Raw genomic sequence first — 57,060 nt, 5'->3', positions numbered from 1 at the left:
TCTTTTGATGATTGGAGGTAAATGTTCTAAAATAGAATCGGTTAGATCGTATTGGATATCAGATTCTATAAGTACCTCTTCAAGCTTCTCTTTTTGAATCGTAGGGGTTTTTGTTCCAATCAAAGAGGAAATATTTTGAGCTGTTTTTTTAAATAAATCTAACATAAGTTTCCTGCCTTTTTAGTGCATTTTTAGCAACGCATCAATATCATAGGCAAACATTTCTTCCATTACGATACCACTATAGGTTTGGTATCTTTTTCCGTGTTTGTTATAAAGCACAAAATAAGGAATCTCTAGGGAGGTATTTTGCTCTTCTTGAGGGGGATTTATTTTGTGTGAAAAATCTTCAAAGATGTTTTTGGAATCAGTCGGATTAAGTAGAGGGAAATCCACATTGTTTTCTTTGGCATAGAGGCTGATTTGTTCTTGTGAATAAGGTTTGATCAAGATACCTAAAATAGAAGCTCTAGGAAAAGTAAGTTTTAAGTGGTCGATATTGAGAATATAATCTTTGCAATTTTGAGACTCAAGATCTAAAAACATAATTAGCGTCACTTTGTCGTTTTTTTCGGATTTTTGCGTGCGAATATTGAAAGTGTCAAAATCGCTTTGGATTTTAAAGGTTTGCCCGTTTTGGTCGCTAAATGTATATTTGACTTGATTTTTATGATCTCCATTGCTCATACAGCCGCTTAGAAGTGTTAAAACAAGAATCAATCCGTAAAAATATTTCATCAATACCCTTTTTTAAGTTTTAAAGATTTAAAATGTGCCATTATACATAAAGACATATAAGGGAGTAAGGATAAAGCCACAATTTAGAAAATTTTGTAAAACTTATCTGACATCATTGACAAAAAAAATTAATTTTGAAGATAAAAAAACGATCCGAATTTTAAAAAATGAATTGATTGCTTTGGGGGCTAAAAGAGTTTTGCTTTATTGCCCTATGAAGAGCGAAGTAAATATTTATCCCTTGATTATTTGGCTTAAAAAACGTGGAACGAAAGTTTTTATTCCTTATATAGATGGAGTTAGTTTTAAAATGATACCATTTCGTTTGCCTTTACATAAGAATGAATATAATATTTTTGAAGCCAAAAAATCTTTATTTTATTTAACAAAAATTGATACAGCAATCGTTCCTATTTTGGGAATTGATAAAAGATTTAAGCGCATAGGATTTGGAAAAGGAATGTATGATAGGTTTTTTCAAACCCTTTCTTACCGTCCAAATGTGATTTTTATAAGCAGAAGAGCGATTATCTCAAAATCTGTTCTTACTGATAGTTATGATATTTTTGGCGATAAATTTATCAGCAGTTTTTGCATTGTAAAAAGAGGGATTGATGATAGAATACTTGGTGATAGGGTTTATAATATTTGTTTTCATAGTGGGAAGTAGTGTTTTTTTTCTCTCTAAGAAAATCTTCAATTCTAATGCCGATGTGATTATTGAACAGGCTAAAGCCAAAGCCCAAGCAATTGAATATGAGGCACAAACACTCTTAAAAAACGAACAAATCAAAGCTAAAGAAATTGAGCTTGAGTTGAAAAAAAATTATGAAGATAGAACTTCAAAAATTATCAAGGAATATCAAAATAAGCTTGCTTTGCTTCAAAACCAAGAGGATAAAATACAACAAAAGCTTGAGAGAGAAATAGGTTTTATTGAAGAAGAAAAACAAAAGATTTCAGATTTAAAGAACAAGCTTCTCATAGAGTATGAATCCCAAAATAAGCTTATCAAAGAATATCAAGATGCGAAGCAAAAGGCTTTGGATACCCTTATGGAATATACTGGCTATACAAAAGAAGAAGCAAAAGCTTTGATCTTAGATTATTTGCAAGATGAGTTGATCCGACAGAAATCTGCCTTAATCAGACGATACGAACACGAAGCTAGGGAAGAGGCAATGAAAAGGGCTAATTATATCATTGCTCAAGCCACTACGAGGTTTGCAGGGGAATTTGCGACTGAGCGTCTGATTAATGTGGTGCATTTACCTAATGATGAGCTTAAAGGCAGAATTATCGGGAAAGAGGGTAGAAATATTAAAACGCTTGAAATGATTAGTGGTGTAGATGTGATTATTGATGATACACCTGGAACGATTATTTTAAGCAGTTTTAATCTTTATAGGCGAGCTATTGCTACTAGAACTGTCGAACTTTTAGTTGAAGATGGCAGGATTCAACCTGCAAGAATTGAAGAAGTTTATGCCAAAGTAAGTGCAGAAATGGAAGAGCAAGTTCTTCAAGATGGAGAAAACATTGTTTTGGATATGGGGTTGGGTTATATGCATCCTGAGCTTAAGAAACTTATCGGGAAGATGAAATATCGTGCAAGTTTTGGGCAAAATGCTTTAGGGCATTCGATTGAGACGGCCAATCTTGCTGGAGTAATTGCTGGAGAACTTGGAGGCGATGAGAAGCTTACTAGAAGAGCAGGGCTTTTGCACGACATAGGAAAATCCCTTACGCAGGAATCAGGAGGGAATCACGTAATTTTAGGTGCTGAAATTTGCAGGCGCTATAAAGAACATCCTGTTGTTATCAATGCGATTATGGCTCATCACGGAGATGAGGAAATTCAAAGTATTGAAGCTGCCGCAGTGTGTGCTGCTGATGCTCTTTCTGCAGCACGTCCTGGAGCTAGGCGGGAAGTACTTGAGAGTTTTTTGAATCGAATGCAAGATCTTGAACGCATTGCTATGGACAAAACAGGGGTTAAGCAGGCTTATGCTATCAATGCGGGCAGGGAAGTCAGAGTGATTGTACGTGCAGATTTGATTGATGATGCTCAAAGTGTTGTGCTTGCTAGAGATATTGCTAAAGAGGTGGAATCAACTCTCCAATATCCTGGTGAAATAAAAGTCAGCGTTATCCGCGAGAGTCGGGCAGTTGAGTTTGCGAGATAGATTTTAAGGCATTTTGAAGATCTTTTGGTGTATCTATACCGATACTTTTACTTTGAACGATGCATACAAAAATGGATTTTTGATGGTAAATAGCACGGAGTTGTTCGAGTTTTTCTATATCTTCAAGAGGGCTTTTAGGTAGGTTACAAAATTCTTCTAAAGATTGAGTGCGGAATCCATAGATGCCCAAATGTCCGTAATATGGATTTGACTCTAGCAAAGAATCATTTAATCCGTCTCTGCTATAAGGAATGGGAAGCCTTGAAAAATAGATGGCTTCGCCCGAATGTGCGCGGACTACTTTTACGAGATTGGTATCATTGATTTTACTTTTTTCGATAATTTTTGCACAAGTTGCCATAAAAGGAGCATCTTTCATTTTTTCTTTCAATAGGGAAATGACTTGGGTTTCCAAAAAAGGCTCATCGCCTTGAACATTAATGATAATTTCATCTTTTTTTAATCCTAAACTTCTTGCTGCCTCTGCACATCGATCTGTTCCACTGCTGTGATGGGGGCTTGTAAGAACAGCTTTTATTTTATGATTTTTACAAATTGCAAGCACTTCTTCATTGTCGCAGGCAACCACAACTTCATCGACCTTTTGTGCATTGTAAGCAGTGGCGATAATCATTGGAACTCCATTGATGGGAACAAGTATTTTTTGAGGAAATCGTGTTGAATGGAGTCTTGCGGGGATAATGATCATTTTTTGTCCTTATTTTTTGATAGAAGCTTAACACAAAGCAAACTGAAAAATGCCAAGAAAATCAAATAAGAAGAAAGGCTTGGAATCTTTTGTCCGATCAGATAGTGAATGCTTCCTAAAAGTCCTGCAGGGTAGATAAAAACAGATAATCGTGAGAAAAAACGTGAGAAAAAGGCTGAAGAAATGCTTAGAATTCCAAGACATAAAAATCCTATTGCTCCCAAAAATAGATAAACCCTGCGACTGATTTCATCAAGAGAAGCCCACACATCTCCTCCTTGTTCGAAAAAAATATAAGAAAAAATATGCGCTAAGGCATATAAAAATGAGTAGAAGCCAAATATTTTAGAAATGATGGAAAGGTATTTGAAGGAGATCTTCATCAGTCTGAAAATCCACAAAAATGTAAGTGTTCCAAGTAGAAAATAAATACTCCAATCCCCTAAAAAATGCAATATTGCTTTTGTTGGCTCTGCTCCATAAAAACTTTCAGTAAGGTTATAGAAGAGATAAAGTGCAGGTAACAACCCTGTAAAAATACTCAAAAAAACGATAAGATATTTCACTATAGAACACCTTTGATAATATTTGATTGACAAATTTTATAGTAAAATGTGATTTTATCTGATTAAGGAGAAAATATGAAAAAAATCTTACCTGCCGTGTTGATATTTTTTGCTTTTGGTATTGCCCAGGCAAATATAGAGCAAAATATTACAAAAATAATAGAGAGTCAAACGGGTAAAAAAATTTCCATACTCAAAGTCGAGACACTCAAATCTAATCCTGAATTTAAAATTGTTGTCATTGAAGACCCTGATACTAAGTATCAAATTCCTGTTTTTACGAGCAAAGATGGGAAGATTGTTATTGGTTTGAGCAATGTATTTTTCAGTGATGAAAAAAAAGATGCCAATCTTGTGAATCAAGTCTATCAAGAGGCTCAAGCCTATAATACCCAACAACAAAATAGTGCTAAATTTAATGCTTTATTTGAATCCATTCCTGATGATTATGTGATTTCTTTGCCATCAAGCACGAAAGGCAACCAAAAAATCACCTATATCGTTTCTGATCCGATGTGTCCTCATTGTCAAAATGAACTTAGGGACATCGATTCTAGATTAAAAAATACAAATGTAAGAATGGTGCTTGTAGGATTTCTTGGTAAAAAGTCTGTAATCAAGTCCGGTTTGATCTTGAAAAAAATAAAATCAGCAAAAACCCCAGAGGAAAAAATCCGGATTTTAAAACAGATTTATGCTGTGACTTATGAGCCTAAAGAAGAGCCTGAAAATGAAATGAAAAAAGTCGAAAATGTCACAAAGAAGATATCCGAATCAGATTTGATCAAATTCGTTCCTTATATTTATGAATATAAAAAATAATGCCAGAAGCAATATTGAAATTTTTAGCAGGGAGATATAATGAAACACTTTAGGAAAATATCTGATTATGCTGTCATAGGAGGATTGAGTGCTCTTGTGATTGTAAGTTTAGCAGCCTGTGGGAATGATTCTCAAGGTTCTAATGAAAGTGCGACCAATATATCCAATGCAATTCAAAAGGGTGCATTTGTTATTTTAGAAGAGCAACCTAGTGGGGCTTATAAAATCGCTGAAGAATATCCCAGCGCAAAAACCCACGTAGTTGTTCGGGATTTGCAAGGAAATGAAAGGGTGCTTTCTGAAGAGGAGATACAGAAGCTCATTAAGCAAGAAGAAACTAAAATTGATAATGGCACAAGCCAACTCACAAATCCAAATGCAAGCGGGGGGCTTGGACTTGGCGGGGCGATTCTTGCAAGTGCAGCAGGTGCAATTTTAGGCAGCTATATCGGAAATAAGCTTTTTAATAATCCGACTTACCAGCAAAATAGTCAAAGGAATTATAAATCACCTCAAGCTTATGAAAGAAGCCAAAATAGTTTTAAAAATACTTCTTCAACTTCCAAAGTCCGTTCAAATCCAAGTGGTGGGAAAAGTGGGTTTTTTGGAGGGGGTTCAAACGCTTCAAAATCTACAGGAATGGGTTCATTTGGATCATAAAGGGATATGATGAAAACACTATCTTTAAAACCTCTTGATAAAAACACTCTTGAAGAGATCGGTTTGCAGTGGCATACCGATCCTGATAATACGTCTTATATCGAAAATGAAGCCGTTGTTATCACTCAAGCAGAGGCAGATGCTTATTATGAAGCTTGCAATGAGCTTTATGATATGTATGTGGAAACAGCAGAGTATGCAATCAAAAATGATTTATTTTTTGAGCTTGACATTCCTAATGTTTTGATACCTATGATTAAACAAAGTTGGGAAGAGGAAATTCATTGGCATTTATACGGGCGTTTTGATTTGGCAGGCGGACTTGATGGAAAACCCATCAAACTTTTAGAGTTTAATGCAGATACTCCTACAATGCTTTATGAAACCTCAGTTGTACAATGGGCAATGCTGAAATATAATGGCTATGATTCCAATTTGCAGTTTAATAATCTTTATGAGGCAATTGGAGAAAATTTTAAGCGAATGATCACTTTGGGTGAGGATACAAGCGGTTTTGAGCAAATGTATGAAGGGTGGAAAATATTGTTTTCAAGTATTAAAGGCAATATTGAAGAGGAAAGAACGGTGAGGTTTTTGCAGGATATTGCAAAAAGTGCAGGTTTTGAAACTTCTTTTTGTTTTATTGATGAGATTGTATTTAGTCAAGATGAAGGCGTGTTTTCTCAAGGGGTGAATTATGAATTTTTATTCAAGCTTCTTCCTTGGGAAAATATTGCTATTGATGAACCTGAACTTGCACTCATTATGCAATCAATAATGGAAAATAAAAATGCGATTTTTCTAAATCCTGCTTATGCAGTGATGTTTCAGAGCAAACGCTTTTTAAAGCTTTTATGGGATCTTTTTCCCCATCACCCTTTGCTTTTGGAAACAAGCTATGAACCTCTAAAAGATAAACAGCAGGTCAAAAAAACTGCATTTGGACGCGAAGGAGCTAATATCGAAATTTTGGACTCTTCATTGCAATCCATACTTAAAAACGAAGGTATTTATCAAAATCATAAGCCTATTTATCAGGAATTTTATGAGTTGAATAAATCAGGCGATTTTTATTATCAACCCAATGTATTTTATGCCTATGAATCTTGTGGTTTGGGTTTTAGAAAGGGCGGGTTGATTTTAGATAATTATTCAAAGTTTGTCAGTCATCTGATCGATTGAGATTTATAGTTCATATGATTGCATAGGATTATTTTTTAAAGACATTTATCCTTAAATTTGTTTGTCTTTCACAGATATTTTATATAGAAAGATTATAATTTCCAAAAATTTAAAGGATTAAAAGTGAAACTTAAAAAATTTTCTCATCAATTTCATATTTATGTGAGCGTGTTTTTACTGCCGATGGCATTACTTTTTTCGATTACAGGAATTGTTTATATTTTTGGATTGAATCAAGATGTTGGAGCAACGAAGCAAAAATGGGTGCTTGAAGAGGTCGTTCCTAAAGAGAAGCAATTTGATTTTTTAATGGATTTTTTATCAAAAAATAATATTCCTTTTCCGAATGATATCAATCCCAAAGATTTTAGAGGTGCTCTTTCGATAGGCTCTGCCAAATATATGATTACGATTGAGACAAAAGACAATCAAACAATGATTCAAACTATTCAAAGAAGCTTGCTTGGGAATATGATTATGCTTCATAAAGCAAAGGCAAAGTGGTACTTTGATGTCTTAAGCGTGGCTTTTGGTATTTCGCTGGTGCTTTTTTATTTGAGTGGCATTGTGATGACAGCATTTTGTAAAAATAAGCGCAAAGAAATGCTGATTTGTTTTTTAGCCGGATTAATATTAAGTATTGCTTTAGGATATTTGAGCGTTTAAACTAGAAATAATCTTAATAGTATCTTCATCATTTATTATTATAATCATTCTTATTTTAAAGATAAGGTTTTGTGATGAAGAAAAAAGATATGCTTAAGCAAATGCTGATTTTTTTCCCTGTGTGCTTATTTGCAGAAGATGAGCCAAAAAATTATATTTTAAATAAATCTGTTGTTTCGGCTTCGGGCTATGCCCAAGATATTAAAGATGCCCCCGCATCCATTTCTGTGATCACAAAAGAACAGCTTGAAGACAAACCTTACAGGGATTTGGGTGAAGCTGTTTCAAGAGTTCCGGGTGTAAGTATTGAGATGGGTGTAGGCAAGACAGGTGGTTATAATATCTCAATTCGTGGTATGCCTGCAGACTATACTTTGATCTTAACCGATGGTAAAAGGCAAAATATTACTTCGGCAGCCTTTCCAAATGGCTTTACAGAGATTTTTACATCTTTTATACCTCCTTTGAGCTCGATTGAACGGATTGAAGTTATCAAAGGACCGATGAGCACTCTATATGGAAGCGATGCGATTGGAGGGGTTGTAAATGTCATTACAAAAAAGAATTTTGATCGCTGGTCATCAAGTTTTGCTGTGGAAGCTACATTGCAGGAAGAAAAACTTTTTGGAAACTTTTATTCGGGAAGCTTTTATACTTCTGGACCTTTGGATTCTCAAAGAAAATGGGGTCTTGCACTTCGAGGAAGAGAGCATTACCGTGCATTGGTTCCGACCTCAGATTTAAAGGTGATTCCAGGCGGTGGTAGTTTAGGAAGAAATGGCGTGGTAGGTTTGTCCCAAGCTAATGTTTATGATGTAGGTGCGCGTATTTCTTATGCACCTACCAAACAGAATTATTTTTATTTTGATTATGAAAATGGTCTTCAATGGTATAACAACGAACAAAGCTTGCTTGGAACTGTGGGAGATAGAGGGGGATATGCTAAAAATCTTTATTTTATGCGCAATAACGCGACTTTTGCTCATTTGGGAGATTATTTGTTTGGCAAAACAGACACTTCAATTCAGTATCTTTCTACAACCAATCAAGGAAGGCTCATTACTCAAGATGCAGTAGGGGTGGGAAGCCCATTAATAGGTCAAGATAGAGGCTTGAGGGGAGATGATGTTATTATTGATACAAAGCTTATAATGGATATAGGACAAGGTAAATTGACTTTGGGCGGGCGGTATTGGTTTGCAAGTATGAGAGATAGGGCTGTTGTGGGACATAGTTTTATGTATCAACATAATGCGGCTTTATTTGCAGAAAGTGAGTTGGCTATTTTTGATGAATTATTTTTAACCTTAGGATTTAGGGAAAATTATAATTCTGCTTTTGGCTTCAATACCTCTCCTAGAGCTTATCTTGTTTATAATGCAAGTGATTGGCTTACCCTCAAAGGGGGGATTTCCACAGGGTATAAAACCCCTACGGTTTCTCAGCTTGTTCGTGGAGTGAATGGGATTACAGCTCAAGGAACCGTTCCAACTTATGGAAATCCTGATTTAAAACCCGAAACTTCTATTAACTTCGAATTCGGATTTCTTTCTGAAACCGATTGGACAGATATTGGTTTGACCGGATTTTATAATATTTTTCGTGATAAGATACAAAGTGTTTCAATATCCAAAGATCAACAAATACCAGTTTCTGGAGGAGGCATATGCGTTGCTGTGAGCACTTGTAGTTATAATATTAATGCCGATTCTGCGATTGCTTATGGGGCAGAAGTATTTTTTGGGATTAAGCCCATTAATATTGTTTATGGAGATGTCGGTTTGAATCTTAGTTATACTTTTACAAAGACACAACAGACTTCAGGGGCGGCTAAGGGGATTCCTTTGACAGATATTCCTGAGCATAGCTTAAATACTTCGTTAAATTATTCTATTGGGAATTTTGGATTTTATCTTCGAGGGGAATATCGTGCCAAACAACTTAGGGTCTATATTGGAGGTAGGGGTGGTTCAAGTGCGGGTTCGCTATCAGCTTTGGAACAATTCAAAAGAAATAATCCAAATTTGAGTCCTTATTATAATAATTATTTTTTACTGCATTTAGGTGGTCATTATAATATAACAAAGACTTTGCGTCTGCACGCAGGGATTTATAATCTTCTCAATCAGAATTTTATTGATTATGTTCCTGCCGTTGCAAATGGTGCTTCTTCTGCGACTTATGTTAATAACTATAACTATGTCAGGGAAGGCAGAAGATATTTTATCGGTTTGAATATGGATTTTTAATGTTTCAATTCAAACATTTAAATTTTTAGGTTTGAGCATATTTGCTTCATAAAGAAAAATTGAAGGTTCATAATCGATATTTTTAACCGCATCTTTTTTGGCATAGGAGAGATAAAGATTTTCTTTAGCACGTGTGATGGCAACATAGAAAAGTCTGCGTTCTTCTTCTATACTCCCGCCCTTAGAGATGAGTTTGCGGTTAGGGAATCTCCCATCCATTAAATCAATGATATAGACATCGCGAAATTCAAGACCTTTGCTTGCATGGACACTCAAAAGATTTACTCCACTTCCTTCGCTCGCCTCATTTGAGCCTAAAATCATTGCATTTAAAAATCGCCCGATGTCTCGGTAGTTTTTAGCTAAATCACTCAGTAAAGTGATTTTACGATCAATTTTTTCCATTGCTTCTATCCTGCGATTTTCATCGAAAGTGCCATCTTTATTTTTTGACCTCTCTCGCCCTAAAATTTCTATAATATGTCTGAAAAATTCAGATTTTGCGATTGTTGTTATCAGATCAAACGGAGAACTTAAAGAATAGATTCTTTGATACATTATAAAAAACTTTCCTAGAAAAACTGCCCCTTCTTTTGTGAGTTTAGGGTGAGAAAGAATGGGATGGGAACAAAAATCTTTTGGCAAAAATGTATCGAATCTTGCGCTGTTTTGTAGAGCAAAGAAGTCATCAAATAATCCTAATTGTGTATTTTTGCTTCTTGAAGCATAGGGTTTGATATTAAAATCAGGTGCTAATAAACCTGTTTTTGTATCACGATTGCCTAAAATATTAAGAGCTTCATAAATATCTTTGGCAATTGAGTTTCCAATCCCACTCCCATAGCTTAATGTGTGAATATGGGCCATCATATCTTTGGGATTGTAAATCAAGGAGCAGATATCAAGCATCAGTGAAACTTCTTTGGTATCAAAAAAACTGATTCCTCCTTTGCGTCTTGAAGGAATACCCATTTCTCGCAAGGAAGCTTCGCAACCATCAGCACTTGCATTGTTTCTGAAAATTACAGCAATGTCATCAAGGTTATAATTGCTTGTTGCAATTTTTTTAGCGATACCCTGATATTGTAAAAAAAGTTCTTCATATGCAAGTAGCTTAGGAGGGGAATATTCGCCTGTTTTTACGACTTCAAGGCTTTTTTCATAAATGCGTTCATTTTTTTGAATAATCCTGTTTGCCAAATCAAGAATAGGATAGGAAGAGCGATAATTTTTTTTTAGCGTGAAGACGTGAGCATCTTTGTATTTAGTAGTAAAGTTACTGATAATGCTGATGTCTGCTCCATTAAAAGCGTAAATACTTTGATCATAATCCCCCACGCAAAAAAGACTTTCGGGGTTAATGGCATCAATAAGGGAATCTTGGAGCGGATTGGTATCTTGGTATTCATCGCATAAGACTTCTTGATAAGGGCTTTCCTGTTTAGACATTTCATCGCGATACATTATCAACAGATCATTGTAATCAGCATAACCATACTCTTTTTTTAGTGCTTGAAACTCATCAAGTATCCCTTCATAAACAGGTATATATAGAGCTTGTTCGGGAGATTTTTGCTTGAGCCACTCTTCAAAGCTTTGTTCTTTTTGGGAGTTGAGGTATAAGGAATGGATATCATAGAGGTATTGAGCAGAGTAGGGAGAAGCTGTTCCTTTATTGGCATAAATTCTGTGTTCGGCAATACTTTTAAAAAGAACTTTGAGTTCTCTAGGCTGTTTGAGAGAGATTTTGAGATGTTCTTTAAGGTAACGATAAGCCACAGCGTGGAATGTTCCTGATTCAATTTGTTTTGCTTCTTTTTCGCCAAAAATTTTTGAGACGCGCTCAATCATTTCAAGACTTGCCTTATTGGTAAAGGTCAATAATAGGATTTCTTTGGGATCAATGCCAGAGTCTAGTAAGTGTGCAATCCTGCCTACGATTGTGGAAGTTTTTCCTGTGCCTGCTGAAGCAATGACTAAATTATGTCCTTTGGGAGCCATAGCAGCTTGCTTTTGTTCGGCGTTGAGATTAAGCCCCTTTTGGACATTCATTTATTGAGCATTCCTTAAGCGAATCAAGTTGGGAGAATTATAGTTGGATTTTATTGAATATTTGCTTTGATTAGGGTCATATGAACTTGAGAAGTTATGCTGTAAAATCATTTTAAAAGGAATTTTGTTATAACTTGCAACGGCTTAATTGATTGTCAAAGAACCTTATATAAGATTTGATTTTATGCAATCTAGGCAAAGGGATTAGAAATGTTTAAGGAGATAAAATGTTGCGCAAAATAAAAAATTTTCCACAAATTGATGGTGATTTGGGTTGGTTTGAAACAACTTCCAATCGTTTTGAACCTATAGGTGAGCGTCTTAAGAAAGATATCAAAGTCGATATTGTCATAATTGGAGGAGGGTTCTCAGGAATTTCTGCAGCCGCAAGATTGAGCCAAAACCATCCGGATTTAAAAATTGCTTTGGTTGAAGCGCTTAGAATTGGAGAGGGGACAAGCGGGCGTAATGCCGGTTTTTTAATTGATTTACCCCATAATTTGGACACAGCAGTTCCAGATTTGCAAAGGGATAAAAAAATTTATGAGTTGAATTCTTTTGGAATCAATCTTCTCCAAGAGGCTGTGGAAGAATATGGTATCGAGTGTTCTTGGCAAAAAGCTGGCAAATATATGGCTGCACACGAAACCTCCAATATTAAAGGACTTGATACCTTTGAAGCCCGTCTTAAGCCCTGCGGATTTGCTTTTGAGCGTCTTAAGGGTTTGGAGCTTGAAAAAAGACTTGGAAGTTCTTATTATCAGGAAGCTATTTATACCTCAGGGTGTGTATTGGCAAATCCAGCAGCACTTATCCGCGGTTATGCAAAGATTTTGGAAAATAAAGTTTGCATTTTTGAACAAAGCCCGATAATTTCGATTCAATATGGTTCTCCACATATCCTCCATACACAAGGGGGTAGTGTAGAAGCTCCCATAGTATTGCTTGCGCTTGATTCGCATTTGGAAGAGTTTGGAGTTATTGCTCATCGGCAAGTTCCTGTTTTTACTTATGCTTCTTTAACCGAACCCTTGACTCCTCAAGAATTGGAAACCCATTTTAAGGGGATTTCTCCTTATGGTCTCACTTCTGCTCATCCTGCTGGAAGTACTTTGCGGCTAACTCCTGAGGGAAGAATTTTTATTCGCAATGTGCTTGATTTTATACCCGATATGAAAAGCAATCCTCATCAACTCCAAAAAGTCTATCAATGCCATCGGAATTCTTTTGAAGCGAGATTTCCTGCGCTCAAATATAAGCGTTTTGATTTTACTTGGGGTGGAATGATTTGTGTCACTCTTAATCGCCAAGCTATTTTTGAAAAGCTTGAAAATGGAGTTTATGTAATTGGTGGATCAAACGGCGTAGGAGTGGTTAAAGGTACATATTTAGGATATTATATTGCTGAACTTATATCGGGAAAAAGTTCAGAGAATTTGGATTTTATTCTTAAAAATAATCGTGCTGGTATGATGCCACCTGATCCGTTTAGAAGTGTGGGAGCAAAGATTCGTTTGTGGTATGAGCAAAGGAATGCTGCAGGAGATATTTAGAAAATAATCATATTTTTATTTTTTCAAGTTAATCGCTTCTTTGATGAGATCATCTCCAGTGCTGAAAGCTTTGGCATTCATTGAATAACCTCTTTGCATTAAAATGAGGTTTGTGAGTGCATTTCCGACATCTACATTGCTAGTTTCAAGATATTTATACATTACTTTCCCAAATTTTAATATCCCATCTTCTTCATTCCAACCCAAGATAGGGTTTCCGCTTAAGAGTTTATTTTCTCCATTAAGAGTACTTGAGGTCATTTCAAATAAATTACCACCTGTTTTTCTCAAGCCTTGATCATTGATAAAAGCTGCGATACCTACTCTTCCCATAGATTCCATCGCCCCATTGCTGAAAGCAAGATAAATGATACCGTTTTCATCGACGCGTATTTCTTTAAGTGATCCTTCAGGTTTTCCATTTTGAGTTACTTGTGTGAGTTTGGATTCTTGGTAGGGGAGATTAGTGGATTTATAGTCTTTGCTACCTGAAAGTGAGTATTGGATTTTGTTTTCTTTGAAGTCAAGCTCTATGGGAGCGGCTATGATGTTGTCATTTTCGTCAAATTCAATGGTTTGTTGCACGGGGGCTTTACTGATCATATTTTGACCTTTGAAATCATAAACCGCACTTTTTACTTCCCATTTTTGGGTGATTGGAGGGTTGGTTTTATTATCCCCTGAATCAGTCATAAAATAATCACTTTTGAGTAGAAATTTTTTTCCATCTTTGTCATAAATTTCAGTTGATGTGCTGTAAGCAGGAATTTTGATGGGTGTAGATTCTTGAAAATCACCTTTTTTAAAAGGTATATCAACGGCATTTAATCCGAGTTTTTCAGCCAAAGATCCTTCAAGCGAAAGGTTGAGGTCTTCTTCATTGTTTGAAATCTGTAAGGACAGCGGTGATTTGAGCTTTCCATTTTTGTCTTTGGCAATATCTAGATCTAAGCCTGTTTTGTCTTTGAGAAGTTTTTGCAGATCCCCTATAGTTCGAAATTCATTGTTGGTTTCACCCCCATTTCCGTATTGAAATTCAAAGTTCTGGGTTTTGTTATTTTTGGAAATGCTTATCTTAAGATTTTTATATATTGAAGCTTCAAGCGCTTCATCGTCATTATTGGCAAGCGCGTTGATGTCTTGAGCTTTGAATTTTTCTTCCAAGAAATTTCCTTGAGAGTCTAGAAAAAAATCTTGAGCATTTTTAAAATTATCTTTTGGATTTAGATTGATGCTGATATCGACTTTTGAAGTCAATACAGGCTGAAATTTTAACTCTTGTGGGATATTTAAGGGAGTGAGTTCATTACCTGCAAGCTTTTTAGTGTCTCCATCTGTGTCATTGCTTGAAACAAATACGCCGTTTTGGATCTTGCCTAAATTGATTCCATAGACGTAATATCCTTGTGAATTTACCAAATAGCCATCGCCATCGCGAGTGAAACTTCCATTTCTTGTAAAATAATTAGGCTGTTTTTGTTCATAACCATCTTTTTCTATTTTGAAATCCCCCTCTTTATTGGAACCCACGATAAACCAACCTTTGCCCTGATAAGCCATATCAAATTCCCCATCGCTTTGGTGGTAATTGCCACTTTTAGTGGATATGGCATTGCTTGCTCCGCTTGCTCCAAAGTTTCTATCATTGCTGGTGATAGAGGAAGAGTTAAGGGAATCTAAATGGGCACTGAAGAGACTTTTAAATTCGGGAATATTCTCTTTATAGCCTGTAGTATTGACATTGGCAATGTTATTTGAAATGCTATCGAGACCAAATTGATGGGTTTTGATACCGCTATAAGAATTTAAAATAGTGTCATTCATAAAGCTTTTTCCTTGTCATAAAACTCAACGGCACTTTCAAGCGGTAAAATCATTTCTCCCATTCGTAACATCGGGGTACCTTTGTTGAATAATACGCTTTGGACTTCCCCTCTGCCTACGCGGGTTTGGTGGTATTGATTGGTTTTGGGATTGAGATTATATTCTGCGCGTATTTCATAGCTTCCTTGAGGGACTTGAACCCCTTTATCATCAAGTCCATTCCAACTAAAATCAATATAGCCGTCCTGACCATTTTTATCCGAAATGGAAATAGTTTTTATCAGCTGCTTATTGCTGTCAAATATTTGGATAGTTGGGTTGCCTTTGGAAGAATCAATTTTTGAATCAAAATAGAGTGTGAAATGGATTTCTCCAGGTTCTTTTACATTTATGCCACTGATATCAGTCTCTGCAATTTTGCCTATCATTGAAACAGTATTGAGTGCAGAAACTTGAGCCATTTTAGTATCTGATTCTAAGTTGGCCTCCATTCCTTTGTTTAGATTTTCAAGCGTTTCTTTAAGTGAGGTTTGAAAGTCTTTGAGCGATTGATTTGTATCTTTGGTGGATTTCATTGCTTCAGCCACTTCTTTCATTGTTTTTTTATTTTCTTCTTGCATTTCTACTTGAGTGAGCTGGGCTGTTTGAGTGATGATCTTATCTGTTTCCATAGGGGCGGTAGGGTCTTGATTTTTGAGTTGTTCTAAAAATAATTTCATAAAAGCATCTTTATCAAGCCCATTGGCAATTTTAGGTTGTTCGGTTTTTTTTTGAGCTGCAGCTTTAGATCCGGTTACTTCGGCAAGATCAATGGCCATATTTGCCTCCTATGCGTATTTTGGTAATGTAATTTCCATCGTATCGTATGGAATTTGAGAAATATTTTTGACTTCTTGGTATTGTTTTAAGCTATTTTTGTTCCTTTTTTGATTATCTCGATCTTGATGGCCTTTTTGTGAATCTTCTTGCGAAGAGAAGTTTAAATCTATGCCAGAAAACCCTATCATTGAGAGATTTTGTCTGAGTTCGGCTTGGTTTTGGACAAATAATGCGATGGCTTGATGATTGGAGACAACGCTGACTTGGAGATTTTTACCTGTTTGTTTGATGGTCAGCTCAAGCTTTCCGAGTTTTTCAGGATGAAGTTCTAGGGAAATCTTACTCATCGGAGGTTTGAATTTTTTAATCTCTTCTTTAAAGCTTTGCGCAAAATTTTTAATCGTTTCTTTGGCGTTGGCATTTTTATAGATTAAATCATTTTTAACAGAAGCAAGACCTAAAGTGGGTGCGGAATCTTTTTCCTTAGTAGGAGTTTGCTTGATTTTTTCTTTGTCTTTTTGGATCTCTTGATTATTTTGCTTTTTCTTTGTCTTTTCGTTTAGAGAGAATTGTGCGTTGTCTTCTTGAATCGCTTTTTGATTTTCTAATTGTTCATTTTGTGTTTGGGTGCTTAGAGATGGCGTTGAGCGCGAAGCATTTGGATTTGAAGTTGTGGCGTTTTTTGGAAGAACCTCTGATTTTTTAGTTTTTTTTTGTGTATTTTGTTTTGAATCTTGGTCTTTATCTTCTGCAATTGCAATTGTTTTGGGCTTAACTTCTTTAATGAAAACTTGTGAAATTGCTTCTGATAGGGGTTGATTTTTTGACGGAGTCTCTTGAGTTTGAGATTCTTTCTTTTCGATTTTTGACCCAATAATATTTTTTGGCAGGTGTGTTCCCCTTTCGATAACGGCTATTTTTTCATCTTTACCTTCAATTTTATACTCTATCTTATGTTCTTGATTGAATTTTTTTCGGGCTTTAATTTCTTTTGTATCTACCTGATCAAGCGTTTTGAGAATGACCGATAATGGTTTGTCCTCTTCTGTTTTAGTCAAAGAAGCTTGTGATTGGTTTTTTAACTTTTGTGTAAGCATATCTTGAGTGGGGAGATCTTTTAGAGGGGGAGTGTTATTTGATTTAGGATTTTGCTGGTTATTTTCGATATTGATATTTTTAGGTTGAAAGTTTTTTTGTTCGCCTAGAGTTTTAACATCGGAAAGTTTTTTTTCAGAGGGGTTGGAGAGGGTTTTGTGATCCTCTTTTATTGTTTCTTTTGTGGATGGTTCTTGGGAGTTTTTTGATAAAGAATTGTTTTTAAATTCTTGAAAATCGAATGTGGCAGGATTGGAAATATTTTTTTCTAAAGCTGCGCCATCAGTTGATGGAAGGGCTTTTTTTTCTGAATTTTTATTCAAAACAGACTCAATCTTTTCTTGATCTTTAAGATTTGTCTTTTGTGTTAAGGGTTTTTGAAAGCCATCTTCTTTGCTATTTTTGTCAATAACTTTTTTCTTTTCAGGAGTATTTTTTATTTCTTGAGAGGCATTGACATTGTTTTCTTGATCTTTGAGATTGACATTTTGGGCTAAAAGGTTTTTTTGTAAAAGTTTTTGAAAGCCATCTTCTTTGCTATTTTTGTCAATAACTTTTTTCTTTTCAGGAGTATTTTTTATTTCTTGAGAGGCATTGACATTGTTGAGGATATTTTCCAGCATAGGATTTCCTTGTAAAATATTCTTAAGACAGAAGCAAAAATAATTCCATAAATTAATATGTGATGGGTAGCAATGATAATGATTTGAAAAGGGAAGCGGAACATTGCTTTTATGTTTATGTATAGAGTTTTTAAGGGTAAAAATTTTATACTTCTAAAATAATTTACAATAAAGAGAGAAAAATGCAAAATATTCGAAATATTGCTGTAATTGCACACGTTGATCACGGAAAAACAACTTTAGTAGATGGTTTGCTTTCGCAATCAGGGACATTTGGAGAGCGTGAAAAAATTGATGAAAGGGTAATGGACAGCAATGATTTGGAGAGGGAAAGGGGCATTACTATCCTTTCTAAAAATACAGCAATTCAATATAAAGGGACAAAAATTAACATTATTGATACTCCCGGACACGCCGACTTTGGTGGGGAGGTTGAGCGCGTATTGAAAATGGTTGATGGCGTACTTTTGCTTGTGGATGCTCAAGAGGGCGTAATGCCCCAGACAAAATTTGTAGTTAAAAAAGCATTAAATTTTGGAATACGCCCCATTGTAGTGGTTAATAAGATTGATAAGCCTGCTGCAGAGCCTGATCGTGTTGTAGATGAAGTATTTGATTTGTTTGTGGCGATGGGGGCGAATGATAATCAGCTTGATTTTCCCGTGATTTATGCTGCTGCAAGAGATGGCTATGCGATCAAAAATCTCAATGATGAGAAAAAGAGTTTAGAACCTCTATTTGAAGCAATTTTAGAGCATATTCCTTTGCCTGATGGAGATAAGGCTAATGCCTTGCAAATGCAGATTTTTACGCTTGATTATGATAACTATGTAGGCAAAATCGGGATAGCTAGAGTGTTTAATGGACGGATTAAAAAAGGTGAAAACGTAATGCTTGCCAAAGGCGATGGGAGCAAAGAAAATGGGAGAATTACGAAACTTATCGGATTTTTAGGTCTTGCTAGAACTGAGATCGAAGAGGCTGAAGCAGGTGATATCGTAGCTGTTGCAGGGTTTAATGCGATTGATGTGGGTGATAGTATTGTTGATCCGAATAATCCGATGCCTTTAGATCCTATGCATTTAGAAGAGCCGACGATGAGTGTGCATTTTTCGGTCAATGATTCTCCGCTTGCTGGACTTGAGGGCAAACACGTCACAGCCAATAAGTTGAAAGATAGATTATTAAAAGAAATGCAAACAAACATTGCAATGCGATGTGAAGAAATGGGAGAGGGAAAATTTAAAGTTTCTGGAAGAGGGGAGCTTCAAATTACGATTTTAGCTGAAAATCTCAGACGAGAGGGATTTGAATTTAGCATATCTAGACCTGAAGTCATCATCAAGGAAGAGGAAGGGAAAAAACTTGAACCTTTTGAACATCTTGTTATTGATACCCCACAAGATTTTAGCGGTACTATTATTGAGAAGCTTGGACGCAGAAAAGCTGAGATGAAAGCAATGAATCCGATGGGCGAGGGATATACGCGTTTAGAATTTGAAATTCCTGCACGTGGTCTTATAGGCTATCGAAGCGAGTTTTTAACCGATACGAAAGGCGAGGGCGTAATGAACCACTCCTTTCTAGAATTTAGAGCATATAGTGGAAGTGTTGAATCACGTAAAAATGGAGCTCTCATCAGTATGGAAAATGGTGAAGCGACAGGTTTTTCACTTTTTAATATTCAAGAGAGAGGGGCACTTTTTATCGGTCCTCAAACAAAAGTTTATATCGGAATGATTATCGGGGAACATAGCAGAGATAATGATTTGGATGTTAATCCTATTAAGTCCAAACATCTCACAAATATGCGTGCAAGCGGAAGTGATGATGCTATTAAGCTTGTTCCTCCTAGAGAACTTACGCTTGAGCGCGCTTTGGAATGGATAGAAGATGATGAAATCCTTGAGGTAACCCCATTGAGCATTAGGATTCGAAAAAAATATCTCGATCCCAATCAAAGAAAAAGAATGACAAAAAAATAATAAGTTTTCATTTAGAATATTTCAAAAAAAAATTGTATTTAAATGCATTATAAGTTTGTTATTGAGATAATATATCTGACATTTTATTCAAAAATGTAAAATTGAATTTATACGTTTTGATTTAACAATGAAGGACTGAAGATGAAAACAAATGCTTTTATTAATGCAATGAATTTTAGGCACGCTTGCAAAGTTTTTGACACAAATAAAAAAATTTGTACTGATGACTTTGAAATAATTTTGGAATCAGGCAGATTATCCCCGAGTTCTTTCGGGCTTGAACCAACCCGAATGGTGGTTGTGAGGGATAAGGCTTTGAGAGAAAAAATGAAACCCTTATGTTGGAATCAAGAGCAGATTACAAGTGCGAGTGAATTGGTTGTATTTAAATCAAAAGTTGCCGATTTAAAAGCTCCTACTGATTATGTCAGCAGACTTGTCTCAAGACGAATGGCACAAAAAGAAAAATATGACGCTTACCAACAAAGAATCAGAGGATTTTTGGTTGCTAATGATCTTTTGGGTGAGGAGATTGTTCATTGGACTTCAAGACAGGCTTATTTGATGGCAAGCTCAATGATGAATTGTGCGGCCTTTATGGGGATTGATTCTTGTCCGATGGAAGGATTTGAACAAAAACCTTTGGAAGAACTTTTTGAAATTGATACATTTAAGGAACGAATTGTGCTAATTGTTTCTTTTGGTTATCGATTGTATGACCAACCCGATAAAAAATATCGTCTTGATAAGGATGAACTTATCGAATATAAATAGAAATTAAAAACTGATATGGTTATAAGGAGATTTTTGTGATAACGGTTGTAAAGCGAAACGGACGGGTCGAGTTCTTGGATATTTCAAAAATACAAAAATATACTTCAAGCGCCGTAAAAGATTTAGAAGGGGTGAGCCAGAGCGAGTTGGAAGTGGATGCTAAAATCCATTTCAAAGACAAAATCACCACTGAAGAAATCCAACAGACCTTGATTAAAACAGCCGTTGATAAGATTGATTTAGATACTCCTAATTGGACATTTGTAGCTGCTAGATTGTTTTTATACGATCTTTATCATAAAGTAAGTGGCTTTACGGGTTACAAAACGCTTCATGAGTATTTTGAGCGCTGTGAAAGCGAGGGTAAAATCCTTAAAGGACTCAAAGAGAAGTATGATTTGGATTTTTTAAATTCTCAAATCAAGCAGGAAAGGGATTTACAGTTCAATTATTTAGGGATCAAAACACTCTATGATCGTTATTTGATTAAAGATTCTCAAAATAAACCTATTGAATTGCCCCAGCATATGTTTATGGCCATTGCAATGTTTTTGGCTCAAAATGAAAAAAATCCCAATGAATGGGCGGTAAAATTTTATGACATTATTAGTAAATTTGAAGTCATTGCTGCTACACCCACTTTGGCTAATGCTCGAACAACTCGCCATCAATTGAGTTCTTGCTATATCGGTAGCACACCCGATAATATAGAAGGAATTTTTGATGCTTATAAGGAAATGGCGCTTTTATCCAAATATGGAGGGGGTATCGGTTGGGATTTTAGCGGCGTGAGAGGTTTGGGAAGTTTTATAGATGGGCATAAAAATGCTGCTGGTGGCGTTGTACCTTTTCTTAAGATTGCCAATGATGTGGCAATTGCTGTTGATCAGCTTGGCACTAGAAAAGGTGCAATAGCAACTTATTTGGAAATCTGGCATATTGATATCAATGATTTTATTGACTTGCGTAAAAATAGCGGCGAAGAGAGACGCAGGGCACACGACCTTTTTCCTGCGGTATGGATTTGTGATTTATTTATGAAAAGAGTGGAGGAAAATGCTTTATGGACGCTGTTTGATCCTTACGAGTGCAAAGAACTTACAGAACTCTATGGAGAAGCATTTGAGCAAAAATACCTAGAATATGAAAAAAACCCCAATATAATTAAAGAACATATTAGCGCTAAGGATCTTTGGAAAAAGATTTTGACGAATTATTTTGAATCAGGATTGCCGTTTTTGTGCTTTAAAGACAATGCTAATCGTGCTAATCCCAATGCTCATACAGGTATTATTAGAAGCTCTAATCTTTGCACTGAAATATTTCAAAATACTAGTCCTGGTCATTATGTTGTTGAAATTGAATTTTGTGATGGCAGTATTGAGATTATTGAGGAAAAAAAGGAAATAATTACGGATGCGGGTGTCAAAAAGAAAGCAAATAAACTCACAAGCATCGATTCATTGGGTGGAAAACAAATTTTTATCGCCACTCGAAAACAAACCGGAGGCCATACTGCAGTTTGCAATCTAGCAAGCGTGAATTTAAGCAAAATTCATACTCAAGAAGATATTCAAAGAGTGGTCCCTATAGCAATCAGAATGCTTGATAATGTTATTGATTTGAATTTTTATCCAGATAGAAAGGTTAAAGTTACCAATCTTCAGAATCGTGCTATCGGATTAGGCGTGATGGGAGAAGCTCAAATGCTTGCTGATGCCAAAATTCATTGGGGTTCTGATGAACATCTTGAAAAGATTGATGAAGTAATGGAAATGATCAGTTATTACACAATTTTATCAAGTTCTAATCTTGCTAAAGAAAAAGGTAAATATCCTCAATATGAGGGCTCAAGTTGGAGTCAAGGAATTTTTCCTATTGATAAGGCAAACAAGGAGGCTTTAAAGCTTGTAGATAGAGGAGGACTTTTTGGCAGTAGCTGTGATTGGAAATCTCTAAGGGATATTGTCAAGATTCAAGGGATTCGCAATGGGTATTTGATGGCGATTGCCCCTACAAGTTCAATTTCAATTCTAGTGGGGACAACTCAAACCATTGAACCTGTCTATAAAAAGAAATGGTATGAAGAAAATTTAAGCGGGTTGATTCCTGTTGTTGTTCCTAATTTGAATTTGGAGAATTGGAATTATTACATTTCTGCTTATGACCTTGATCAGACAAGTTTGATCAAAGCTGCAGCAATCAGACAAAAATGGATAGATCAAGGACAAAGCACCAATATTTTTATGAGACTTGAAAAAGCCAGTGGCAAACTTTTGAATGATATTTATATGTTAGCGTGGAAGTTAGGCTTAAAATCCACCTATTATTTGAGGAGCGAAAGCCCAAGCGTTGATGAAAATGTAATGGATCGCTCTGTTGAATGTTATAATTGCCAATAATTTCTATATTTAGAATATAAACTTTAAAGATGCGCTTCCTGCAGCGATTAAAGTTTTTTGATTTGAAGCCTTTAGTGAGGCGTTGATATTAACTAAGAATCTGCTATTAAGAGGAAATTCTCCTCCTACAAGTAAGGAGGCGAAATTTTCTTTCGCCGGTGTTGGGATGACTAGAGTATTGTTTAAAAAAATGATTTGTGTGGCTTTAAGATTGCTGTAAAAAGTATATTCTATTGAGGGTTGGATAAAAAAGTAGCCTCCATTCGAATATTTTCGATACTCAATTCCTGCTATTGCCCCTACATAAAGATTATTTTTGAAAAAATATTCGCTTGCAAATAATTCATCTTTTTCTTTGAGCTGGTTATTGTGTTCATAAACAGCATTTATTCCAATATAAGGCTTGATAATATTGGTTCCAAAGACAATTTTAGGACCTGCTTGAATCAATAGATTGAAAGCTTGGGTATTGTATCGAGAATGATTAGAATAGGTATCAGAAGCAATCGTAATTTCTTTAACCGCATTATTTCTAGCATTGATGTAACTAAAAATAATATCAGTTTCTAAAAACGATGTATTCAGACGTGCATAAGTTCCTATCTGGAGGGATTGGGTACGAATATCTACAGAGTCAAGTTTTGAGTCCCCTAAGAGATAGTTTGCATAAAAACCCAAAAATAGATTTTTGTTGAAAGTCTTGTCATATCCGGCATTAAAACCATAATCATAGCCTGATCCTGCAGTGTTTTTTTGGTATGCTCCCAATATACTTGCATATAATGCGTTAGTCTTGAGTGTTTTTCTTGAGGGGTAGGTCAGATAATAAGGACGTGCGACCTGATCGGATTGATAGCCATAAGGATTAATTGTGTTGGCAGCATATCTTGGCAATGGTTGGTTTTGGGCGATTAAAGATTGAACCTTGATCATTCGGTTGAATATTAAGGTTTTTGCGGTATTAAACCCAGTTCTTATTGACATATTTTTATTGTTTGCAAAGTTACTGAATCCTTTTTCAATATTTTTGGCAGTCTCTTTGATTTGGGTCGCACTTAAATTCCTAATATCAAATGTATTTATGGGTTTTTGTGTGTCGATTGCATCGATAATGATACGTTCATTTTGATTAAGTTCGGTATTTTGGGAGATGATTTCAGAAACACTTTGATTCCCTGTTTTGTCTTGAAAGGTAATTTTTAAACGATTCCCATCATTTTCAATGAAAGCTTGATAAAATAGATTTTCACTCCCATCTTGAGCAATTGTGTTTTGTATGCCTAGAATTGAAGCATCATAATTGAGCGTATTTTTAGTTTCCAAAAATACATAGGTGGTATCAGTTTTTACATCTCCTTTATAAAAAACCAAATTTGCACCGCTGATATCAGCATTATTTGCACTGATATTTCCATAACCTTTTAAAGAATCTCCACCAAAAATAATATTGGTATTTTTTCCGCTTTGAAAACTTCCGCCCACATTAATACTGCCACCTTCGCTTACAACAACATTGCTATAAATACCATTGGTGAAATTCCCTTTGATATTAATAACTCCTTTGTTTATGGCAGATATTTTTGAATAGACCGCTTCAGAAGCATTTTGCGCACTGAGTTTTTCTCCTGCTCCTTTAGAAATAAGATTTTTTTCAATATTGATAGTTCCATTATCAGCAATGATGTAACCTGCACCAGAATAATAAGATTTGGAGCCTGAACCGCCAGAGTATTGAATGTGTCCTCCGTTATAAACATCTCCTCCATTGATAGAAAGGGTTCCTTGAGAGGAAGCTTTCAGGATTGAAATAGCATCGGCATTTTTTTTATTCTTAACTTCTCCATCTAATATTCGATAGATATAGCTGAGATTATTAAATTCCGTATTTACATTGATGATGCTTACCCCGTTTTCAGTCGTTTCAAAGACTCCATAAGAGCCTTCCCCGATGTCTGTTCTTCCGTTATGAAAGATTTCGGCGTTAATGGTGAGAGATCCGCCTTCATTGATAATGCCTTTTGTGCCTGATGTAAAGTTATTATTGACAGAACCACTGATGTTTAGTGTTGTGATGCCCTTATTTAGAAATGTTCCTGCATAAATGGTAAATTCCTGTCCTGACATTTCAAGTCCGGCATTTTTTTGTATCGTATAAGAACCATAATCTTGTAGTATCAAAATCGAGTTTGTAAAATTCATTGAAAGTTTGGAGTTTTGATCAATATAGATATGTCCTTTATTATAAAAAGAACCTAGAGTCGTTTTAGGGAGTATAATGAGTTCAGAAGTTCCTAGACCATTTGTAGAATAGGTGAAATTTCTGTAATTATAGAAATAGTTCTTGCCATCTGTACCGCTTTCTCCACTGACTTTAATGGTTTTTATTTCGCCCGAATTTAAGATTTCTTCAGAAGGCATACGATCTCCCCATTCTTCGGAAAAAAGTGGCAAGATAAGACAAAGAGGAGCAAGTAGTTTTTTCATAATCGTTGATTCCGTATTCTAAATTTTCTTATTGATAAAATATAAAATATTGATAGGATAATTCTATCAAATGGTATTTTTCTTGATTTGAATCAATTTAAGTCTTTGAAAGTCTGATTTTAAATGTATTTTCATAAATTTCTTCTGTAAGTGCTTTGCTTGTGATAGAGAGCTTGAAGCCATAATGATCGCATACGCTTTTGATAATGTTTAATCCGATACCATACCCGTTTTTACTCAAATCGAGTCGGAAATATCTTTGACTTAAGAGCTTAATTTTATCTTGAGGAATTTGATGTCCTGTGTTGCTTATGCATAGATCTTTATCTAGAATGATTTTAATTTTTCCTTCGGGAATATTATATTTTATGGCATTCATTATTAAATTATTTATGAGTGAAATCATATCGTTCTCTTGAGCAGTCAGCTTTTTTTCTTTTAAATCGTTTTCAATCGTGATTTGGTGGTAGCAAGCCACTTCTTTTAATAGATTGATTTGTATTTGTATAAGTTTTTTTAAATCAAGGGATATGCATTCTTCATTTTTAATATCTTTCATAAAAATATAGGTTAAATTATCATATAAATATTGGATGCGTTTGGTGGCAACAAGAATGCGTGAGATTTTTTCTCCGCCGTGTTTTTTGAGTGAGTTTGCTGAGATTAAAAGAGATGTGATGGGGGTATTGAGTTCGTGGGTAATATTTTTAATAAATGAATCAATACGCGATATTTCGTTGCGAATAGGTTTTAAAAACAACTTGGACAAAATCACTGAGATGATGATTATGCAGATAAATGCGAACATAGATGTCAATATAATTGTATGATAAAGTTGTTTAAAAACAGGGTTTTTGGGTTCGTATTCCAACAGGATTGCATCAATTCCTAGATGCCCGAACGTGTTGTCATCAGCGAGATAAAAACGATTCCCTGATCTGAAAAATCCATTTTTATCTGGAATAAAATTTTCTTCAATAGTGGAGTAAATCACTTTTTTATTTTTGTCAAACAAAGCGATATGGGTGCCAGAATATTTTTTGAGCAAATCGTTGAATGCTTGTTGATTATCGTGGTGGTTCATATGGAGATTTACGATATCTTTTGCCAATCTGTAGGCTTTAAGCTGCATTTCGCGTTCGATATTTTTGAGAATAATATCACGCTCATAAAAGAAAAAAATTGCTGCAATAACTGCCATCAGGACAAAAGAAGATCCCAAATAAGTGCCTAAAAAGATTTTAAGCGATTTTTTTTCATAATTGTTTAAAGCAATAGCCGACTCCTTTAATATTTTGAATAATTTCTTTGCCTAAATATTTTCTGAGATTTTTAATGTAAGTTCTGAGCGTGGATTCATCAATAATTTGTTCGTAACTCCATATATTGTTTAAAAGTTCTTCTTTTGAAATTACTCTACCTTTGTTATGGAGAAAAAATTCAAGTAACTTGATCTCTTTTTGCTTCAGAGGCATTTCTTTTCCCTTGAGGCTTAAAATTCCTTCTTCATAAAAGCATTCTGGAGCGATTTGGATTTTTTTGCTTTTTAGAATATGTTCGATTCTAGCTTGAAGTTCTTCAAGGTCAAAGGGCTTTTTGATATAATCGTTTGCTCCAATTTCGAAGGCTTTTTTAAGGCTCAAACTATCTTTAAGTGCAGTGATAAAAATTACAGGTGTTTGAATGTGGAGTTTTCTAAGGTTTTGGAGGATTTCAAAACCAATAATTTTTGGCACATGAACATCAAAAATCCATAAGTTAAAGCTTTCTTTGAGTAGTATATTTTCCGCATTTTGACCATCAAAGGCACTTGTAACTTCAAATCCTAGTTCAATAAGAAATTCTTTAACGATCTTATGGAGTAAAATGTCATCTTCAAGCAAAAGTATTTTTGTCTTCATTCTTTTATCTTAGCACTTTTTATCAAAAAATAGATTACTGGAATGATAAAAAGTGTCAAAATCACGCTTGTTATCATTCCTCCTAGCATTGGAGCAGCAATTGAACGCATAATTTCACTGCCTACGCCTTGAGAAAACATAATAGGTATCAAAGAAGCAAGAATACTAAAAAAAGTCATCAGTTTTGGGCGTACTCTTTTGACCGCTCCTTCCATAATTGCATTTTTAAGATTCAAGCGAGTTTGGGGTTGGCATAAAAAGCTTTTGTAAGCCTCTTCAAGATAAATAATCATTACGATAGCAGTTTCTGAAGCCACACCTAGAAGTGCTAGAAATCCAACTAGAGCTGCAATGCTTAAATTATATCCTGCAAAATCCATAAATAAAAGTCCGCCCAAAAATGCAAAAGGCAGAGTTAAAAAACATAATAATGAGTTGGAAAAATTTTTGAGTGCAAAAACTATCAAGATAAAAATAATAAAAATACTCACAGGAATGATATATTGGAGTGTTTCAAATGCTTCTTCAAGGTATTTGCTTTCTCCGGAGAATTCGTAATAGTATCCGTTAGGCAAATCTATTTTAGCTAGTTCGCGCGAAGCAATTTCTTTATATTCTCCAGCGCTTATGCCTGTTTTGGGTACAATATAAATAAAATTTACATTCAGACCTTTTTCGCTTTTAAGCGTTGCAGGAGAGTTGTCATAATAGATTTTGGCCAATTCTCCTAAAGGTTTGTAACCGTATTGGGTCTTAACATAGAGTTCTTTGATGCTTTGAAGGCTATTTCTTTGAGAATCTTTAAAGCGCAGTGAAATCGGGTAGTTTTCTACTCCGTTAATCCGTGTTGTGATGGTCGTTCCGCCGATACCATATGTAATGACGTTTAAAATATTTTCTTTGGTTACGCCGTATTGAGCAAGCTTTTCTTCATTGAGATCTGCATTGATGTAATAACCATTATTTGTTCTTTCGGCAAATACCGAGAGAGACTCTTTAAGTGTTTTGAGCTTTTGTTCGATTTGAATCGAAATATCTTGTAGCTTTTGGACGTCATTGCCATAGAGTTTGATACCCAAAGGGGTTCTAATTCCGGTCAATAACATATCGGTGCGTCCCCTTATGGGGTATGTCCATGAGTTTGTAAGTCCTTTGATTTGGAGTGTCTGTTCAAGTTTTTCCCTGAGTTGTTTATAGGTGATTTTTTCTTTCCATTCATTTTTAGGTTTCAGTTCGATATAAATTTCCATCATAGAAAGGGAGGCTGTATCAGTACTAGTATTAGCTCTCCCGACTTTTCCAAAAACTTGTTTAACTTCATCAAGACTTTTGATGGCTTCATCAGCTTTTTTAAGATATTCAATGGCTACATCTATACCGACAGAATTGCTTGTAACGGGCATATACATTATAACACCCTCGTTGATTTGGGGGATAAATTCCCAATGAAGTTTTTTGTAAGAAAAATAAATGCCACCTAGCCCAATTAAACACAGCCCCAAAAAAATGAAGCGAAATCGCAATACAAAAGAAAGACATATCCCGTAAATTTTTATGAAAAATGCATTGATAGGGTTTTTGGTCTCTGGAATGATTTTGCCTTTGATGGTATAAACCATCAATATTGGTACGATAGTGATGGAGAGAACTGCTCCTGCAAGCATCGCAAAAGTTTTGGTATAAGCTAGAGGTGAGAAAAGTTTTTCTTCTTGACCACTGAGAGCAAATATAGGCAAGAAAGATACTACAATAATCATCAATGCAAAAAATATTGCCCCACCGACTTGCTTGGTGCCAGAGAGGATTGAATCTACCCGTTGTTTTTCATCTTTCATATTTGTGTGCTGTAAATGTTTGTGTGCATTTTCAACCATTACAATAGCTGCATCTACCATCGCCCCAATGGCAATTGCTATGCCTCCTAAACTCATAATGCTTGCTTCAATATTAAAAAGTCGCATCAAGAGAAAACTAATGCATACGCACAAAGGAAGGGTGATGATAATAACAAGAGCGCTACGAAAATGCAACAAGAAAATAGCCGTAATTAAAAGCACGATAATGCTTTCTTCAATCAAGGTATGCACAAGATTTTTGACTGCTTTTTCTATTAGTTCGCTACGATCATAAACGCTTTGTATTTGTACCTCTTGATTTGTTTTATTCAACTCCGCTACTTTTTTCTTGATATTTTGAAGCACCCCGTAGGTATCGGCGTGATAACGCACCATTACGATACCCCCAATAACTTCACCTTGCCCATTTAAATCTGCAGCAGAGCGTCTTGGCTTTGGCGTAAGGTTAATGGTTGCGACATCTTTGATTTTTAATGGAATACCATCTTGATTTTTAAGCACAATATTGCCTAAATCATCGAGATTTTTAATGTAACCACGCGCGCGGATGATTTTTTCAAATCCGCTTTCAAGTATGATGCCCCCGCCGGTATCGTTATTGGATTTTTTGATTGCATTGAGTATGTCTTCAAGTGTGAGATCATATTTAATGAGCGCATCATTATTGATAGTAACCTCGTAATTTTTTTCAAACCCTCCTATACTTGCTACTTCACTGACGCCATCAACTCCTAAAAGTGCGTATTTGTAATAAAAATCTTGTAGAGTTTTGAGTTCGCTCAGATTTTTTGTTTTGCTTACTAGAGCATATTGATATGCCCATCCAATCGAAGTAGAATCACTGCCTAGTTCTACTTTTGCCTCAGGAGGGAGATTTTTGAGACGACTGAGCTGTTCAAGCACCCGATCACGCGCCCAATATATATCTACATTATCTTTGAATATAATATAAATCAATCCGCTTTCATAACTTGAGATTCCCCGCACCGTTTCAATATTGGCAATACTCATAAAGGTAGATACTAGAGGGTAGGTTACTTGTTCTTGAACAATTTTGGGGCTTTGGTTGGGATAAGTGATTTGCACGACAACTTGAGCTGGAGATAGATCGGGCAGTGCATCTAAACGGATCGTTTTAATCGCCCATATTGAACCTAAAAACACTAAAAGAGTGGTTAGAAGCACTAAGAGTTTATTTTTGATACTTAAATCAATAATTTTTTCTATCATTTCAATAATCCCCGTTATTTTGAGCATCCGCGTCTAGAATAAATAAAGCATTTTTAGCTACTTCATCCCCGAGCTTGAGTCCTTGTAAAATCTCATAATCTCCATTGCTTAATTGTTTTACTTCGATATTTATCGGAGTAAAACCAAAGTCGTCTTTTTTGAATACGATGGCTTGATTATTTTTAATCAGCACGGCGTCTTTTGGCAAGACTAATCTTTTTTTGCTTTCTCCAAAAATTTCAATCTTGGCAAACATATTGGGATAAAAGATTGAATCTTGATTTTCAAGTCCAAATCGTGCTTCTATAAACTTATCATTCAAACCTATTTGTGGATTGATATTTTCAAGTGTAACTTGGAATTTATTAGGAATCCCTTCGACTTTGACCATTGCTTTTTGTGAGTGTTTCAAAAACTCCAAATCTTCTTGATTAATTTTGGCGACTACCCAGATGTGGCTGAGGTCAATGATCTTAAAAAGTTCATCCCCACGTTTGATAAATCCTCCTTCGCTTATATTTTTTGTAAATATGACTCCATCAAAGTTTGATGAAATCTCAATAGAGTTTTTTATTTTTCTATTTTTAATGATGCTTTCAATCTCATTTTTTGGGATTCCTAAAAGTCGGAGTTTTTCTTTTATCGCTCCGATTTGTTCGTTGAAACGCAATGAGGCAAGCAGTTCGCCTTGAGCATTGATGAGTTCAGGGGAATAAACAGAGAAGAGTTTTTCGCCCTTTTTGACTTTGAGATAGGTTTTATTTGCATAAAGTTTTTCAACAAATCCTTCAAATCGAACATTTTGGCTATAAATACGACTCTCGTCTGGTTGTAATAAGGCATAGTAGCGTTTGGATGGGGCTATCTCTTGTTGGATAACTTTAATTGTAGGTAGGCTAAAGTCTTCCCCAAGACACCATCCTATAAGTATTGCTAAAATCAATATTTTTTTCATATTATTTTCCTTTTATAAAAAATCACTCCAAACCTTTGAGGTTTTGTAAATTTAAATATGCAATGTTAAGTTCGCTTAAAATTTCGAGTTTTGAGAGTTCAGTATTGATCTCATCATTTAAAGCATTATAAAAAGAGGCATAATCTGCTCCCGATGTGGGTAGATTTTCTTTATAAATCTGCACAATTTGAGCGTTGGCTCCCAAAATATCCTTGTTGATAATTTCAAGATTTTTTTGGAGTGTTTTGATTTTTTTGATAAGCCCCATCGCGGTATGGATAGCCCTGTTTCTAGCGTCTTCTATCCCATCTTTTGAGATCAGGCTTTCTTGTTTTTTTTGTTCGATCAGATTGGTTTGTTTGCCATATGCGGGCAATGGAATAGCCACACCCACAGCAAACATATCAAAAGTATCTGAACGCCGAAAATAAGAGATGTTTAAATTGACATCTCCCAATAAACTTTTTTTAGCCAGTGCCAATTCTTTTTTGGCTCCATTTTCTTGAAGCATTGCAATTTTGATATCATAATTGGTTTCTTTTACCTTTTCGATTTCTTTATTTGCATCTAAATTCACATCTTTTGGCGCAAGGCTTAAAAAGTCCAAAGACTCAAAGCTTAGTTCGCTTATTGCAATTTTGGCGTCGTTGAGTGAATTTTCAAGATTGTTTTTACGGATTTCAAGTTGGGCTTTGAGTATTTTTAGCTTGGCTATTGAGAGAGTATTGGGATTGCTTAAGCCTTGAGCTTGATTAAGTACAATTTGGAGATTTTTAATTGCATTTTTAAGCAGTTCCATTTCTTGAGTATTTTTGTAAGAATTAATGGCGCTGATAAAAATGTTGATCGCATATTGTTGTTTGAGTTTTTTGAGTTCCAAAATCTTGCTTTGTTTTTGAATATCTACAATTTTAGACTGTGTATTTTTTTTGCCGTTAAGGTCAATTTTTTGAGAAAGCCCTACGCTGATATTTTGCATATAGCTTGAATTTAAAATGAATGGGTTATTGATATTGGCATTGTTGTAACCTAGACTTAAAATAGGATCTTCCCATTTTCCAGCTACTTTAGCCTGTGCTTCTAGGGCTTTGATTTGAGTTTCAAGGCTTTGAATTTTTTTGTTATTCCTCAAATATTTTTGAGACACGCTTTGAATATCCAAAGCGTGTATGCTTGCACCCAATAAGAGGAATATAATGATTTTGTAAATCATTATAAATCAATACTCGTTTTATTTTTATAAATTTTGCCATTGAACTCTATATCAATACGAATTTGCCAAGTGCCATTCATTGGTAAATTGACTTTTGCTTCATACGAACCATCTTTTTCAGTGATTTGAGCAGTTTCATTCATCGCGGGCATACCACTCATCTCAGGCATTATAAATCTGACCCTCATTTTTGCTCCCTTAAGGCTTGATCCATTTGCATTTGGAATGAGAATGAAAGTGTTTTCTCCTGATACTGGATTACCGATTGATTTGATTTGAAGATCTAAATCTTTTGTTTTGAGATTTTGCTCCCATGCTCCCAACCAAGTAGCCCATACCAATACGATGATTGAAATGATTTTTAAATGCTTCATTAGTGACTCCTTAAAAAAAATTTGCAGAAGTATAGAAATGTTTTGTGGAAGCAGTGTGGAATTTTAAATCCTCAATTTTTGAATAGATATTTTTGTAAGCAATTCAAGGATTTTTGCCTCTGTAAGAAGTATTAAATATTGAAATATCAAGCATTTTAAGTTCTTTCTGATAAAACTTAATTGTTGCTTAATATTTAAATTTGATGGTAAAATGTAAAAAAATACTTGAAAGGATTAAGAATGAATTATCGAATCGAGCACGACACAATGGGCGATGTTAAAGTCGAGGATTCAAGATATTGGGGTGCTCAAACCCAAAGAAGTTTTGAAAATTTTAAAATAGGCATTGAAAAAATGCCCAAAGAACTTATTTATGCCTTTGCTAAACTTAAGAGATCACTAGGAGTTGTCAATCATTCGTTGGGCAAGCTAGATGAAAAAAAATCTAAAGCTATCATTCAGGCTTGTGATGAGATTTTAGAAGGAAAATTTGATGATATGTTTCCTTTGGCAATTTGGCAGACAGGGAGTGGTACGCAAACAAATATGAATCTCAATGAAGTGATTGCTAATAGAGCCACTGAAATTATGGGCGGAGACTTTAGAAAAGAAAAACTTGTGCATCCAAACGATCACGTTAATATGTCTCAAAGCTCAAACGATACCTTTCCGACTGCAATGCATATCGTTTCAGTGTTGGAAATCGCTCACAAGCTGTTACCTTCCTTAGATAGGCTTCACGCAACTCTCAAACAGAAATCTGAAGAATTCAAAGATATTATCAAGATCGGCAGGACACACTTACAAGATGCTACACCTTTGACGCTTGGACAGGAATTTAGCGGGTATGTGAGTATGTTGGAGCATTCTAAGGCGCAAATTCAAAATTCTTTAGAGCAGCTTAGAGAATTAGCTATCGGAGGAACTGCTGTGGGAACGGGGATTAATGCCCATCCTAAGCTTGGTGAGAAAGTCAGTGAGGAGCTTTCTAAATTTACGGGAGAAAAATTTGTCTCTTCGCCTAATAAGTTCCACGCACTTACTGCTCACGATGCTTTGGTATTTGCACACGGAGCACTTAAAGGTTTGGCGGCAAATTTGATGAAGATTGCCAATGATGTCCGTTGGCTTGCTTCAGGTCCTAGATGCGGACTTGGGGAGTTGAACATTCCTGAAAATGAGCCTGGAAGCTCAATTATGCCCGGAAAGGTCAATCCGACTCAATGTGAAGCTGTTACGATGGTTGCTGTTCAGGTAATGGGGAATGATGCTGCGATTGGTTTTGGGGCAAGTCAAGGTAATTTTGAACTCAATGTTTTCAAGCCTGTGTTGATTTATAATTTTTTGCAGAGTTTGAGTTTGTTGGCTGATTGTATGGATTCTTTTAATCAACATTGCGCTAAGGGCATTGAACCAAATTTAGAAAAAATTGATTACAATCTCCATCATTCTTTGATGCTTGTTACTGCTCTAAATCCTCATATAGGCTATGAAAATGCCGCAAAAGTGGCTAAAAATGCCCATAAAAAAGGAATCAGTCTTAAAGAATCTTGTGTAGAATTGGGACTTTTGAGTGCAGAAGATTTTGATAGATTTGTCATTCCTGCTAATATGATTAAACCTAAGGAATAGGAGATTGATCTGCGGTATAGATGAAGCTGGTAGGGGTAGTTTATGCGGAAGTATGTTCATCGTTGGTGTTGCTTGTAATGAGGCTAAAGCAAAATGGATGAGTTCTATAGGGATTAAAGATAGCAAAAAACTTTCCAAATCTAAGCGCTTTGAACTTGCTGAAAGATTATTAGAGTCTGAGGATGTGCATATTCATATTGTTGAAAAAACTTGCGCAGAGATTGATGTACAAGGCTTAAGTGCTTGTCTGAGAGAAGCTCTTCAAGAAATTATTGGGCATTTGCTTGCTTTTAGTAGGGATTTTTATATGGATGGTAATACGCTTTTTGGGCTTAAAAGTACAACTGATTATGATTTGAAGTGTTTGGTTAAAGGAGATGATAAAGTTCCTCAAATCTCAGCAGCTTCTATCATTGCTAAGACTTCCAAAGATGCTCAAATGCTCAAATTAGATACGCTTGATCCTCGATATGGTTTTAAAAATAATGCAGGCTATGGAACAAAGAATCATTTAGAAGCTATCAAAGTTTATGGCTACACGCAGTGGCATCGTAAAAGCTTTGCTATAGGTCAAAATCATTAGATTAAATCAATTTAGATTTTTAAGGCATAAGTTTTGAACTGATGTCAAATTTATGATTCTCCTAGCGCGAAATTTATAAAACTTACTGCTTTCCATTTGCCATAAGGTGTTTTTCTTTCATATTCGTAGTTGATAGTAATGATTGTGATCAGTGAAAACTTTTTTTGGATCTTGGCAATTTTTTCTTCAATCATTTCTTGTGTTGGAAAAGCTAGAGCAATGTAGGCACAGGAATCTTGTGTCAAAAAATCACATCCTTCATCATAAAAGAGGGTTTGGTTTTTGCCTAAGAGTTCTAAAAAAATCATATTTTCAAAAATAGCGTGGAAAGATTTGATCGACATAAATGCATAAGGCAGAGAAAAATCATAAAAATAGAGTTTCTTGGATTTGGATTTATCTTCTTTGTGAGGCAAAAAATAAATGGTTTTGGTTGCTTGGAATTCATTGATGCATTCATAGATTTTGTCTTTTGAGATTTTATTTTGTTTTTTTATTTGCGTGTAGATTTGATTGATAGTGATTTTGTGTGCTTGATAGGGAATGATATTTTGGAAAAGGCGAGCATTTGAGTTAAGAGCCAAAAAAATAATTTCTTGTTTTCTGGGTATTTTTTGATATTCGTTGAGGTATTGAATTTCAGGTAAATTTCCATCTTTTAGAAAATGATTAAACAGAGCATTGATAGAAAGATTTTTTTTATCGAAACTGATATATTCTTCGAAACTTAGCGGTTCTATGGCCTTAGATAGAAAGTTTTTGGAAACGTTGATGTTTTGGGACGATGTGATTAAGATCACATTTTCAAGATTTGGAAGAGAGAAACTATCGTGGAAATTATCTACGATGAGTATGTCAATTTTTTTCTCCAAATAAAGTTTGAGCAACAAGGGTTTAATCGATTCTATATCGGTTCTAGGATCGTTGCAGTCAATATAAGCAGGTTTTTTAAAACGCTTAGCAAAATCTAATGCAAGCGAAGTTTTTCCGGATTTGGGAGGACCAAACAGATGGATTTTGTTTGATTTTAGATTGAATCGGCGTGGCAAAATCGTAAAATTTTGTATTTTATCAATGAAGTTTTGTTCCAAGTCTTGCATAATAATCCGTTTTTGTTTTGAAGGATAGCATAATTTCCTTTTAATAAGGAAATGATTTTATAGTAAAAATACGAAAAATAGGATAAAACCTTGACTATCACAATATATTTTTCATATAATGCGCTTTCCAATTTTTGGTAATTACATCTATTTTGATGAGTTCTTTGCAAAGGAAGTAAATAATAATGGAAAAAATCAGACTTAAGCTCAAAGCCTATGATCACAGAGTTTTAGACAGATCTGTCGCATCGATTGTGGAGGCAGTAAAAAGAACAGGTTCAGATATAAGGGGACCTATTCCATTGCCTACGAAAAACAGAAGATATACAGTTTTGCGTTCTCCGCATATTAATAAAGACTCTAGAGAACAGTTTGAAATCAGGGTACATAGCAGGGTTATTGATATTATGTCTGCGACGCCTGAAACAGTGGATAGTCTTATGAAGCTTGATTTAGCTCCTGAAGTTGATGTAGAAGTAACTTCGATGGAAAATAAATAAGGCAAAGGATAGAGAATGGAATTTTTAGTAGAAAAAATTGGTATGAGCAGAACGATAGGTTCTCCAAGTATTCCTGTGACTTTATTGAAAGTTTTCAATGCTAAAGTTTGCCAAGTGTATGAAAATGGTAAAGCATTAGTAGCTTATGCCAATGGCAAGCAATTTAATAAGTCGATAGAGGGGCAGCAAAAAAAATATAATTTGAGCAAAGAATTCAACCATTTTGCGACTTTGATTGTTGCGAACAAAGAAATTGGTGATTTGGATTCTACAGTACTTGAAAATGCCAAAAAGCTTAAGATTACCTTTTATACAAAAGGTCGAGGATTTTCTGGCGCAATGAAACGTTGGAATTTTCAAGGAGGGCCTGCTGCCCACGGAAGTAGATTCCATAGAAGACTTGGTTCGATCGGAAATCGCGAGTGGCCTGGAAGAGTTCAGCCGGGTAAAAAGATGGCAGGTCATTATGGAAATGAAAAAGTCACCGGACAAAATGAAATCGTTTCTTTTGACAAAGAAAGCGGAATTTTGGCTGTCAAAGGTTCTGTAGCAGGATTTTCCGGTGCCTATGGCAAAATATTGATTACAAAATGATAAGGATTAAATAATGAGTAAGGCAGCAGTATTAGATAATCAGCTCAAAAAGATAAGCGAAATCGACTTACCTCAAAAATACGATCAGATTAATGAACATAATTTATATCTTTATGTTAAGTCTTATTCTGCTTCTCTCCGAGCTAATAGTGCAAATGCTAAAAATCGTAGCGAAGTTAGTGGTGGGGGTAAAAAACCTTGGAGTCAAAAAGGTGGCGGAAGGGCAAGAGCGGGAAGTATTACTTCTCCTATATTTGTTGGCGGGGGTGTTTCTCATGGACCTACCAATAATCGAAATTATGATCTCAAAATAAACAAGAAACAAAAAAAGCTTGCGCTTGAATATGCACTCAAACAAAAAGCCGAAAACTCTAAGCTTTATTTGATTGATAGTATTTCGGTTGCTACAGGTAAAACAAAAGATGCGAATGAAATGTTTAAGTCTTTAAATGAAAGAAGTGTTTTGTTTGTTTGTCAAATGAGTGATGAATCCACATTTTTAGCTTTTAGAAATTTGAAGAGTTGTTATTTGGTGGACGCAAATGAATTGAATGCATATTTGGTTGCAGCTTTCAATTCTGTTGTGATGGAAAAAGCGGTCTTTGATGAGATCATTCAATCCAAACGATAGGGAAGGTCAATATGGCAGATATAACAGATATTAAATCAATGCTCTATACAGAGAAATCTTTGTCAATGCAAGAGAGTGGCATAATGGTTGTTCAAACTTCAAGCAAAGTAACGAAAAATCAATTGAAGCAGGTTTTTAAAGATTATTTCGGTTTTACTCCTTTGCGAATCAATTCTTTGAGACAAGAAGGCAAAATAAAGCGTTTTAAAGGAAAAATCGGACAAAGAAATTCGTTTAAAAAATTTTATGTAAAAGTTCCAGAAGATGCGAAGATTCCTTCGCTCGCCGTGTAAGGAGTTAAGAAATGGCAATAAAAACCTATAAACCCTATACCCCTAGCAGAAGGTTTATGTCCGGACTCAGTTCGAAAGATATTACCTCTAAGCCAAGCGTAAAAAAATTGCTTGTAAAGTTGTCAGTAACTGCAGGAAGGAATAGTAATGGAAGAATTACAAGTCGTCATAAAGAAGGCGGAGCTAAAAAACTTTATCGTGTAATTGATTTTAAACGCAATAAATATAATATTGAAGGCAAGGTCGAAGCGATTGAATATGATCCCTATAGAAATTGTAGAATTGCTTTGGTCAGCTACCCTGATGGAGACAAGAGATATATTTTGCAACCCAGCGGTTTGAGTGTAGGCGATGCAATTGTTGCTGCTGAAGCAGGTCTTGATATTAAAACAGGATTTGCAATGAAGCTAAAAAGCATTCCTGTAGGAACCATTGTTCATAATATAGAAATGCATCCAGGTGCCGGAGGTCAATTGGCTAGGAGTGCGGGTGCAAGTGCTCAAATTATGGGTAGAGAAGGAAAATACACTATTCTTAGAATGCCAAGCGGAGAAATGAGATATATTCTTGATGAATGTATGGCAACCATTGGTGTTGTGGGAAATGAAGATTTTATCAATATTTCTATTGGTAAAGCAGGAAGAAACAGACACAGAGGTATCAGACCTCAAACTAGAGGTAGTGCGATGAACCCTGTAGATCACCCACACGGTGGTGGTGAGGGAAAAACAGGTTCTAGTGGTCATCCTGTTTCTCCTTGGGGACTTCCGGCTAAAGGCTATAAAACTAGACGCAAAAAAGCTAGTGATAGATTGATTATTTCTAGAAAGAAAAAATAAGGATATAAAAATGGCAAGATCAGTTAAAAAAGGTCCTTTTATTGATGATTATTTGATGAAAAAAACATTAAAAGCCAAAGAGGGAAAAGATAATAAACCCATTAAAACTTGGTCAAGAAGAAGCACTATACTGCCTGAAATGATAGGTTTTACTTATAATGTTCATAATGGCAGAGTGTTTATCCCAGTTTATGTTACAGAAAATCACGTTGGGTATAAATTAGGCGAATTTGCCCCTACGAGGACTTTTAAGGGGCATAAGGGCAGTGTCCAAAAAAAGATTGGAAAATAAGGAGAGTCTATGAGTAAAGCATTGTTAAGATATATTAGGCTTTCCCCAACAAAAGCCAGATTAGTTGCTAGAGAAGTTCAGGGTATGAATGCAGAACTTGCAATTGCTAGTTTGGAATTTACTCCCAATAAAGCTGCTCGAATTATTTCTAAAGTAATCGCTTCTGCTGTTGCCAACGGCGGATTTGATGCTCAGAATGTTTATGTTACTTCTTGTAGAGTTGATGCTGGTCCGGTTTTGAGAAGATTTATGCCTCGTGCTAAGGGTAGGGCAACACCAATTCGAAAACCAACTTCCCATATTTTGGTCGAAGTGGAAGATAAGCCGATTCAAAAAAACGCAAAGAAAACTTCTGTAAAAAATGAAAATTCTAAGACAATTTCAAAAAAATCTACTAAAGCAAGTAAAAAAACTGAAGGCGAGGATAAGTAATTATGGGACAAAAAGTTAATCCAATAGGTTTAAGATTAGGCATTAACAGAAACTGGATTTCAAGATGGTTTCCAAATACGCAAACCGCACCTTTAAATATTGCTGAAGATTATAAAATAAGAAAGTTCTTAAAAAAAGAGCTTTATTATGCTGGAGTGAGTGAAATTATCATTGAAAGAGCAGCAAAAAAACTTCGCGTGACTGTCGTAGCAGCTAGACCCGGTTTGATTATCGGAAAAAAAGGCGCAGATATTGAAAAGGTTAAGCAATCTTTAAAAATTCTTGTTCAAAAAGATATTTCAATTAATATTAAAGAAGTCAAGCGCCCTCAAGCAAATGCCCAGTTAGCAGCCGAAAATGTTGCGACACAGCTTGAGAAACGTGTCGCTTTTAGAAGAGCAATGAAAAAAGTGATGCAAACAGCCATAAAATCAGGTGCTAGAGGAATAAAAATTAAGGTTTCAGGAAGACTTGCTGGAGCTGAAATGGCAAGAACTGAATGGTATATGGAAGGTCGAGTTCCTCTCCATACTCTTCGAGCTAAAATTGATTATGGATTTGCTGAAGCTATGACTACTTATGGCATTATTGGAGTAAAAGTCTGGATTTTTAAAGGCGAGGTTCTGCAGAAAGGAATCCAACCTGAGAAGAAAGAAGATGAAAAAGATAGCAGAGATGCTAAGACTAAAAGTAGAAGAGGGAGATAATAGCGATGTTGATGCCAAAAAAAACAAAATATAGAAAACAAATGAAAGGCAGAAATAGAGGTAAATCTTTCAGAGGTTCTTCTTTGGCTTTTGGTGATATTGCCATCAAGGCTTTGGAACACGGACGAATTGATTCTAGACAAATTGAATCTGCACGTATTGCAATGACTAGGCATATTAAAAGAGCCGGAAAGGTTTGGATAAGAGTTTTCCCTGATAAGCCTTTGACAGCTAAGCCTCTTGAAACAAGAATGGGTAAAGGTAAAGGTTCTGTGGAAAAATGGGTAATGAATATCAAGCCCGGAAGAATCATTTATGAGATGACCGGTATTGATGAAGCTACTGCTAGAGAAGCTTTAGCTTTGGCTCAAAGCAAACTGCCATTCAAGACAAAAATCATAACCAGTGAGAGTGAAAATGAAGTTTATTGAGTTAAAAGACAAAGAAATAGAAGAATTAAAAAAGATGTTGGTTGAAAAAAAGTCCGAGCTTTTTGAATTGAAATTAAAGCTCAAAACAATGCAATTGAATAATCCCGGTCAAATTGCAGCAGTTAGAAAAGATATCGCTAGAATCAATACTGCGATATCTGCGAAGAAGGATTGAATATGAGTGAAAAACAGCCGCATAAGAGGATAATTCAAGGTAAAGTTGTCAGTAAAGCTGGCAACCAAAGTGCAGTTATTTTGGTTGAAAGAAAAGTTGTTCATCCCAAATACAGAAAAATTGTAAAAAGATTCAAAAAATATACTATACACGATCAAGAAAATTCTGTTAAAGTCGGAGATGTAGTGACTGCAATAGAATGCAAACCTATTTCTAAAACCAAAGCTTTTAGTTTAAAAGAAATTGTTTTGGTGGGGGTATAAAATGATACAAAGTTTTACGAGATTAACCGTAGCCGATAATAGTGGTGCAAAAGAGATTATGTGTATCAAGGTGTTAGGTGGTAGCCACAGAAGGTATGCTAGAGTGGGAGATGTGATTGTAGCATCCGTAAAAAAAGCTATTCCAAATGGGAAAGTCAAAAAAGGACAAGTAGTAAAAGCTGTGATTGTCAGAACAAAAAAAGAAATTCAGAGAGAAAATGGATCTTTGGTTCGGTTTGATGATAATGCTGCTGTTATTTTGGATGCAAAAAAAGAACCCATAGGTACAAGAATATTTGGTCCAGTCAGTAGAGAAGTGCGATATGCAAATTTTATGAAAATAGTATCGTTAGCTCCGGAGGTGTTATAGTGACAAAGTTTAAAATAAAAAAAGGCGACATGGTAAAAGTGATTGCTGGTGATGATAAAGGCAAAACAGGAAAAGTGATTACCTTGTTGCCAAAAACTGCACAGGTGATAGTAGAAGGCTGTAAAATTGCAAAAAAAGCCATCAAGCCCACAGATGATAATCCTAAAGGCGGATTTACGCAAAAAGAAATGCCTATGAGCATTTCAAATGTTAAAAAAGCTGAGGAGAAATAGTTATGTTTGGTTTGAAAAAAATCTATCAGGAAGAAGTGAGGGCAAAATTGACCTCTGAATTAGGAATCAAAAATCCTATGCTTTTGCCAAAGCTTGAAAAAATTATCATCAGTGTAGGTGCTGGCGATTATGCTAAAGATGCCAAAATTATGCAAAATATTGCTGATACTATTTCGCTTATCGCAGGACAAAAAGCTGTGATTACCTTGGCAAAAAAATCAGTCGCAGGTTTTAAGATGAGAGAAGGGATGGCAATGGGCGTGAAGGTTACGCTTAGAGGCAATCAAATGTATAATTTTTTAGAAAAACTTATTGTTATATCTTTGCCTAGAGTGAAAGACTTTAGAGGGGTATCTAGAAATGGGTTTGATGGCAGAGGAAATTATAGCTTTGGTTTGAATGAGCAACTGATGTTTCCTGAAGTGGCTTATGATGATATTATGGTGACTCACGGTATGAATATTACGATAGTTACTTCTACAGATAACGATAAAGAGGCATTCAAGTTGCTCGAACTGCTTGGCATGCCATTTGCAAAAGGAAAATAAAATGGCAAAAAAATCAATGATTGCTAAAACAAAAAGAAAAGCAAAATTTAGTGCAAGAAAATACAGCAGATGTCAGGTATGCGGAAGACCTCATTCTGTTTATAGAGATTTTGGACTTTGTAGAGTATGTTTAAGAAAAATGGGCAACGAAGGGTTGATCCCCGGACTTCGTAAAGCTAGTTGGTAAGGAAAAAATATGGTAAATGATATAATTGCAGATTCATTGACTCGACTAAGAAATGCTTCAATGAGAAGATTAGAGGTTACTAATCTTTATTACGCCAAGATTGTTGTTTCTATTCTTGATGTATGCAAGGCAAAAGGTTTTGTAAAAGATTATAATGTTAATGATAAAGATGGAAAGCAATCTATTTCTGTTCAATTGGCATACGATGAAAGAGGGTATCCTCTCATCAATGAGATCAAGAGGATCAGTAAGCCAGGTAGAAGAGTCTATAAGGGACGGAATGAATTGAAGAAATTTAAAAACGGGTATGGCACGATTGTAGTCAGCACCAGCAAGGGTGTGATTGCCAATGAGGATGCTTACAAGCAAAATGTAGGCGGTGAAGCGCTTTGCAGCATATGGTAGGAGAAAAATAATGTCAAGAGTTGGAAAAAGACCTATTAGCATTCCAAATACGATTCAAACAATCGTTGAAGGAAGCAAAATTGTGTTTAAAAATGGTAAGATTACCAAAGAGCTCGAAACTTATGGAAGGGTTCAAATCAGCTTGAATGGGAATGAATTGAGTTTTCAATCTATAGATAGTGAATCACAATCTAGGGCATATTGGGGAACTTACAGAGCTTTAGCGAATAATATTGTTATAGGTATGACTTCAGGATTTAGCAAAGTACTTGAAATTAATGGTGTTGGCTATAAAGCTGCTGTTGCGGGTAAAACTCTTGAGCTTGCCTTAGGGTTTAGCCATCCGGTTAAATACCCTATACCTGAAGGTATTGAAATAACAGTTGATAAAAATACAATAACCATTAAAGGTAGTGATAAACAGCAAATCGGGCAGATTGCAGCAGAGATAAGAGAATTTAGGCCTCCAGAACCTTATAAGGGTAAAGGAATCAAATATAACGATGAGATAATCATACGTAAAGCCGGTAAAACTGCCAAAAAATAATTTAGGGGTATGAAGATGACAAGTAAGACTTTAGAAAGAAAAAAGAAACTTAGAGAAAAAAGAAAGCTTAGAGTCAAAGGTAAATTATTTGGAACAAATCTTAAACCTAGAATCAGCGTTTTCAGATCAAATAAATATTTATATGCACAGGCTATTGATGATGCAGGACATAGAACGCTTGTATGTGTTGATGGAAAGAAGATGGGTTTAGGCAACAATAAAGAAGATGCCAAAAACATCGCTAAAGCATTTGCAGAAAATTTAAAACAAGCTGGTATCAGTGAGGCTGTTTATGATAGGAATGGTTATTTATACCACGGCGTTATTGCTACTTTTGCAGAATCTCTAAGAGAAAATGGCATAGCCCTTTAAAGGAAAAATATGGAAATTAATAGAGAAGAATTCAGTGAAGTTGTTGTGAATATCGGGAGAGTTACAAAAGTTGTCAAAGGCGGAAGAAGATTTCGGTTTAATGCCCTTGTGGTCATTGGAAATAAAAATGGTCTTGTCGGATTTGGTTTGGGCAAGGCAAAAGAGGTTCCTGATGCAATTAAAAAGGCAGTTGATGATGCTTTTAAAAATATTATTCAAGTGAATATTAAGGGTACAACTATTCCTCACGATATTGAACATAAATATAATGCAAGTAAAATTCTCTTGAAACCTGCAAGCGAAGGAACTGGAGTTATTGCAGGGGGTTCTGCAAGACCAGTGATTGAATTGGCTGGAATTAAGGATATTTTGACAAAATCTTTAGGTTCGAATAATCCTTATAATGTTGTGAGGGCAACTGTTGATGCACTTGCTAGAATCAAGATATAAGGAGTTTTTATGTCATTAGAAAATTTAAAACCGGCTTTTGGGAGCGTAAGGGACATTAAACGAGTGGGTAGAGGTCAAGGAAGTGGTATGGGAAAAACTTCTACTCGAGGAGGAAAAGGGCAAACTGCTAGAAGCGGTTATAAAGCAAAAAGAGGTTTTGAGGGCGGACAACAACCCCTTCAAAGAAGATTGCCCAAAATCGGCTTTAGGACAAAGATTCAAAAGCCTTATGTTATTAACATAGAGAAATTCAAAAATATCGCCGACCTTTCTGAAATTACTTTTGAAACAATAAGAAGTGTGCATAAATTTCCTTCTTATATAGAAAAAATTAAAATTATTGGAGTAAGTTCCCATAATTTATCAGAGAAAATTAAAGATGAACGAATTAGGACTAGCGGACAAAAATAATGAATAAAACAATTATCGGTAAAATATTTATCACTTTAGGGTTTTTGTTTTTATACAGAATCTTGGCATATATACCTATCCCCGGAGTTGATTTGGCGGCGATCAAAGCTTTTTTTGATAATAATTCTGGCAATGCTTTAGGTTTGTTTAATATGTTTAGCGGGGATGCAGTTTCTCGTTTGAGCATCATTTCACTTGGAGTTATGCCCTACATTACAGCTTCGATTGTAATGGAGTTGCTTGCAGCAACATTTCCAAATTTGGCAAAGATGAAAAAAGAGCGTGATGGAATGCAAAAATATATGCAGATTGTTCGTTATGCTACAATTTTTATTACTCTCATACAAGCAGTAAGTGTTTCGTTTGGTCTTAGAAGCATCGGAAATGGACCAAATGGTGCAATTATGATTGATATGCAGACATTTTTAATTATTTCTACTTTTTCTATGCTGACTGGTACAATGCTTTTAATGTGGATTGGAGAGCAGATTACTCAAAGAGGGGTTGGGAATGGGATTAGTTTGATTATCTTTGCAGGTATCGTTTCGGGTATCCCTTCTGCAATTGCTGGAACATTCAATCTTGCCAATACTGGGGTGATTAATTTCTTAGTGCTTATTGGTATATTTGTGATTATTTTAGCTACGGTTTTTATCATCATTTATATTGAGCTTGCCGAGAGAAGAATCCCTGTTTCTTATGCAAGAAAAGTCATTATGCAAAATCAAAACAAACGCATTATGAACTATATTCCGATCAAACTTAATTTAAGCGGTGTTATTCCGCCAATTTTTGCTTCAGCCTTATTGGTATTTCCATCAACAATCTTGCAGGCTTCTTCAAATAAGACAATACAGGCCATAGCAGATTTTTTAAGCCCTCATGGGTATGCATACAATGTCTTGATGTTTTTGTTGGTGATATTTTTTGCCTATTTTTATTCATCTATCGTTTTTAATTCAAAAGATATCGCTGATAATTTGAAACGTCAGGGTGGCTATATACCTGGAATGAGACCAGGGGAAGGCACTTCTTCATTCTTAAATTCGGTTGCGAGCAATCTTACTTTTTGGGGTTCATTGTACTTAGCTTTAATTTCTACATTACCTTGGATACTTGTTAAGGGGATGGGGGTTCCGTTTTATTTCGGAGGGACTGCCGTTTTGATTGTTGTTCAAGTGGCTATAGATACGATGCGAAAAATAGAGGCTCAAATTTATATGAATAAATATAAAACATTGAGTGCGGTAGGTTTTTAGTGTCTATTAATATTAGGAATACCAAAGAGATAGATTTTTTACGCAAGCCTAATTATATCGTTGGTCAGACGCTAAAGCTTTTGCAAGATTATGCACAAGAGGGTATCACTCTTTTGGAGCTTGATAAAATAGCTGAAGATTTTATCAGAAAAAATAGAGCAAGACCTGCGTTTAAGGGTTTATATGGCTTTCCTAATGCGGTTTGTATTTCTGTTAATTCTGTCATTATTCATGGAATTCCCAATGACTATTCGTTAAAATCTGGCGATATTGTGGGATTTGATGTGGGTGTTGAATTAGATGGATGGTATGGAGATGCAGCTGTTACTGTGGGTGTAGGAAAGATTTCTCAAAAAGATTGCGAGCTTATAGCTTGCGCTAAAGATACTTTATATGAAGCTATTGACCATATAAAAATAGGTCTTAGATTTAAAGAATTAAGTAAAATTATTGAGGATTGCATTCTAAAGAGAGGTTTTGTTCCTTTAAGGGGTTTTTGTGGTCACGGTATTGGCAGAAAACCTCACGAGGAACCTGAAATACCGAATTATTTAGATGGAAAGGTTATGACTTCTGGTCCTAAAATCAAGGAAGGGATGGTTTTTTGTCTGGAGCCTATGATTTGCCAATTAGATGGAGAGCCAAAAATTCTTCCCGATAAATGGGGCATAACATCTATTGATGGACTCAATGGAAGTCATTATGAACATACCATTGCAATTATAAATGGGAAACCTGAAATACTTACGGAGATATAAAGATGGCTAAAGATGATATTATAGAGGTGGATGGAAAGGTTTTGGAAGCTTTGCCCAATGCCACTTTTAAAGTCGAGCTGGATAATAAGCATATTGTATTGTGTCATATTGCCGGAAAAATGCGAATGCATTATATTAAAATCTTGCCTGGAGATAAAGTAAAGATTGAACTCACTCCTTATAGTCTAGATAAGGGCAGGATTACATTCAGATATAAATAAACTAAGAAGCTTTTAAACTTAATTTAGCTATTATTATAGCTTTTTAAGTCTTCGATTTATAAAATAGGGCTTTAAAAAGATTTTATGCTTTTGCATAAATTAAGGAGAAACAAAATGAAAGTTCGACCTTCGGTTAAAAAAATGTGTGATAAATGTAAAGTTATCAAGAGAAAAGGTGTTATTCGAGTAATTTGCTCGACTCCAAAACATAAACAAAGACAAGGATAAAATATGGCTAGAATTGCTGGTGTAGATTTGCCAAAAAAGAAAAGAGTTGAATATGCTCTTACTTATATTTACGGAATAGGACTAAAAAGCTCTAAAGATATTTTGAACGCCGTGAATATATCTTTTGATAAGCGAGTTAATGATCTCAGCGAAGATGAAGTCTCTGCAATTGCTAAAAAAATTCAAGAAGACTACATGGTTGAGGGTGATTTAAGAAAAAAAGTTCAAATGGATATCAAATCATTAATGGATCTCGGAAATTATCGTGGTCTTCGTCATAGAAAAGGATTGCCCGTGCGAGGTCAAACCACTAAAAATAACGCTCGCACAAGAAAAGGCAAGAAAAAAACAGTAGGTAGCAAATAAAGGAGGCTAATTTATGGCTAAAAGAAATACAGCAACTAAAAAAAGAATAATTAGAAAAAATATAGCTAAAGGAATTGTTTGCATATCTGCTTCATTCAATAATACCAATGTTACGATTACTGATGAAATGGGAAATGTGATTTGTTGGTCAACCGCAGGCGGACTTGGCTTTAAGGGTTCTAAGAAATCAACGCCTTATGCAGCCCAACAGGCTGTTGAAAACGCAATGGCTAAAGCAAAAGAACACGGAATCAAAGAGGTTGGTATCAAGGTTCAAGGACCTGGTAGCGGTAGAGAAACAGCCGTAAAAAGCGTTGGAACAGTTGAGGGAATTAAAGTTCTTTGGATAAAAGATGTTACACCATTGCCCCATAATGGTTGCAGACCTCCAAAAAGAAGAAGAGTGTAAGGGAGTATAGAATGGCAAGATATAGAGGACCCGTTGAAAAGTTAGAAAGACGATTTGGAGTATCGCTGGCTTTAAAAGGCGAAAGAAGATTGGCAGGCAAGAGTGCTTTGGATAAAAGACCTTATGGTCCGGGACAACACGGGCAAAAAAGAGGTAAGATTTCTGAATATGGCTTGCAACTTCGAGAGAAACAAAAAGCTAAAGTAATGTATGGTATTTCTGAAAAACAATTCAGGGCTATTTTTGTTGAGGCAAATAGACTTGATGGCAATACTGGGGAAAATCTTATTCGTTTGATTGAAAGAAGGCTTGATAATGTCGTTTATAGAATGGGATTTGCAACTACTAGAAGATTTGCCCGCCAATTGGTGTCACACGGGCATATTCTTGTAGATGGTAAAAGAGTCAATATTCCTTCGTATTTTGTACGCATAGGGCAAAAAATTGAAATCACAGAAAAGGCCAAAAATAATAATCAGATTATTCGAGCTATCGAATTAACTTCGCAAACAGGCATAGTTCCTTGGGTGGATGTGGAAAAAGATAAGAAATATGGTATTTTTACCCGTTATCCTGAAAGAGAAGAGGTTGTGATTCCGATAGAGGAAAGGCTCATTGTTGAGTTGTATTCTAAATAATTAGGCGGTGAAAGAATGAAAACTATTAAAACGGCTCCCTATATTCCTACGGATATCAATATAGAAGAGATCAGTAAAAACAGAATTAAAATATCAGCCTATCCTTTTGAGTCTGGATACGCCATTACTTTAGCTCATCCGATCAGGAGATTGCTACTTTCAAGCTCAGTTGGCTATGCTCCTATTGGTCTAAAGATTGAAGGCGTTGCACACGAATTTGATTCTGTTAGAGGCATATCAGAAGATGTTTCTCCTTTTATTGTTAATTTAAAAAATATTCGGTTTGTTAATAAATCTTTAGAAGACAATGATCGTCAGGTTGTAGTCGAGTATTCTTTCAAGGGTCCTATGGGGCTTACCGGAGCAGATTTGGTCAATGATGTTTTAGATGTTGTAAATAAAGATGCATATTTGGCTACCATCAATGAGGATGCTGTTCTCAATTTTTCTATTATCGTTCAAAAAGGCATTGGTTATGTCCCAAGTGAAGATGTCAGAGGCATTGTCCCTGAAGATTATATTCCTCTTGATGCGTATTTTACTCCTGTCAAAAAAGCAGTATATGAAATAGAAAATGTTTTGGTAGAAGATAATCCCAGTTATGAAAAAATAATTTTTGATATAGAGACAGATGGTCAAATTGAACCCTATAAAGCCTTTCAAGAGGCTATTGCAGTTATGCATTTGCAAATGAGTATTTTTGGTGCAGATGTGACTGCTGTCCCTGCTGTTTCTAAAAACTCTTCAGATGAAACCGTGGAATTGAAAGATTTGATGGTAAAAATCGATATGCTTAATTTAAGCGCACGATGCTTTAATTGTCTCGATAGAACAGGGATCAGATATGTCGGAGAATTGGTTTTAATGAGTGAAAACGATTTAAAAAATATTAAAAATATGGGTAAAAAATCTTATGATGAGATTGCAGAAAAACTTCAGGAATTGGGTTATCCTGTAGGTTCTGAGCTACCTGATGAATTAGTATTGTCTTTGAATAAAAAAATTATAAAGATGAAAAATTAAGGAGACAAAATGAGACATAATCACGGATATAGAAAGCTTGGTAGAACTTCTTCCCATAGAAAGGCTTTATTAAAAAATTTAGCAATCGCTTTGATTGAGCATAATAAAATAGAAACAGGCATTTTTAAAGCCAAGGAATTACAGTCTTATGTTGAGAAGCTTGTAAGTATAGCAAGAGTAGATAATTTCAATTCTCATCGTTTTGTATTTGCCTATTTGCAAAGTAAGTCTGCCACAAAAAAATTGATTGCTGAAATAGCCCCTAAGTATGTTGATAGAAAAGGTGGTTATACTAGAATCCAACGAACTCGTCTTAGAAGGGGTGACGCTTCTTCTATGGCTATTATAGAGTTTGTTTAAATCGGAACTTTTCCGATTTAATAAATTCATCTTCTTTTGCTTCATAAAATATTTTATAAAAACATATTTATTTTTACTTTTATGGTATATTCTTCTAGAGAAAAAATACTTGAGGATTTTATCAGATGGCATCATTAACCCCACAAGAATATGCAGTGATTGTAGAGAAAGGCACAGAAGCTCCATTCAGCGGAGAATATAATGATTTTTATCAAGAAGGCATTTATGTGTGCAAACAATGTGGGGCAGAGCTTTATACTTCTGAAGCTAAGTTTAAATCTGGCTGTGGTTGGCCTAGTTTTGATGATGAGATTCAAGGAGCAATTAAGCGTCAAGTTGATGCTGATGGAAGGCGTACTGAGATAGTATGCGCAAATTGTGGCGGTCATTTGGGACATGTATTTATTGGTGAAGGTTATACAGACACAAATACTAGACATTGTGTAAATTCCGTGTCTATCAAGTTTATTCCAAAGAATTTTTAGGTATTTCAGATGCAAAATATTTACAATAGTTTGGAAGTTTTGGATAAGCGAGCTATTGAAAAATATTGTCTGACTGAAGATATTTTAATGGAAAATGCTGCAGTTTCAATCCATCAGTTGATCTCAAAAATTACCCATCATCGAAGTGTTATTATCATTGTTTGTGGAGGAGGAAATAATGGGGGCGATGGATATGCTCTAGCTAGGAGATTGATGGGGGATTATGTCGTCAGATTGTTCATTGTTAAAGAACCTAAGACCAAAATGTGCCAATTGCAATACCAAAGAGCTATGGAAGCTCAAGTTGAAGTCATCAAAAAGATATTTCCCTGCGATATTATCGTGGATTGTTTATTTGGAAGTGGTTTTGCTGGAGAGCTTTTGCCTGATTTTAAAAAAATTATCTTAAGTATGAATAAAGCAGCTAGGATAAAGATTGCTTGCGATATCCCCAGTGGTATTGATAAAGATGGGAATATATCTGATGTTGCTTTTGAGGCGAATTGGACTGTAAGTATGGGAGCGCTTAAAAGTTCTTTGTTTAGCGATGAAGCTAAAGATTATATCGGAGAGATTGTCGTTGGAGATTTGGGTATTAGTAGAAATCTTTATGAAATCAGTTCAAACATTCGTCTTCTTGAAAAAAAAGATATGCGCCTACCTTGTCGGAATAAAGCAAATGTTCATAAAGGGAACTTTGGTCATCTGTGTGTTTATGTCGGAGAAAAAACCGGAGCAGGGCTTTTGAGTGCTTTAGCAGGAATGGCTTTTGGGGTAGGGCTTGTAAGTGTTATTGGCAAGGGCTTTCAACCTCCTGTTGAATTAATGTGTGTTGATAAGATTCCTCAGAATGCAAACGCATTTGCCATTGGTATGGGGATGGGAGATGTGCCTGAAATTTTAGGCGAGATGCTTGAAAAATCTTCTTGCGTCTTGGATGCTGATTTATTGCATCAAGAAAATTTAAAAGACATATTGGAAACTTATGAAAATCTCGTTCTAACTCCCCACCCTAAAGAGTTTGTCTCTCTTTTGAAAATTACAGGTTTTGGATCGATAGAATTGGATGTCTTTTTGAAAAATAGGATGGAAATTTTACGTGAATTTGGTGTCAAATACCCTAAGATTGTTACTTTGTTAAAAGGGGCCAATACGTTGATTGTTCAAAATGATAGGATTTATATCAACACATTTGGAACTCCAAATTTATCCAAAGGGGGGAGTGGAGATGTGCTTGCAGGACTTATAGGAGCTCTATTGGCACAGGGCTATGAATTATTAGATGCAGCCATCAGCGCTTCTTTAGCCCATTCTTTTGCAGCTAGAATAGAAAAATCAAGTTATGGATTAACTCCTTTAAAATTAATAGAAAATATTAAAAATATAATTTAATATTTATCAAAAAGTTTATTCTTATGGTATAATCGAAATCAATATTTAAGATATAAAGAGGTTGGAATGATGCAAAGGGATTGCGTGAGTCCCACAAAGCTTGAAAATAGAATCAAAAAGATTGTCCATAAACCTTTTTTTAAAATAGCCTTGTTTTCAACCACTTCTATGACTGTTTTAGGCAGCGTTGTTATCGCACCTTCTCTGCCAGCTCTTCAAAGCCATTTTCAAAATATTGCAGGCATTGATTTTTTATCCAAACTTGTTTTGACACTTCCTGCTCTTTTTGTGATGCTTTTTTCTCCTTTGAGCGGTTATTTGCTTGATCGTTACGGCAGGATTAAATTTTTGTTTCCGGCTATGGCAATATGGAGTCTTTCAGGCTTTTCAGGCTTTTTTTTGGATAATATTTATCTGATTTTAGTTTCTAGAGCAATTTTTGGAATCGCAACAGCTTTTGTAATGACGGGTGCTACAGCTTTAGTAGGGGATTATTATCTTGGAGAAGATAGGCAAAAGGCACTTGGATTGCAAGGATTTGCTACAGCAGTAGGAAGCGCTGTTTTTATCAGTTTAGGGGGTTATCTTTCGAGTATTGATTGGCGCTATCCATTTTTGGCTTATCTCTTGGGTATTGCTATTGCTATTTTTGCATATACAAAGCTTTTTGAGCCACATCGAAAAAAAACAAAAAAAACACATAAAGAAGTTGAAGGCTCCAATCAAAAATTTAATTTTTTGATGTTTTTACCAGTTTATTTGCTTGTATTCTTTTGTATGGTCGCTTATTATATTTCTCCAACACAAATCCCATTTTTTATTGTTCATAATCTTGGAAAAAATGGAGATATCGTAGGTATTTCAATGTCAGCTTCATCGATTGCCTATGGTGTTTTTTCTTTGTTTTATAATCGTTTTAGAAATATTTGGAGTATTTATGGGATTTATGCTTTGGGTCTTTTTTTGATGGGAACTTGTTTTTTGCTTTTGTATGTGTTTCACAATTATTTAATTGTGATGGTATCTTTGATGTTTTTGGGTGCAGGGGGCGGATTACTCATCGTTAATAGCAGTTCTTATCTTTTATCGATTGCACCTGAAATGCAACGTGCCAAAGCGCTTGGATTTTTTGCCAGTGCAATTTTTTTGGGACAATTTTTTTCTCCTTTGATGACCCAACCGATTGTAGATAGAATGAGTATTTTGGGTTTATTTTTAATATTTACTTGTTTGCTTTATATGCTTGGTTTATTTTTTATTTTTAAAAGCAGAATGAAAAAAAATTTTAGAAAGTTGCAGAGCTAAAATTTTTCCAATACATCATTAGTATTGCAATCAAAACACCACCCCTCTTCAGATAAGATTGATTTTTTAAACAATTGATAAATTTCTTTTTTATAGCTTGTTAAGTTTGATTTTGCAAAGAAAGTCACAAGATCTTATAAATTTTTTATACAGACATTGTTTTTGATACCACACCTTGAAATAATCATATAAACAAATTTTATATTTATTTGAAAAGATAAAATCAGAATATATTTTATAAAAAATTAATAATGATTATTATAGTATTGCAATTGTTTAAAATTTTATTTGTTGAAAGGTTATAAATGAAAAAAATCAGAAAAATGTTTTTTTTAGGTTCTATTATTATGTGTCCTTTATTTGCATTTAGTGATGATGTTTCACAAGGACAGGAAGAAAAATCCTATGTGCTTAAAAAATCCGTTGTTTCTGCATCTGGTTTCGCACAAGATATTAAAGATGCACCTGCTTCTATTGCTTCTATCAGTGAAAAAGACTTGCAGGAGGTTGATTATCACGATTTGGCTGAGGCTATTTATAATGTACCGGGTGTAGATATTGGAACCGGACAGGGAAAAACGGGTGGGTATGAGATTTCTATCCGAGGCTTACCTGCATCTTATACTCTTTATTTGATGGATGGGTTGCGTCAAAATGTTGGGGGGGATGTGGGGACTCAAAACTACGGATGGGCACAGGCATTGAATGTTTTTATGCCTGTGAGACTGGCTATTGAACGCATCGAAGTGATTCGAGGACCTATGAGTACGCTTTATGGTAGTGATGCTTTAGGAGGGGTTGTGAATGTGATTGTCAAAAAGCCCAATATGGATAATTATGAAAATGCGATTGAATTTCAAAGTACTATCAATGAAAGAAAAGAATTTAGCAATTATTATGGTGTGAATTTTTATAGTTCGGGACCTTTGATTAAAAATAAACTCGCCTATCAGATTAGGGGAAGCTATGTCTATAGAAATCCTTCGGATGTTACATTTTCATATACCGATATTGATGGTGTGAAAAAAACTGCTTCTCCTGGATATATTGGGAATCCGACTGAAGGTAATATCTATAATTTGGGTTTAAGACTTGCTTATGCAATGGATGAAAAGAATTATTTTTATTTTGATGTTGCAAATGGCTATCAGAATTATGATAATCGTAAAAAGCAACTTGGAGATTTTACTTCTTCTCCAAAATTTTATGTGACTTACCGTACTAATTATGTGCTTGCTCATTTGGGTAGTTATGATTGGGGGCAAACAAAAACAACCTTGCAATATAACAATACTGTCAATCGCGGGCGTGTCGTGCCTTATCAAAAATCTCTTATAGATGATTCACACGAAAATAGAGATATTAAAGGCAATGATATGATTTTACAAAGTCAAGCTACAATGCCAGTCTATACAAATAAATGGTTTGCTGATACAGTTACGGTAGGGGTGCAATATTGGCTACAAACTTTTCACGATTCTCCCTATGGGACAAATCCTTATCCTTGGAGTCACGATTCCACTAAAATTGGCAAAAACACCGATAAAACGCTTGTCAATACCAATTATATTCGTTATGCCAATCCTAAGGGAATTAACACACTCAAAAATCAAGCTGCGATTTATTTGGAAAATGAGAGTGTTTTTATAGATGATGTGATCTTGACACTTGGAGCCAGATATACTTATGATCAGCAATTTGGACACAATATTTCGCCTAGAGCATATTTGGTTTATAATGCCTTGGATTGGTTTCAGCTTCGAGGGGGTGTTTCAACAGGTTATAAACAGCCTTATATTAGCGAGACTACAACGTCTGCTTTTGGTTATGGTGCTCAAGGAGGGCTTCCATTTTTGGGCAATCCAGATTTAAAACCTGAAACATCAATTAGCTATGAAGCGGGGTTTGCATTTGATTTTTCTCATTTTGGTTTTGGAGCCACTTATTTTCGTAATGACTATAAAGACAAGATTAATCGCGATTCCCTCAACTATGGAGAAGGAACTTGTAGCAATCCTTATGTAGTAGGACACGATAAAGCGACTACGGGATGTAGTATCAATGTCAATGTAGATCGTGCTTATACACAGGGCGCAGAAGTGGTTTTCTCACTCAAGCCTCTATATGGATTCAGTTTGAATGCTAATTATACTTTTACCTATAGCGAACAACTTACAGGCAAAAAAAAGGGCGATCCCGTTACGAATACGCCTAAACATCAAGCGAATGTAAATCTTAATTATGACTTATTTGGTAAGGCTGATATTTATTTGCAAGGTGTTTATAAATCTGAAAGATATCGCAATGCAGGGAAAAATGAAAAGGCAATTGCTGAGAAGTGGGGGGAATATTTGTCAAAGTGGTTTAAGCCTTATTATGCATTGAATTTGGGTGTAAATTACAGAATCAATAAGACATTTCGAGTGAGTTTGGGGATTCAAAATTTATTGGGCACAAATTTTATTGATTATCGAGCCTATGGTAAAAATAAAAGTAATGAAGATAGTTTAATCAATCTGTGGAATGCCAGCTATGAAGGCAGGCGCTATTTTATTACGCTTGGAGCAAGATTTTAATCTTACTCACTTGTTTTGTTGGTGTTTGAGATTCATAAAAATTTTTCATTTTTTTGAATTCTTGACAATAATATTGCAAAATCTCTATTTTTTAAAATCTTTTTCTTTAGGAGTGGGCGGGTTCTACTTGCGAAACATCGCTCACTCCCTTCCTAAGACCTACCCCCACCCACTACACACTTTTTAAATGCAAATTTCCAAAACCTATTTCTTATCTGCTAATGCTTTAATGTAAAAGTTAAAATTGTGTTTTGATTTTTTCTTAAAAGCGTGACAGGGGTTACAGGGTTGTTAAGGGACATAAGTATTACCCACCCGCCCATAAAGCGGTCTTTTCAATTTAAGCCCCCTTGTCCCTTAAAAGGCGAAGCCTTAGGAATAAAATAATTTTTGAAAAAGCATTTGTGAAAATCAAGTTTTTACAAAATCTCTATTTCTTATCTGCTAATGCTTTAATGTAAAAGTTAAAATTGTGTTTTGATTTTTTCTTAAAAGCGTGACGGGGGTTACAGGGTTGTTAAGGGACATAAGGGGGCGGTCTTTTCAATTTAAGCCCCCTTGTCCCTTAAAAAGGCGAAGCCTTAGAAATAAAATAATTTTTGAAAAAGCATTTGTGAAAATCAAGTTATTTTAAAAAAATAGAGATTTTAAAAAGATCTTATCTGTTATGTTAGAAAGGAATAAAAATCTAAAGAATAAAACCCCTTCCCAGATGGCTAAGGCACATCACAAATCAAGCTGCTCTGCTGTGTTCCCACCCTGAAGCATTATCCTAATCTGCAATTGCATAGGTCTGAAAAGAGGCAATACAATTCTACACTCTTAGGGCTTAAAATTTTGTAAAACAATTAAGGTTTTTTTATCTCCAAATTATATTTGATCAAAGCACCCAAACGATAGAATCCGTGAATAAACTTTCCATAAGGCATCATTATAAATAACGCCAACACCGTACTTAAATGAAATAATATTAAAAATGCCATTCCCTGACTTTCTCTAAAAATCATTAAAATCAAGCCGCTTAAAGAAACAATAAACAGACTAAAAATAAAAGCGTAATCCATTCCCATTGTTTTGAGAGATTTCAATCTGGCATCAGCAATCAGTTTTAAAATAAAAAGCCCTAA

General features: G+C 35.2%; 62 protein-coding genes, 1 other RNA gene and 1 pseudogene (2 of these 64 running past the window's edge). 46 read left to right on the top strand and 18 right to left on the bottom strand.

Features of this window, described 5'->3' with window-relative positions:
• Both ftsY and BKH41_RS06335 read right to left on the bottom strand, forming a co-directional pair.
• On the bottom strand, window positions 1–165 hold the start of the coding sequence (ftsY, locus tag BKH41_RS06340) for a signal recognition particle-docking protein FtsY (RefSeq protein WP_095298128.1). Its footprint begins 705 nt before the window's first position; only the first 165 of its 870 coding nucleotides appear in the window; the start codon lies at window positions 163–165; its stop codon lies beyond the left edge, outside the window.
• 15 nt (window positions 166–180) lie between these two features.
• Window positions 181–738, bottom strand: coding sequence for a hypothetical protein (locus BKH41_RS06335; RefSeq protein WP_095298126.1), 558 nt, complete (start codon window positions 736–738; stop codon window positions 181–183).
• A gap of 34 nt (window positions 739–772) precedes the next feature.
• Here BKH41_RS06335 and BKH41_RS06330 point away from each other — a divergent pair, with 34 nt between their 5' ends.
• Window positions 773–1,408: a 5-formyltetrahydrofolate cyclo-ligase gene (locus BKH41_RS06330; RefSeq protein WP_095298124.1), complete on the top strand. Its 636-nt coding sequence runs from the start codon at window positions 773–775 to the stop codon at window positions 1,406–1,408.
• Window positions 1,353–2,924, top strand: coding sequence for a ribonuclease Y (gene rny / locus BKH41_RS06325; RefSeq protein ID WP_095298122.1), 1,572 nt, complete (start codon window positions 1,353–1,355; stop codon window positions 2,922–2,924). Before BKH41_RS06330 ends, rny begins: the two co-directional genes overlap by 56 nt.
• Here the strand turns inward: rny and kdsB are convergent.
• On the bottom strand, window positions 2,887–3,633 hold the full coding sequence (gene kdsB, locus BKH41_RS06320; protein ID WP_095298120.1) for a 3-deoxy-manno-octulosonate cytidylyltransferase: 747 nt from the start codon (window positions 3,631–3,633) through the stop codon (window positions 2,887–2,889). The two genes, rny and kdsB, sit on opposite strands and share 38 nt — an antisense overlap.
• Window positions 3,630–4,199 carry a ferric reductase-like transmembrane domain-containing protein gene (locus BKH41_RS06315; RefSeq protein ID WP_095298118.1) on the bottom strand — a complete coding sequence of 190 codons (570 nt, stop codon included), beginning with the start codon at window positions 4,197–4,199 and terminating at the stop codon, window positions 3,630–3,632. Before BKH41_RS06315 ends, kdsB begins: the two co-directional genes overlap by 4 nt.
• Window positions 4,200–4,274: 75 nt before the next feature.
• Here BKH41_RS06315 and BKH41_RS06310 point away from each other — a divergent pair, with 75 nt between their 5' ends.
• The 5 genes from BKH41_RS06310 (at window position 4,275) to BKH41_RS06290 (ending at window position 9,778) form a co-directional block, all read left to right on the top strand.
• A complete protein-coding gene (locus BKH41_RS06310; protein ID WP_257875427.1) occupies window positions 4,275–5,021 on the top strand; it encodes a disulfide isomerase in 747 nt (248 codons plus the stop codon).
• 36 nt (window positions 5,022–5,057) lie between these two features.
• Entirely contained in the window at window positions 5,058–5,681 is a 624-nt protein-coding gene (locus tag BKH41_RS06305) for a UPF0323 family lipoprotein (protein WP_095298114.1), read from the top strand.
• Between the two features lie 9 nt (window positions 5,682–5,690).
• Window positions 5,691–6,863, top strand: coding sequence for a glutathionylspermidine synthase family protein (locus tag BKH41_RS06300; protein WP_095298112.1), 1,173 nt, complete (start codon window positions 5,691–5,693; stop codon window positions 6,861–6,863).
• A 123-nt stretch (window positions 6,864–6,986) separates the two neighbouring features.
• Window positions 6,987–7,529 carry a PepSY domain-containing protein gene (locus BKH41_RS06295; RefSeq protein ID WP_095298110.1) on the top strand — a complete coding sequence of 181 codons (543 nt, stop codon included), beginning with the start codon at window positions 6,987–6,989 and terminating at the stop codon, window positions 7,527–7,529.
• A gap of 74 nt (window positions 7,530–7,603) precedes the next feature.
• Window positions 7,604–9,778, top strand: coding sequence for a TonB-dependent receptor (locus BKH41_RS06290; RefSeq protein WP_095298108.1), 2,175 nt, complete (start codon window positions 7,604–7,606; stop codon window positions 9,776–9,778).
• A 9-nt stretch (window positions 9,779–9,787) separates the two neighbouring features.
• Here the strand turns inward: BKH41_RS06290 and BKH41_RS06285 are convergent, their stop codons facing one another.
• Window positions 9,788–11,830: an ATP-dependent helicase gene (locus BKH41_RS06285; RefSeq protein WP_095298106.1), complete on the bottom strand. Its 2,043-nt coding sequence runs from the start codon at window positions 11,828–11,830 to the stop codon at window positions 9,788–9,790.
• Between the two features lie 227 nt (window positions 11,831–12,057).
• Between BKH41_RS06285 and BKH41_RS06280 the strand changes: the two genes are divergently transcribed.
• A complete protein-coding gene (locus BKH41_RS06280) occupies window positions 12,058–13,383 on the top strand; it encodes an FAD-binding oxidoreductase (RefSeq protein WP_219350021.1) in 1,326 nt (441 codons plus the stop codon).
• A gap of 15 nt (window positions 13,384–13,398) precedes the next feature.
• Here the strand turns inward: BKH41_RS06280 and BKH41_RS06275 are convergent, their stop codons facing one another.
• From BKH41_RS06275 to BKH41_RS06265, 3 genes and pseudogenes are all read right to left on the bottom strand, one after another.
• Window positions 13,399–15,207 (bottom strand): flagellar hook-basal body complex protein, encoded by a 1,809-nt coding sequence (locus BKH41_RS06275; RefSeq protein ID WP_095298104.1) that lies wholly within the window; start codon window positions 15,205–15,207, stop codon window positions 13,399–13,401.
• Between the two features lie 17 nt (window positions 15,208–15,224).
• A pseudogene (flgD, locus tag BKH41_RS06270) lies at window positions 15,225–16,025 on the bottom strand (flagellar hook assembly protein FlgD); the annotation flags it as partial.
• 9 nt (window positions 16,026–16,034) lie between these two features.
• Window positions 16,035–17,744: a flagellar hook-length control protein FliK gene (locus tag BKH41_RS06265; RefSeq protein ID WP_095298100.1), complete on the bottom strand. Its 1,710-nt coding sequence runs from the start codon at window positions 17,742–17,744 to the stop codon at window positions 16,035–16,037.
• Between the two features lie 182 nt (window positions 17,745–17,926).
• Here BKH41_RS06265 and typA point away from each other — a divergent pair, with 182 nt between their 5' ends.
• The 3 genes from typA to BKH41_RS06250 all read left to right on the top strand — a co-directional run bounded on the left by typA (window position 17,927) and on the right by BKH41_RS06250 (window position 22,905).
• Entirely contained in the window at window positions 17,927–19,729 is a 1,803-nt protein-coding gene (gene typA, locus BKH41_RS06260; protein ID WP_095298098.1) for a translational GTPase TypA, read from the top strand.
• 141 nt (window positions 19,730–19,870) lie between these two features.
• On the top strand, window positions 19,871–20,503 hold the full coding sequence (locus tag BKH41_RS06255) for an NAD(P)H-dependent oxidoreductase (protein ID WP_095298096.1): 633 nt from the start codon (window positions 19,871–19,873) through the stop codon (window positions 20,501–20,503).
• Window positions 20,504–20,538: 35 nt separating this feature from the next.
• Window positions 20,539–22,905 carry a ribonucleoside-diphosphate reductase subunit alpha gene (locus BKH41_RS06250; RefSeq protein ID WP_095298094.1) on the top strand — a complete coding sequence of 789 codons (2,367 nt, stop codon included), beginning with the start codon at window positions 20,539–20,541 and terminating at the stop codon, window positions 22,903–22,905.
• Between the two features lie 9 nt (window positions 22,906–22,914).
• Here the strand turns inward: BKH41_RS06250 and BKH41_RS06245 are convergent, their stop codons facing one another.
• From BKH41_RS06245 to BKH41_RS06215, 7 genes are all read right to left on the bottom strand, one after another.
• Window positions 22,915–25,389 (bottom strand): autotransporter outer membrane beta-barrel domain-containing protein, encoded by a 2,475-nt coding sequence (locus BKH41_RS06245; RefSeq protein ID WP_095298092.1) that lies wholly within the window; start codon window positions 25,387–25,389, stop codon window positions 22,915–22,917.
• Between the two features lie 97 nt (window positions 25,390–25,486).
• The gene (locus tag BKH41_RS06240) at window positions 25,487–26,611 is read right to left on the bottom strand and encodes a HAMP domain-containing sensor histidine kinase (RefSeq protein ID WP_095298090.1); all 1,125 of its coding nucleotides are present in this window, start codon (window positions 26,609–26,611) and stop codon (window positions 25,487–25,489) included.
• Between the two features lie 34 nt (window positions 26,612–26,645).
• The gene (locus BKH41_RS06235; protein ID WP_095298087.1) at window positions 26,646–27,290 is read right to left on the bottom strand and encodes a response regulator transcription factor; all 645 of its coding nucleotides are present in this window, start codon (window positions 27,288–27,290) and stop codon (window positions 26,646–26,648) included.
• The gene (locus BKH41_RS06230) at window positions 27,287–30,376 is read right to left on the bottom strand and encodes a CusA/CzcA family heavy metal efflux RND transporter (RefSeq protein WP_095298085.1); all 3,090 of its coding nucleotides are present in this window, start codon (window positions 30,374–30,376) and stop codon (window positions 27,287–27,289) included. The genes BKH41_RS06235 and BKH41_RS06230 overlap by 4 nt, the downstream gene beginning before the upstream one ends.
• Before the next feature lies 1 nt (window position 30,377).
• Window positions 30,378–31,331 (bottom strand): HlyD family efflux transporter periplasmic adaptor subunit, encoded by a 954-nt coding sequence (locus BKH41_RS06225; RefSeq protein WP_095298083.1) that lies wholly within the window; start codon window positions 31,329–31,331, stop codon window positions 30,378–30,380.
• Window positions 31,332–31,353: 22 nt separating this feature from the next.
• Window positions 31,354–32,544: a copper resistance outer membrane protein CrdB gene (gene crdB, locus BKH41_RS06220; RefSeq protein WP_095298081.1), complete on the bottom strand. Its 1,191-nt coding sequence runs from the start codon at window positions 32,542–32,544 to the stop codon at window positions 31,354–31,356.
• Window positions 32,544–32,918: a FixH family protein gene (locus tag BKH41_RS06215; RefSeq protein ID WP_095298079.1), complete on the bottom strand. Its 375-nt coding sequence runs from the start codon at window positions 32,916–32,918 to the stop codon at window positions 32,544–32,546. The genes crdB and BKH41_RS06215 overlap by 1 nt, the downstream gene beginning before the upstream one ends.
• A 240-nt stretch (window positions 32,919–33,158) precedes the next feature.
• Between BKH41_RS06215 and fumC the strand changes: the two genes are divergently transcribed.
• A complete protein-coding gene (gene fumC / locus BKH41_RS06210; protein WP_095298077.1) occupies window positions 33,159–34,550 on the top strand; it encodes a class II fumarate hydratase in 1,392 nt (463 codons plus the stop codon).
• Between the two features lie 4 nt (window positions 34,551–34,554).
• Window positions 34,555–35,133 (top strand): ribonuclease HII, encoded by a 579-nt coding sequence (locus BKH41_RS06205; RefSeq protein ID WP_095298075.1) that lies wholly within the window; start codon window positions 34,555–34,557, stop codon window positions 35,131–35,133.
• Window positions 35,134–35,183: 50 nt separating this feature from the next.
• Here BKH41_RS06205 and BKH41_RS06200 read toward each other — a convergent pair whose 3' ends face one another.
• Entirely contained in the window at window positions 35,184–36,233 is a 1,050-nt protein-coding gene (locus tag BKH41_RS06200; RefSeq protein ID WP_095298073.1) for an ATP-binding protein, read from the bottom strand.
• Window positions 36,234–36,418: 185 nt separating this feature from the next.
• On the opposite strand from BKH41_RS06200, the gene rpsJ reads away from it, so the two are divergent.
• From rpsJ to BKH41_RS06035, 33 genes are all read left to right on the top strand, one after another.
• Window positions 36,419–36,733 carry a 30S ribosomal protein S10 gene (rpsJ, locus tag BKH41_RS06195; RefSeq protein ID WP_095298068.1) on the top strand — a complete coding sequence of 105 codons (315 nt, stop codon included), beginning with the start codon at window positions 36,419–36,421 and terminating at the stop codon, window positions 36,731–36,733.
• A gap of 15 nt (window positions 36,734–36,748) precedes the next feature.
• Entirely contained in the window at window positions 36,749–37,327 is a 579-nt protein-coding gene (gene rplC / locus BKH41_RS06190; protein WP_095298066.1) for a 50S ribosomal protein L3, read from the top strand.
• 13 nt (window positions 37,328–37,340) lie between these two features.
• Complete coding sequence (gene rplD / locus BKH41_RS06185; protein ID WP_095298064.1) at window positions 37,341–37,958, top strand: 50S ribosomal protein L4; 618 nt, start codon at window positions 37,341–37,343, stop codon at window positions 37,956–37,958.
• Window positions 37,959–37,969: 11 nt separating this feature from the next.
• Window positions 37,970–38,251, top strand: coding sequence for a 50S ribosomal protein L23 (locus BKH41_RS06180; protein WP_095298062.1), 282 nt, complete (start codon window positions 37,970–37,972; stop codon window positions 38,249–38,251).
• Between the two features lie 11 nt (window positions 38,252–38,262).
• Window positions 38,263–39,090 (top strand): 50S ribosomal protein L2, encoded by an 828-nt coding sequence (gene rplB, locus BKH41_RS06175; RefSeq protein WP_095298059.1) that lies wholly within the window; start codon window positions 38,263–38,265, stop codon window positions 39,088–39,090.
• A gap of 10 nt (window positions 39,091–39,100) precedes the next feature.
• Window positions 39,101–39,382, top strand: coding sequence for a 30S ribosomal protein S19 (rpsS, locus tag BKH41_RS06170; RefSeq protein WP_095298057.1), 282 nt, complete (start codon window positions 39,101–39,103; stop codon window positions 39,380–39,382).
• Between the two features lie 9 nt (window positions 39,383–39,391).
• Window positions 39,392–39,814: a 50S ribosomal protein L22 gene (gene rplV, locus BKH41_RS06165; RefSeq protein WP_095298055.1), complete on the top strand. Its 423-nt coding sequence runs from the start codon at window positions 39,392–39,394 to the stop codon at window positions 39,812–39,814.
• 2 nt (window positions 39,815–39,816) lie between these two features.
• Window positions 39,817–40,521: a 30S ribosomal protein S3 gene (gene rpsC, locus BKH41_RS06160; protein ID WP_095298053.1), complete on the top strand. Its 705-nt coding sequence runs from the start codon at window positions 39,817–39,819 to the stop codon at window positions 40,519–40,521.
• Window positions 40,522–40,526: 5 nt separating this feature from the next.
• Window positions 40,527–40,952, top strand: coding sequence for a 50S ribosomal protein L16 (gene rplP, locus BKH41_RS06155; RefSeq protein WP_095298051.1), 426 nt, complete (start codon window positions 40,527–40,529; stop codon window positions 40,950–40,952).
• The gene (rpmC, locus tag BKH41_RS06150; protein ID WP_095298049.1) at window positions 40,939–41,127 is read left to right on the top strand and encodes a 50S ribosomal protein L29; all 189 of its coding nucleotides are present in this window, start codon (window positions 40,939–40,941) and stop codon (window positions 41,125–41,127) included. Before rplP ends, rpmC begins: the two co-directional genes overlap by 14 nt.
• A 2-nt stretch (window positions 41,128–41,129) precedes the next feature.
• A complete protein-coding gene (gene rpsQ, locus BKH41_RS06145; protein ID WP_095298047.1) occupies window positions 41,130–41,390 on the top strand; it encodes a 30S ribosomal protein S17 in 261 nt (86 codons plus the stop codon).
• Between the two features lies 1 nt (window position 41,391).
• On the top strand, window positions 41,392–41,760 hold the full coding sequence (gene rplN, locus BKH41_RS06140; RefSeq protein ID WP_095298045.1) for a 50S ribosomal protein L14: 369 nt from the start codon (window positions 41,392–41,394) through the stop codon (window positions 41,758–41,760).
• Window positions 41,760–41,993: a 50S ribosomal protein L24 gene (rplX, locus tag BKH41_RS06135; protein ID WP_095298043.1), complete on the top strand. Its 234-nt coding sequence runs from the start codon at window positions 41,760–41,762 to the stop codon at window positions 41,991–41,993. The genes rplN and rplX overlap by 1 nt, the downstream gene beginning before the upstream one ends.
• Before the next feature lie 2 nt (window positions 41,994–41,995).
• On the top strand, window positions 41,996–42,541 hold the full coding sequence (rplE, locus tag BKH41_RS06130) for a 50S ribosomal protein L5 (RefSeq protein WP_095298041.1): 546 nt from the start codon (window positions 41,996–41,998) through the stop codon (window positions 42,539–42,541).
• 1 nt (window position 42,542) lies between these two features.
• Window positions 42,543–42,728: a type Z 30S ribosomal protein S14 gene (locus tag BKH41_RS06125; protein ID WP_095298039.1), complete on the top strand. Its 186-nt coding sequence runs from the start codon at window positions 42,543–42,545 to the stop codon at window positions 42,726–42,728.
• Window positions 42,729–42,737: 9 nt separating this feature from the next.
• Window positions 42,738–43,133 (top strand): 30S ribosomal protein S8, encoded by a 396-nt coding sequence (gene rpsH / locus BKH41_RS06120; RefSeq protein WP_095298037.1) that lies wholly within the window; start codon window positions 42,738–42,740, stop codon window positions 43,131–43,133.
• Window positions 43,134–43,143: 10 nt separating this feature from the next.
• Window positions 43,144–43,680 (top strand): 50S ribosomal protein L6, encoded by a 537-nt coding sequence (rplF, locus tag BKH41_RS06115; protein WP_095298035.1) that lies wholly within the window; start codon window positions 43,144–43,146, stop codon window positions 43,678–43,680.
• Between the two features lie 15 nt (window positions 43,681–43,695).
• Window positions 43,696–44,052: a 50S ribosomal protein L18 gene (gene rplR, locus BKH41_RS06110; RefSeq protein WP_095298033.1), complete on the top strand. Its 357-nt coding sequence runs from the start codon at window positions 43,696–43,698 to the stop codon at window positions 44,050–44,052.
• Between the two features lie 9 nt (window positions 44,053–44,061).
• Entirely contained in the window at window positions 44,062–44,502 is a 441-nt protein-coding gene (gene rpsE / locus BKH41_RS06105; protein WP_095298031.1) for a 30S ribosomal protein S5, read from the top strand.
• Window positions 44,503–44,511: 9 nt separating this feature from the next.
• A complete protein-coding gene (gene rplO, locus BKH41_RS06100; RefSeq protein WP_095298029.1) occupies window positions 44,512–44,913 on the top strand; it encodes a 50S ribosomal protein L15 in 402 nt (133 codons plus the stop codon).
• A complete protein-coding gene (gene secY / locus BKH41_RS06095; RefSeq protein WP_095298027.1) occupies window positions 44,913–46,172 on the top strand; it encodes a preprotein translocase subunit SecY in 1,260 nt (419 codons plus the stop codon). The genes rplO and secY overlap by 1 nt, the downstream gene beginning before the upstream one ends.
• On the top strand, window positions 46,172–46,930 hold the full coding sequence (gene map, locus BKH41_RS06090; protein WP_095298025.1) for a type I methionyl aminopeptidase: 759 nt from the start codon (window positions 46,172–46,174) through the stop codon (window positions 46,928–46,930). The genes secY and map overlap by 1 nt, the downstream gene beginning before the upstream one ends.
• A 2-nt stretch (window positions 46,931–46,932) precedes the next feature.
• Window positions 46,933–47,151: a translation initiation factor IF-1 gene (gene infA, locus BKH41_RS06085; protein ID WP_095225576.1), complete on the top strand. Its 219-nt coding sequence runs from the start codon at window positions 46,933–46,935 to the stop codon at window positions 47,149–47,151.
• A gap of 114 nt (window positions 47,152–47,265) precedes the next feature.
• Window positions 47,266–47,379, top strand: coding sequence for a 50S ribosomal protein L36 (gene rpmJ / locus BKH41_RS06080; protein ID WP_066340782.1), 114 nt, complete (start codon window positions 47,266–47,268; stop codon window positions 47,377–47,379).
• Between the two features lie 3 nt (window positions 47,380–47,382).
• Window positions 47,383–47,745, top strand: coding sequence for a 30S ribosomal protein S13 (gene rpsM, locus BKH41_RS06075; protein WP_095298023.1), 363 nt, complete (start codon window positions 47,383–47,385; stop codon window positions 47,743–47,745).
• Window positions 47,746–47,758: 13 nt separating this feature from the next.
• On the top strand, window positions 47,759–48,154 hold the full coding sequence (gene rpsK / locus BKH41_RS06070) for a 30S ribosomal protein S11 (protein WP_095298021.1): 396 nt from the start codon (window positions 47,759–47,761) through the stop codon (window positions 48,152–48,154).
• A gap of 11 nt (window positions 48,155–48,165) precedes the next feature.
• Window positions 48,166–48,792 (top strand): 30S ribosomal protein S4, encoded by a 627-nt coding sequence (rpsD, locus tag BKH41_RS06065; RefSeq protein WP_095298019.1) that lies wholly within the window; start codon window positions 48,166–48,168, stop codon window positions 48,790–48,792.
• Between the two features lie 15 nt (window positions 48,793–48,807).
• Window positions 48,808–49,815 (top strand): DNA-directed RNA polymerase subunit alpha, encoded by a 1,008-nt coding sequence (locus tag BKH41_RS06060; RefSeq protein WP_095298017.1) that lies wholly within the window; start codon window positions 48,808–48,810, stop codon window positions 49,813–49,815.
• 9 nt (window positions 49,816–49,824) lie between these two features.
• Complete coding sequence (gene rplQ / locus BKH41_RS06055) at window positions 49,825–50,175, top strand: 50S ribosomal protein L17 (protein WP_095298015.1); 351 nt, start codon at window positions 49,825–49,827, stop codon at window positions 50,173–50,175.
• Between the two features lie 125 nt (window positions 50,176–50,300).
• Window positions 50,301–50,660 carry a methionine-R-sulfoxide reductase gene (locus BKH41_RS06050; protein ID WP_095298013.1) on the top strand — a complete coding sequence of 120 codons (360 nt, stop codon included), beginning with the start codon at window positions 50,301–50,303 and terminating at the stop codon, window positions 50,658–50,660.
• 9 nt (window positions 50,661–50,669) lie between these two features.
• Window positions 50,670–52,052 carry an NAD(P)H-hydrate dehydratase gene (locus BKH41_RS06045; protein WP_095298011.1) on the top strand — a complete coding sequence of 461 codons (1,383 nt, stop codon included), beginning with the start codon at window positions 50,670–50,672 and terminating at the stop codon, window positions 52,050–52,052.
• Window positions 52,053–52,118: 66 nt separating this feature from the next.
• Entirely contained in the window at window positions 52,119–53,357 is a 1,239-nt protein-coding gene (locus tag BKH41_RS06040) for an MFS transporter (protein ID WP_180762758.1), read from the top strand.
• A 305-nt stretch (window positions 53,358–53,662) separates the two neighbouring features.
• Window positions 53,663–55,933, top strand: coding sequence for a TonB-dependent receptor (locus tag BKH41_RS06035; protein WP_095298009.1), 2,271 nt, complete (start codon window positions 53,663–53,665; stop codon window positions 55,931–55,933).
• A 702-nt stretch (window positions 55,934–56,635) separates the two neighbouring features.
• Here BKH41_RS06035 and ffs read toward each other — a convergent pair.
• Together ffs and tcuB are read right to left on the bottom strand one after the other, a co-directional pair.
• Window positions 56,636–56,733, bottom strand: an RNA gene (gene ffs / locus BKH41_RS06030) — signal recognition particle sRNA small type.
• A gap of 48 nt (window positions 56,734–56,781) precedes the next feature.
• Window positions 56,782–57,060 carry the 3' end of a tricarballylate utilization 4Fe-4S protein TcuB gene (gene tcuB / locus BKH41_RS06025; RefSeq protein ID WP_095298007.1) on the bottom strand. The gene runs 825 nt beyond the window's last position, so only the last 279 of its 1,104 coding nucleotides appear in the window; its start codon lies beyond the right edge, outside the window; the stop codon is at window positions 56,782–56,784.

Origin of the sequence: Helicobacter sp. 12S02232-10 (assembly GCF_002272895.1) — a bacterium.
Classification (GTDB): Bacteria; Campylobacterota; Campylobacteria; order Campylobacterales; family Helicobacteraceae; genus Helicobacter_J.
The sequence above is the reverse complement of the archived record's forward strand: the minus strand, read 5'-3'. Positions and strand labels throughout refer to the sequence as shown.

Excerpts from the sequence above, each read along its gene's own strand:
- BKH41_RS06335 (WP_095298126.1), bottom strand. The coding sequence starts at position 738 with ATGAAATATTTTTACGGATTGATTCTTGTTTTAACACTTCTAAGCGGC.
- rny (WP_095298122.1), top strand. The coding sequence starts at position 1,353 with ATGATAGAATACTTGGTGATAGGGTTTATAATATTTGTTTTCATAGTG.
- kdsB (WP_095298120.1), bottom strand. The coding sequence starts at position 3,633 with ATGATCATTATCCCCGCAAGACTCCATTCAACACGATTTCCTCAAAAA.
- BKH41_RS06310 (WP_257875427.1), top strand. The coding sequence starts at position 4,275 with ATGAAAAAAATCTTACCTGCCGTGTTGATATTTTTTGCTTTTGGTATT.
- BKH41_RS06300 (WP_095298112.1), top strand. The coding sequence starts at position 5,691 with ATGAAAACACTATCTTTAAAACCTCTTGATAAAAACACTCTTGAAGAG.
- BKH41_RS06290 (WP_095298108.1), top strand. The coding sequence starts at position 7,604 with ATGAAGAAAAAAGATATGCTTAAGCAAATGCTGATTTTTTTCCCTGTG.
- BKH41_RS06285 (WP_095298106.1), bottom strand. The coding sequence starts at position 11,830 with ATGAATGTCCAAAAGGGGCTTAATCTCAACGCCGAACAAAAGCAAGCT.
- BKH41_RS06280 (WP_219350021.1), top strand. The coding sequence starts at position 12,058 with ATGTTGCGCAAAATAAAAAATTTTCCACAAATTGATGGTGATTTGGGT.
- BKH41_RS06275 (WP_095298104.1), bottom strand. The coding sequence starts at position 15,207 with ATGAATGACACTATTTTAAATTCTTATAGCGGTATCAAAACCCATCAA.
- BKH41_RS06265 (WP_095298100.1), bottom strand. The coding sequence starts at position 17,744 with ATGCTGGAAAATATCCTCAACAATGTCAATGCCTCTCAAGAAATAAAA.
- typA (WP_095298098.1), top strand. The coding sequence starts at position 17,927 with ATGCAAAATATTCGAAATATTGCTGTAATTGCACACGTTGATCACGGA.
- BKH41_RS06255 (WP_095298096.1), top strand. The coding sequence starts at position 19,871 with ATGAAAACAAATGCTTTTATTAATGCAATGAATTTTAGGCACGCTTGC.
- BKH41_RS06245 (WP_095298092.1), bottom strand. The coding sequence starts at position 25,389 with ATGAAAAAACTACTTGCTCCTCTTTGTCTTATCTTGCCACTTTTTTCC.
- BKH41_RS06235 (WP_095298087.1), bottom strand. The coding sequence starts at position 27,290 with ATGAAGACAAAAATACTTTTGCTTGAAGATGACATTTTACTCCATAAG.
- BKH41_RS06230 (WP_095298085.1), bottom strand. The coding sequence starts at position 30,376 with ATGATAGAAAAAATTATTGATTTAAGTATCAAAAATAAACTCTTAGTG.
- BKH41_RS06225 (WP_095298083.1), bottom strand. The coding sequence starts at position 31,331 with ATGAAAAAAATATTGATTTTAGCAATACTTATAGGATGGTGTCTTGGG.
- crdB (WP_095298081.1), bottom strand. The coding sequence starts at position 32,544 with ATGATTTACAAAATCATTATATTCCTCTTATTGGGTGCAAGCATACAC.
- BKH41_RS06215 (WP_095298079.1), bottom strand. The coding sequence starts at position 32,918 with ATGAAGCATTTAAAAATCATTTCAATCATCGTATTGGTATGGGCTACT.
- fumC (WP_095298077.1), top strand. The coding sequence starts at position 33,159 with ATGAATTATCGAATCGAGCACGACACAATGGGCGATGTTAAAGTCGAG.
- BKH41_RS06200 (WP_095298073.1), bottom strand. The coding sequence starts at position 36,233 with ATGCAAGACTTGGAACAAAACTTCATTGATAAAATACAAAATTTTACG.
- rpsJ (WP_095298068.1), top strand. The coding sequence starts at position 36,419 with ATGGAAAAAATCAGACTTAAGCTCAAAGCCTATGATCACAGAGTTTTA.
- rplC (WP_095298066.1), top strand. The coding sequence starts at position 36,749 with ATGGAATTTTTAGTAGAAAAAATTGGTATGAGCAGAACGATAGGTTCT.
- rplD (WP_095298064.1), top strand. The coding sequence starts at position 37,341 with ATGAGTAAGGCAGCAGTATTAGATAATCAGCTCAAAAAGATAAGCGAA.
- BKH41_RS06180 (WP_095298062.1), top strand. The coding sequence starts at position 37,970 with ATGGCAGATATAACAGATATTAAATCAATGCTCTATACAGAGAAATCT.
- rplB (WP_095298059.1), top strand. The coding sequence starts at position 38,263 with ATGGCAATAAAAACCTATAAACCCTATACCCCTAGCAGAAGGTTTATG.
- rpsS (WP_095298057.1), top strand. The coding sequence starts at position 39,101 with ATGGCAAGATCAGTTAAAAAAGGTCCTTTTATTGATGATTATTTGATG.
- rplV (WP_095298055.1), top strand. The coding sequence starts at position 39,392 with ATGAGTAAAGCATTGTTAAGATATATTAGGCTTTCCCCAACAAAAGCC.
- rpsC (WP_095298053.1), top strand. The coding sequence starts at position 39,817 with ATGGGACAAAAAGTTAATCCAATAGGTTTAAGATTAGGCATTAACAGA.
- rplP (WP_095298051.1), top strand. The coding sequence starts at position 40,527 with ATGTTGATGCCAAAAAAAACAAAATATAGAAAACAAATGAAAGGCAGA.
- rpmC (WP_095298049.1), top strand. The coding sequence starts at position 40,939 with ATGAAGTTTATTGAGTTAAAAGACAAAGAAATAGAAGAATTAAAAAAG.
- rpsQ (WP_095298047.1), top strand. The coding sequence starts at position 41,130 with ATGAGTGAAAAACAGCCGCATAAGAGGATAATTCAAGGTAAAGTTGTC.
- rplN (WP_095298045.1), top strand. The coding sequence starts at position 41,392 with ATGATACAAAGTTTTACGAGATTAACCGTAGCCGATAATAGTGGTGCA.
- rplE (WP_095298041.1), top strand. The coding sequence starts at position 41,996 with ATGTTTGGTTTGAAAAAAATCTATCAGGAAGAAGTGAGGGCAAAATTG.
- BKH41_RS06125 (WP_095298039.1), top strand. The coding sequence starts at position 42,543 with ATGGCAAAAAAATCAATGATTGCTAAAACAAAAAGAAAAGCAAAATTT.
- rpsH (WP_095298037.1), top strand. The coding sequence starts at position 42,738 with ATGGTAAATGATATAATTGCAGATTCATTGACTCGACTAAGAAATGCT.
- rplF (WP_095298035.1), top strand. The coding sequence starts at position 43,144 with ATGTCAAGAGTTGGAAAAAGACCTATTAGCATTCCAAATACGATTCAA.
- rplR (WP_095298033.1), top strand. The coding sequence starts at position 43,696 with ATGACAAGTAAGACTTTAGAAAGAAAAAAGAAACTTAGAGAAAAAAGA.
- rpsE (WP_095298031.1), top strand. The coding sequence starts at position 44,062 with ATGGAAATTAATAGAGAAGAATTCAGTGAAGTTGTTGTGAATATCGGG.
- rplO (WP_095298029.1), top strand. The coding sequence starts at position 44,512 with ATGTCATTAGAAAATTTAAAACCGGCTTTTGGGAGCGTAAGGGACATT.
- secY (WP_095298027.1), top strand. The coding sequence starts at position 44,913 with ATGAATAAAACAATTATCGGTAAAATATTTATCACTTTAGGGTTTTTG.
- infA (WP_095225576.1), top strand. The coding sequence starts at position 46,933 with ATGGCTAAAGATGATATTATAGAGGTGGATGGAAAGGTTTTGGAAGCT.
- rpmJ (WP_066340782.1), top strand. The coding sequence starts at position 47,266 with ATGAAAGTTCGACCTTCGGTTAAAAAAATGTGTGATAAATGTAAAGTT.
- rpsM (WP_095298023.1), top strand. The coding sequence starts at position 47,383 with ATGGCTAGAATTGCTGGTGTAGATTTGCCAAAAAAGAAAAGAGTTGAA.
- rpsK (WP_095298021.1), top strand. The coding sequence starts at position 47,759 with ATGGCTAAAAGAAATACAGCAACTAAAAAAAGAATAATTAGAAAAAAT.
- rpsD (WP_095298019.1), top strand. The coding sequence starts at position 48,166 with ATGGCAAGATATAGAGGACCCGTTGAAAAGTTAGAAAGACGATTTGGA.
- BKH41_RS06060 (WP_095298017.1), top strand. The coding sequence starts at position 48,808 with ATGAAAACTATTAAAACGGCTCCCTATATTCCTACGGATATCAATATA.
- rplQ (WP_095298015.1), top strand. The coding sequence starts at position 49,825 with ATGAGACATAATCACGGATATAGAAAGCTTGGTAGAACTTCTTCCCAT.
- BKH41_RS06050 (WP_095298013.1), top strand. The coding sequence starts at position 50,301 with ATGGCATCATTAACCCCACAAGAATATGCAGTGATTGTAGAGAAAGGC.
- BKH41_RS06045 (WP_095298011.1), top strand. The coding sequence starts at position 50,670 with ATGCAAAATATTTACAATAGTTTGGAAGTTTTGGATAAGCGAGCTATT.
- BKH41_RS06040 (WP_180762758.1), top strand. The coding sequence starts at position 52,119 with ATGATGCAAAGGGATTGCGTGAGTCCCACAAAGCTTGAAAATAGAATC.
- BKH41_RS06035 (WP_095298009.1), top strand. The coding sequence starts at position 53,663 with ATGAAAAAAATCAGAAAAATGTTTTTTTTAGGTTCTATTATTATGTGT.